The sequence below is a fragment of the Streptomyces sp. NPDC006435 genome, from assembly GCF_040612315.1.
Classification (GTDB): Bacteria; Actinomycetota; Actinomycetes; order Streptomycetales; family Streptomycetaceae; genus Streptomyces.
Genome location: NZ_JBEXPY010000017.1, coordinates 1 through 57671, shown reverse-complemented (window position 1 = coordinate 57671; position 57671 = coordinate 1). Strand labels below are relative to the sequence as shown.

The following is a 57671-nucleotide window of genomic DNA, read 5'->3' as shown; positions in this document are numbered from 1 at the left end:
CCGGTATTCCCGGTATTCCCGGCACCCGGCCCGCGTCCGTCGTCGACGACCGACACCGACAGCCTCGCCGCACCGTGGACGAGCCGCACGGCGACCGTCCGGGCGGCGGCGTGCCTGACCACGTTGGTCAGCGCCTCCTGCACGATCCGGTGGACCGTGGCCTCGGTGTCCAGCGACAGCGCCCGGACCGGCCCCACGACCTCGTAGGACACCTCCAGACCGCTGGCCCGGACCCGTTCGACCAGCCCCTCCAGCTCGGCCAGCACGGGCTGGGGCTCGCGCGGCGCGTCCCGGTCCGCCTCCCCCTCGCGCAGCACCCCGAGCATCCGGCGCAGCTGCGCCATCGCGTCCCGGCCCGTCTCCGAGATCGCGTCGAAGGCCGCCTCGGCCCGCTCCGGCGCCGTGCGCACCGCCACCGGACCGGCCTCCGCCTGCACGATCATCAGGCTCACCGCGTGGGAGAGGATGTCGTGCATCTCCCGGGCGATCCGGGCCCGTTCGCGCGCCGCCGCGCGCTCCGCCTCGATCCGCCGGGTCAGCTCCAGCTGCCGCGCCCGGTCCTCCACGGCCCGGGTGTACGCCTGCCGGGTGTGGGTGAGCCGGCCGAAGCCGTACGCCGCGGTGAAGACGATGAGCGCGAACACCAGCTCCCGCGTCTCGCCCGTGTTGAGCGCGGTCGAGGGAAAGACCACGGCGAGGGCCGTGGCCCCGCAGATCTGCCGCGCGGGCGACGGCGCGAGCGCCGCCACCGTGTAGAGCGCGACCAGGGCCGGGTACGGCAGGGTCTGCCCGGGACCGTCGACGGCCAGCCCGTACAGTGCCTGGGCCGCGAAGACGGCCAGCAGCACCCGCACCGGCGCCCGGCGCCGCCACACCAGCGGCACCACGGTGAGGGCGGTCAGCAGGTACGCCGTCGCCGTGGCCGGTTCCAGCCGGGGGTCCCGCGGGATCACCCAGGGCACCGACACCGCCGCCTGCACCAGCAGCGCCACCCCGATGTCCGTCCCCCACGCCCCCCGGGCGCGCGCCCACACCTCCCGCGGATCCACTACGGCTTCCGGGCCACCGCGCCGAACTGGGCGACCAGCGGCGCCCACGGCTCCGCGCGCCAGCGCGCGCACGACACGATGCCCGGCTCCAGGAGATCGAGGCCGGTCAGGAACGTGGCGAACTCCGCGCGGCCGCGGGCGGTGATCGGCGGGGTGGCGTTCTCGTTCCAGAACCGCATCGCCGCCTCGTTGCCCTCGCCGCCCAGCTCCAGCGTCGGATGGGTCAGCACCAGGTGGCTGCCGGACGGCACCGCGTCCATCAGCGTCCGCACGATGTGCCGGGCCTCGTCCGTGTCCAGGACGAAGTTGAGGATGCCGAGCAGCATGACCGCGACCGGCTTCCCCAGGGCCAGCGTCGGCCCGGCCGCCCGCAGGATCTCCTCCGGGCGGCGGGCGTCCGCTTCGACGTACGCGGTCGCGCCCTCCGGGGAGCTGGTGAGCAGCGCGCGGGCGTGCGCCAGCACGATCGGGTCGTTGTCGACGTACACGACGCGGGAGCCGGGGGCGGTGTGCTGGGCGACCTCGTGGGTGTTCCCGGCGGTCGGCAGACCGGTGCCGATGTCCAGGAACTGCTCGATGCCCACGTCACCGGCCAGATGACGGACGACGCGGCCCAGGAACTCCCGGTCGGCGCGCGCCACTTCGCCGATGCTCGGGTACATGGCGGTGACCCGGTCGCCGACCTCGCGGTCCACGGGGTAGTTGTCCCGGCCGCCCAGCCAGTGGTTCCAGACCCGCGCGTTGTGGGCGACGTCGGGGCGGACGCGGTCGGGAAGGGGATCGGTACGGGCGTCGGTCATGGTTCTGCTCCTCGGGCCGGCCGGTGATCGGGGGGAGAGAGGGAGAGGGAGAACGGGGAGAGGCGGACGCCGTCCATGATGCCGGACGATCAAGCGGGGCCGGTGGCGGATGAGTTGGCGAGGACGCCGCGCAGGACGTCCACCCGGTTGGTGGTGATCGAGTCGACGCCCCGCCGGACGAGGCGACGCATGACGGGGCCGGTGTCCACCGTCCAGGCGGACACCAGCAGTCCGTCCCGGTGCAGGCGGTCCGTCAGCTCGCGGTGCACCAGGCCGAACCGGTAGTTCAGCCAGCGCGGCCGCACCGCGTCGAGCAGCGCCGGGCCCGGCGGCTCGGACGACGTCCAGGTCAGGGCGATCTCGGCGGCGGGATCGGCGGCGCGCACCCGCAGCATCGCCTCGGGGCCCGCGCAGTAGTACACCCGCTCCGCGGCCCCGCACCCGTGCACCGCGGCGACGGTCCGCGCCACGGAGCCGTCGGTGGCGCCGGGCAGGTCGATCATGACGCGGTGCGCCCCGGCGGCGAGCAGTGCCTCGTGCAGCGTGGGCACACCGCCGCGGGTCAGCCCGGTGACCTCGGCCCAGGTCAGCCGGTCGAGCCGCAGGTCGTGCCCCCACAACCGCTTCAGCGTGGCGTCGTGCAGCAGGACCGGCACCCCGTCACGGGTGACCCGTACGTCGATCTCGACCGCGTCCGCCCCCTGGGCGAGGGCGGAGCGGATCGAGGGGAGCGTGTTCTCGCGGACCCGGTAGGGGTCGCCGCGGTGTGCCACGGCGGTGACTGTGGTCGCCATGGGGTCATTGTGGCCACCGGACCCCGGCTCGGCGCGTTCCGCCGGACCTCCGCTCGGCGCGTTCCGGCGGGCTCCCCGAACCGGCGCGCCCCGGCCGACTCACCGGCCGGAATGCACCGACGGTCTCACCGGCCGGAACGCGCCGATGGTCTCACCGGCCGGAACGCGCCGATGGTCTCACCGGCCGGCGCGCTCCAGCCAGCTCGCCGTGTACGTGTCGATCTCGGCGGCCAGCGTCCGCTTGCCGGCCGGGTCGAGGTACGAGGCCTCGACCGCGTTCTTCGCCAGTTCGGCGAGTCCGCGCTCGTCCAGGTCGAGCAGCCGGGCGGCCACCGCGTACTCGTTGTTGAGGTCGGTGCCGAACATCGGCGGGTCGTCGCTGTTGATGGTGACCAGGACACCGGCCCGCACCATCTCCCGGATCGGGTGCCGGTCGATGTCGGCCACGGCGCGGGTCGCGACGTTCGAGGTCGGGCAGACCTCCAGCGGGATGCGGTGCTCGGCGAGGTGGGCCAGCAGCTTCGGGTCCTGGACGGAGCTGGTGCCGTGGCCGATGCGCTCGGCGCGCAGATGGGTCAGCGCGTCCCAGACGGTCTGCGGTCCGGTGGTCTCCCCGGCGTGCGGCACGGAGTGCAGGCCCGCGGCGATCGCACGGTCGAAGTAGGGCTTGAACTGCGGGCGCCCCACCCCGACCTCCGGACCGCCGAGACCGAAGGAGACGAGCCCCTCGGGCCGCAGGTCCACGGCGAGCCGGGCGGTCTCCTCGGCGGCCTGGAGCCCGGCCTCGCCGGGGATGTCGAAGCACCAGCGCAGCACGACGCCCAGCTCGGCCTCGGCGGCCTTGCGGGCGTCCTCTATCGCCTCCATGAACGCCTGCTCGGGGATGCCGCGCCGGGTCGAGGAGTACGGCGTCACCGTCAGCTCCGCGTACCGGATGTTCTGCCGCGCCATGTCGCGGGCGACCTCGAAGGTCAGCAGGCGGACGTCCTCCGGGGTGCGGATCAGGTCCACGACGGAGAGGTACACATCGATGAAGTGCCCGAAGTCGGTGAAGGTGAAGTAGTCGGCCAGCGCCTCGGGATCGGTGGGGACCTTGGAGTCGGGGTGGTGCGCGGCCAGCTCCGCGACGATGCGGGGGGAGGCGGACCCGACGTGGTGGACGTGCAGTTCCGCCTTGGGAAGCCCCGCGATGAAGGGGCGCAGTTCGGACATCGGACTCTCCGGGGCGTGGGACGGCGGGCTGCCGGGCGCGGTCGGCCGGGCAGGGGACGGGCATCATCGTAGGCCGGGTCCGCAGGTGGGAAGGCGGGCCGTAGCATGACGGGACCACGATGGGGGAGGCACATGTCAGACAACACAGAGCAGCCCGGGGGCGGGGGCGCGCCGCGGGACCCGTGGGCCGCGCCCGACGGAAAGGTCCCGCTGGACAAGCCGACCGGCGACACCCGTCCGCCCGCCGTGCACAACCAACCGACGATCGCCTCGATGCCGGGCGCCGGGGACGGCCCCGCACCGGCCGACGCGCCGCCGCCGGGGTTCGGTTCGCCCGACCAGGCCGGGCCGGTACCCGGCGAGGTGCCGCCGCCCCCGGTCGGCCCCAACGGGCCGGGGCAGCAGTTCCCGCCGCCCGCGGGCCAGTACGGCTACCCGGCCGCACAGCCGCAGTACGGGTATCCGGGGTACCCGGGGTACCCCGGATACCCCCAGGCGCCGTGGGGCCCACCGCCCGCCAACGGGATGGGCACGGCGGCCATGGTGCTCGGCATCCTGGCCATCTGCATGTTCTGCGTCTACGGGATCCCGAGCCTGATCCTGGGCGTACTGGCCCTGATCTTCGGCATCCTGGGCCGCAAGCGGGCGCAGCGAGGTGAGGCGACCAACAGCGGTCAGGCGCTCGCCGGGATCATCATGGGGTCCATCGGCATCGCCTTCGGCGTGGCGATCATCAGCTTCTTCATCTGGCTGTTCGCCACCCACGCCGACGACTTCGACGACAACACCGTCTACGAGGACGACCCGTACGCCACGTCCCTGGTCGTCGACGTCACGCGGTAGCGGCAACCTGCACCGGAACCCCGACGGTGCACCCCTTCCCGACGGCCGTGCGGTCCGGGCCCCGACCCTTCCCGCGCGGCCGTCGCGCCGTACCGGGGCCGTGCGGCCCGCCGCGCGAAGGCCGCACGACCCCCACGGACGTCCGGCGGTCCCGGCCCGCCGTTCTCCGCGGAGCTCCCGCCCTCTCAGTCCGCCCGCAGTTGCGTCCGGGCGTCCATCAGCGCGAATCCCAGCAGGTTCAGCCCCCGCCAGGTCGCCGGGGCGGCCGCCCGGGGGTCGTCCGCCGCCAGCCCGATGCCCCAGATCCGGTCCATCGGGCTCGCCTCGACCAGTACCCGGTCCCCGGTGTTCAGCAGGAACTCCCGCAACTCCGGGTCGGCGGCGAACTTGTGCACGCTGCCGGCCACCACCAGCCCGTACCGCTCGCGCTCCCACACCGCGTCGTCGAAACCGCGGACCAGCCGGCCCACCTTCTTCGCCACCGCCGGGCTCTTCGCCGCCACCGCCGCGGCCTGTGACTCCGCGTCGCCGAACAGGCGCGCCTTGCCCGCCATCATCCAGTGCTCGGCCGACGCGTACGTCACGCCGTCGACCGTGAAACGCGACGGCCACCACTGACTGAGGCAGCTCGCGCCGATACGGCCGTCGGGCCGCGGACGGTGTCCCCAGAAGTGCAGGTACTTCACCTTCTCCCCGCGCGCGACCCGCGCCAGAAGATCGTCCATGTGTTCCATGACATGCGATTCTGGCATTCGCCACTGACACTACGTACGGGGAATTCCGCACTGACGCGACACATGGTCGACAGATTCCGTTGCGTAACCAAAAGGCAACAACGGAATCACTTGTTGGGGTGGATGGCCTCTGTCAGGATCGGCACTCAAATCGAGCAGAGACTACGCCGCCCCCGTTTTTCCGGGGCATGCGGCGGAGGAGAGCGTCATGGGCAACGGCATCCAGGTGCGGGACCGCTTCGCGGACGGCGCACAGTACATCGGCGGAAAGCTGCGGTCCGGGACATCGGGGCGCCGGCACGACGTGGTGAACCCCGCGACGGGCGAGACCGTGTACAGCTACGAGCTGGCGGGCACCGCGGACGTGGACGCCGCCGTGGCCGCCGCGCGCGAGGCGTTCCCCGGCTGGTCGGGCGCGACGCCCGCCGAGCGGGCCGAGGCGATGCACCGCTTCGCCGCCGTACTCGCCGAGCAGGCCGACGACTTCGCGTACGTGGAGTCGCTCCAGTGCGGCAAGCCGATCAAACTCTCCACCGAGTTCGACGTGCCCGGCACCGTCGACAACACCTCCTTCTTCGCCGGCGCCGCCCGCCACCTGGAGGGCAAGTCGGCCGCCGAGTACGACGGCGACCACACCTCGTACGTACGCCGTGAGGCGATCGGCGTCATCGGCTCCATCGCCCCCTGGAACTACCCGCTCCAGATGGCCGCCTGGAAGGTCCTCCCGGCCATCGCCGCGGGCAACACCATCGTGCTGAAGCCCGCCGAGATCACCCCGCTGACCTCGCTGATGTTCGCCCAGGCCGCCACGGAGGCGGGCATCCCCGACGGCGTGATCAACATCGTCACCGGCGCGGGCAAGGAGGCCGGCGAGCACCTGGTCGGCCACCCGGACGTGGTCATGACCTCCTTCACCGGTTCCACCGCCGTCGGCAAGCGGGTCGCGGAGATCGCCACCTCCACCGTCAAGCGCCTCCACCTCGAACTCGGCGGCAAGGCCCCCTTCGTGGTCTTCGACGACGCCGACCTCGACGCCGCGGTCAACGGCGCCGTCGCCGGGGCGCTCATCAACACCGGCCAGGACTGCACCGCCGCCACCCGCGCCTACGTCCAGCGCCCGCTGTACGACGCCTTCGTGCGGGGCGTCGCCGAGCTGATGGAGACCGTCCGGCTCGGCGACCCCTTCGACCCGCACACCGACCTCGGCCCGCTGATCAGCCACGCCCAGCGGGACCGGGTGGCCGGCTTCGTCGAGCGCGCCCGCGCGTACGCCACCGTCGTCACCGGCGGCGAGGCCCCCGGCGGCGACCTGGCCGACGGCGCCTACTACCGGCCCACCCTCGTCGCCGACGCCGCCCAGGACAGCGAGATCGTCCAGTCGGAGATCTTCGGCCCGGTCCTGGTCGTGCTGCCCTTCGACAGCGACGACGAGGGCATCCGCCTGGCCAACGACACCCCGTACGGGCTCGCCGCCTCCGCCTGGAGCCGCGACCTGTACCGCGCCAACCGTGCCACCCGCGAGATCAAGGCGGGCTGCGTCTGGGTCAACGACCACATCCCGATCATCAGCGAGATGCCGCACGGCGGATACAAGGCCAGCGGCTTCGGCAAGGACATGTCCTCGTACTCCTTCGAGGAGTACACGCAGGTCAAGCACGTCATGTACGACAACACCGCGGTCGTCCGCAAGGACTGGCACCGCACGATCTTCGGGGACCGATAAACCGGCCGACCCCGGCCCCACACACCCGAAAGGGCAACGGCATGGAGCAGTACGAGCCCGAGCGCCTCTCCGCGGCCCAGATCGCCGCGATGCGACGCAGTCTGACCAGCGGCCGGGGCGCCCTCACCCGCCGATCGCTGATCCGCGCCTCCGGCATGGGGGCGCTGGCGATCGGCGGGCTGGGCACACTGAGCGCCTGCGGCATCCCGCCGGCGAAGCGCTCGGAAGGCGGCGCCGCGGCGTCCGACGACCACTCGGCCCGGGAGAAGCAGATCAACTTCTCCAACTGGACCGAGTACATGGACGTCACCGAGGACGGCAAGCACCGGCCCACTCTGGAGGCGTTCACGAAGCGCACCGGAATCAGCGTCAAGTACACCGAGGACATCAACGACAACGTCGAGTTCTTCGGCAAGATAAAACCGCAGCTCGCGGCAGGCCAGGACACCGGACGCGACATCATCTGCGTCACCGACTGGCTGGCCGCCCGCATCGTCCGCCTCGGCTGGGCGCAGAAGCTCGACGCCTCGAACCTGCCGCACGCCTACGCCAACCTCTCGGCCCAGTTCCGCTCCCCGGACTGGGACCCGGGCCGCGCCCACTCGTACCCCTGGGCGGGCATCCCGGCCGTCATCGCCTACAACTCCAGGGCGACCGGCGGACGCAAGGTCGACTCGGTCACGCAGCTCCTCGACGACCCGAAGCTCAAGGGCAAGGTCTCCTTCCTCTCCGAGATGCGCGACACCATCGGCATGACCCTGCTCGACATGGGCAAGGACCCCGGCACCTTCACCGACGCGGACTACGACGCCGCGATCGGCCGGCTCCAGAAGGGCGTCGACAAGAACCAGATCCGCCGCTTCACCGGCAACGACTACACCGCGGACCTCGACAAGGGCGACATCGCCGCCTGCGTCGCGTGGGCAGGCGACGTCATCCAGCTCCAGGCCGGGAACCCGGACATCAAGTACGCGATCCCGGCCGCGGGGTACGTCATATCCAGCGACAACCTGATGGTCCCGGTGGAGGCCCGGCACAAGACCAACGCCGAGAAGCTCATCGACTACTACTACGAGCCGTCGGTCGCCGCACAGCTCGCCGCCTACATCAACTTCGTCTGCCCGGTCGACGGGGTCCGCGAGGAGCTGGCGAAGATCGACCGGGCGATGGCCGACAACGTCCTGATCCTCCCGGACAAGGAGATGGCGTCCCGATCGCACGCCTTCCGCTCCCTGACCAGCAAGGAAGAGACGGCGTACGAAGAGAAGTTCGCCAAGCTCATCGGCGCCTGACCCCGCGCCCCTTTCTCCCCCGATCTCCCTCCGACACCACCGGGACCGCGATCCATGACACAGCAGCAGACCGGCGGCGACGTCCGCCTCACCGGGATCAGCAAGACGTACGGCTCCTTCACCGCAGTCCAGCCCCTCGACCTGACCGTCCCGCAGGGCACCTTCTTCGCACTGCTCGGCGCGTCCGGCTGCGGCAAGACCACCACCCTGCGGATGATCGCGGGCCTGGAGGAGGCGACCACCGGCACCATCTCGCTCGGCGACCGGGACATCACCGATCTGCCCCCCTACAAGCGGCCCGTCAACACGGTCTTCCAGAGCTACGCGCTCTTCCCGCACCTCGACATCGCCGAGAACATCGCCTTCGGCCTGCGCCGGCGCGGCATCAAGTCGGTGAAGAAGCAGGTCGACGAGATGCTGGACCTCGTCCAGCTCGGCGACTTCGCCAAGCGCAAGCCGCACCAGCTCTCCGGCGGCCAGCAGCAGCGCGTCGCCGTCGCCCGCGCCCTGATCAACCACCCGCAGGTGCTCCTGCTCGACGAACCGCTCGGCGCCCTCGACCTCAAGCTGCGCCGCCAGATGCAGCTGGAGCTCAAGCGCATCCAGACCGAGGTCGGCATCACCTTCATCCACGTCACCCACGACCAGGAGGAGGCCATGACCATGGCCGACACCGTCGCGGTGATGAACGCGGGCCGGGTCGAGCAGCTCGGCGCCCCCGCCGACCTGTACGAGAACCCGCGGACGACCTTCGTCGCCAACTTCCTCGGCACCTCCAACCTCATCGAGTCCGAGGTCGTCTCCACGGGCACCGACATCGTCGTGTCCGCGGGAGGCGGGAAGCTGCGGCTGCCCACCGACCGGTGCACGGCCCGGGCCACCGAGGGCGGCAAGCTGCTGCTCGGCGTGCGCCCCGAGAAGATCTCCCTCGCACCCGCCGACGACACGGACGCGATCGCCGAGGGCCGCAACCGGGTCACCGGCCGGATAGTCGACTCCAGCTTCATCGGGGTCTCCACGCAGTACGTGGTGGAGAGCCCGGCCGGCAAGGAACTCCAGGTGTACGAGCAGAACATCGACCGGCGCGCGGGACTCACCCCCGGCACCGAGGTCGTCCTGCACTGGAACCCGGCGCACACCTTCGGTCTGGACGCCTCCCAGGACATCGACGCCGGTGTGGAGACGGTGGAGGACGCGGCGTGACCGTCACCAAGGAGGCGCCACCGGCGCCCGTCACCGAACTGAAGATCCGCAAGCCCGCCACCCGCAAGCGCCTCGTCCCCTACTGGCTGCTGCTCCCCGGCATCCTGTGGCTGCTCGTCTTCTTCGCACTGCCGCTCGTCTACCAGGCGTCGACCTCCGTGCAGACCGGCTCCCTGGAGAAGGGCTTCGAGGTCACCTGGCACTTCGCGACGTACTGGGACGCGCTGCGGGACTACTACCCGCAGTTCATCCGGTCCCTGCTGTACGCGGGCACCGCCACGATCCTGTGCCTGCTGCTCGGCTACCCGCTCGCCTACCTCATCGCGTTCAAGGCCGGCCGCTGGCGCAACGTCGTCCTGGTCCTGGTCATCGCGCCGTTCTTCACCAGCTTCCTGATCCGCACCCTCGCCTGGAAGACGATCCTCGCGGACGGCGGAACGGTCGTCGAGGTGCTCAACACCCTGCACGTCCTGGACGTCACCAGCTGGCTCGGCTGGACCGAGTCCAACCGGGTGCTGGCCACCCCGCTCGCCGTGGTCTGCGGCCTCACGTACAACTTCCTGCCCTTCATGATCCTGCCGCTCTACACCTCGCTGGAGCGGATCGACGGCAGGCTGCACGAGGCGGCCGGCGACCTGTACGCCACCCCCGCCACCACCTTCCGCAAGGTGACCCTCCCGCTCTCCATGCCGGGTGTCGTCTCCGGGACGCTGCTCACCTTCATCCCGGCCAGCGGCGACTACGTCAACGCCGAACTGCTCGGCTCCACCGACACCAAGATGGTCGGCAGCGTCATCCAGACACAGTTCCTGCGGGTCCTGGACTACCCGACGGCCGCCGCGCTCTCCTTCATCCTCATGGCGGTCGTCCTGCTCATGGTCACCTTCTACATCCGCCGCTCCGGGACGGAGGACCTGGTCTGATGCCCGTACTGCGCTGGATTCGCCGCAACCTGGTCGTCCTCGTGGGTCTGCTGACCCTCGCGTACATGATCCTGCCGAACATCGTCGTCATGGTGTTCTCGTTCAACAAGCCGAAGGGGCGCTTCAACTACTCCTGGCAGCACTTCTCCCTGGACGCCTGGAAGGATCCCTGCGGCGTCGCCGACATGTGCGGCTCGCTCTCGCTGTCCCTCCAGATCGCCTTCTGGGCCACCGTCGGCGCGACCGCGCTCGGCACGATGATCGCCTTCGCGCTGGTCCGCTACCGCTTCCGGGCGCGCGGCGCGATCAACTCGCTGATCTTCCTGCCGATGGCGATGCCCGAGGTGGTCATGGCCGCCTCGCTGCTCACCCTCTTCCTCAACATGGGCGCGCAGCTGGGTTTCTGGACGATCCTCATCGCGCACATCATGTTCTGCCTGAGCTTCGTCGTGACAGCCGTCAAGGCGCGCGTGATGTCCATGGACCCGCGGCTGGAGGAGGCCGCCCGCGATCTGTACGCCGGACCCGTGCAGACCTTCCTGCGGGTGACGCTGCCGATCGCCGCCCCCGGAATCGCCGCGGGAGCGCTGCTCGCCTTCGCGCTCTCCTTCGACGACTTCATCATCACCAACTTCAACGCGGGCTCCACCGTGACCTTCCCCATGTTCGTCTGGGGATCGGCACAGCGGGGCACACCTGTACAGATCAACGTCATCGGAACGGCGATGTTCGTCATCGCCGTGGCGGTGGTCGTCGTCGGCCAGCTGATCGCGAACCGGCGCAAGAAAAGCACACGATAGAAAGTCCTGAAGGAGTTGGAAACCATGGCCCCAGTTGCCATGCGTACCGCTGCACAATCACTCTCCGACGCACAACCGGTGTCGTTCTGGCTGGACGACCCCGAAAAGCCCGCGGCGCTGCCGGCGCTCACCGGTGACGAGCGCTGCGACCTGCTCGTCATCGGCGGCGGCTACAGCGGACTGTGGACCGCGCTGCTCGCCAAGGAACGCGACCCGGAACGGGACGTCGTACTGATCGAGGGGCACGAGGTGGGCTGGGCCGCCTCGGGCCGCAACGGCGGATTCTGCGCCGCCTCCCTCACCCACGGCCTGCCCAACGGACTGGACCGCTGGCCGGACGAGATCAAGAGGCTGGAGGAGCTCGGCGAGCACAACCTCGACGCCATCGAGGCCGCCGTCGCCCGCTACTCCATCGACTGCGAGTTCGAGCGCACCGGCGAGATCGACGTCGCCACCGAGCCCCACCAGCTCGAAGAGCTCCAAGAATGGCACCAGGAGGCCGAGAAGCTCGGCTTCACCGGGACGGAGTTCCTGGACCGGGACGCGCTGCGTGCCGAGGTCGACTCACCGACCTTCCTGGGCGGGCTCTGGGACCGGCGGGGCGTCGCCATGCTGCACCCCGCCAAACTGGCCTGGGGCCTGAAGCGGGCCTGCCTCGGCCTGGGGGTGCGGATCTACGAGCACACCCGGGGCCTCGAACTGGCCGGGACCAACGCCGCAATGGCCGTCCGCACACCCTACGGAAGGATCTTCGCGCACCGGGTGGCGCTCGGTACGAACATCTTCCCGTCGCTGGTCAAGCGGGTGCGCCCGTACACCGTGCCGGTCTACGACTACGCGCTGATGACCGAGCCGCTCACCGCGGACCAGCTGGCCTCCATCGGCTGGCGGAACCGGCAGGGGCTGGGCGACAGCGCCAACCAGTTCCACTACTTCCGGCTGTCGGCCGACAACCGGATCCTGTGGGGCGGCTACGACGCGATCTACCCGTACGGCGGCCGGCTGAACGCCGATCTCGACCAGCGCCCGGAGACCTTCCTCAAGCTCGCGGGCCAGTTCTTCGAGTGCTTCCCGCAGCTGGCGGGCGTCCGCTTCAGCCACGCCTGGGGCGGGGCGATCGACACCTGCTCCCGCTTCTCCGCGTTCTTCGGCACGGCCCACCGCGGCCGGGTCGCCTACGCCGCCGGGTACACCGGGCTCGGCGTCGGCGCCACCCGGTTCGGGGCCGATGTGATGCTCGACCTGCTGGCGGGCGAGCGGACCGAGCGGACCGAACTGGAGATGGTCCGCAGCAAGCCGATGCCGTTCCCGCCGGAGCCCTTCGCCTGGACCGGGATCGAGCTCACCAAGCGGTCCCTGGCCAGGGCCGACCGCAACGGCGGACACCGCAACCTCTGGCTGCGGACGATGGACCGGCTCGGACTCGGCTTCGACAGCTGAGACCTCGCCCGGCGGCCGCCGGACCGCCGGGACACCGGGCCGGTCACCCCTCGGGGTGACCGGCCCGGTTCCGTTCCGGCCGATCGTCCGAACCCGCGTAATGGATCGGGGCGACCCCTGTCTCCCGTGTGGACGCGCCGGCCACCCACGGCCGGCGCGCGGCACACGGAACGGAGGCCGGTCATGACTGGCGCGGGGCCCGAAGCAGCAGTCGAGTGGCTCGTATCGGTGGCGCCCGACCCCGACGCCTGCCGACGGGAATGGGAGTGCGATCCGCGGGGGATCGCACTCCTTCCCGCCGGTCGGCGCTGGGACGCGCTGATCCTTCCCGGGGAGCTGGGTCGTCCCACCCTCGACGTACTCACCCGGCTCATCGACGGGCCGGGCCCCGTACTCGCCGGCTCCGGCGGGGCCCGCATCGGTTTCCTCGTGCCGCCGGGCACCGCCGCGCACTGGGTCGGCACCGGCGTACGGGGCGCGGGCCGGGGAACCTGGATCGGCGTGCCGTACCCCGGGCGGACGGCGGCGGTGGGCGGGGTGCGCTGGCTGATCCCGCCGGACGGCAGGGGAACCCTCGTCGACACGACACTCCTGGAACTCGCGATGCACGAGGCGGCGGCCGGGCGGGCCGAGAGCGGAAGGAACGGCGGGCGGGGACGGAACGGGAGGGACTGACGGAACCACGGAGGAGGGAGAAGGGCGGGAAACGGGACATGTCGGCGGCGGGTACGGCGGGGTACTGCCAGAGGTCTTGACAACCTGATTGGTCTGGACCATGTTGTGGCCGCCGCACTCAATTCCCCCATGCACGGAGGCCGTTGTGGAACGCACGGGACCCCCCGCCCGATTTACCGGACTTGTGGCCGCCTTCTCGGCCGCGCTGCTCGCCGCGGGCGGCCTGACCGCCCTCGCCCCGTCAGCAGCCGCCGCCGACGTCGACCTGGCGCGCAACGGCGGCTTCGAGTCCGGCCTGGACGGCTGGAGCTGCACCGGCGGCAGCGGAGCCGCCGTCGGCACCCCCGCCCACGGCGGCACCTCGGCGCTGAAGGCGACCCCGGCCGGCGGCGACAACGCCAAGTGCTCCCAGGTGGTGAACGTCCAGCCGGACTCCACGTACACGCTGAGCAGTTGGGTGCAGGGCTCCTACGTCTACCTCGGCGCCGAGGGCACCGGCACCACCGACGTCCACACCTGGACCCAGTCGTCCGCCGACTGGAAGCAGCTCACCACCACCTTCAAAACCGGCCCCGCCACCAAGCAGGTCACCGTCTACACCCACGGCTGGTACGGCACCCCGGCCTACTACGCCGACGACCTCACCCTCGTCGGCCCCGGCGGCGCCCCCGTCGAACTGCCCGCCGCCCCCACCGGACTGAAGGCCGGCACGGCCACCGCTTCCTCGGTCGACCTGTCCTGGACCGGTTCCACCGGGGCCACCGGCTACAACGTCTACCGGGGCGACACCAAGGTCCTCTCCGTCACCGGCACCTCCGCCACGGTCACCGGCCTGACCGCCTCGACCGCGTACAGCTTCCGGGTCGCCGCGACCAACTCCGCGGGCGAGTCCGCCAGGTCCGCCGCCGTGTCCGCCACCACCACGGCGGGCGGCGGGGACGGCGGCGGCAAGCTGCCCGCCCACGCGCTCGTCGGCTATCTGCACGCCAGCTTCGCCAACGGCTCCGGCTACACCCGCATGGCGGACGTGCCCGACTCCTGGGACGTCATCGACCTGGCCTTCGGCGAGCCCACCTCGGTCACCTCCGGCGACATCCGCTTCTCGCTCTGCCCGGTCACCGAGTGCCCGAACGTCGAGTCCGTCGCCGAGTTCAAGGCCGCCATCAAGGCCAAGCAGGCCGCGGGCAAGAAGGTCCTGATCTCCATCGGCGGCCAGAACGGCCAGGTGCAGCTCACCACCACCGCGGCCCGGGACACCTTCGTCTCCTCCGTCAGCAAGATCATCGACGAGTACGGCCTGGACGGCCTCGACATCGACTTCGAGGGCCACTCGCTCTCGCTGAACACCGGCGACACCGACTTCCGGAACCCCACGACCCCGGTCGTCGTCAACCTGATCTCCGCGGTGAAGACCCTCAAGGCCAAGTACGGCGAGAAGTTCGTCCTCACGATGGCACCCGAGACCTTCTTCGTGCAGCTCGGCTACCAGTACTACGGCTCGGGCCCCTGGGGCGGCCAGGACCCCCGGGCCGGCGCCTACCTGCCGGTCATCCACGCCCTGCGCGACGACCTGACCCTGCTGCACGTCCAGGACTACAACTCGGGCTCCATCATGGGCCTGGACAACCAGTACCACTCGATGGGCGGCGCGGACTTCCACATCGCCATGACCGACATGCTGCTCACCGGGTTCCCGGTGGCCGGCGACCAGACCAAGGTCTTCCCCGCGCTGCGGCCCGACCAGGTCGCCATCGGCCTGCCGGCCTCCACCCAGGCGGGCAACGGCCACACCTCGCCCGCCGAGGTCACCAAGGCGCTGAACTGCCTGACCAAGAAGACCGACTGCGGCTCGTACACCACCCACGGCACCTGGCCCCAGCTGCGCGGGCTGATGTCGTGGTCGATCAACTGGGACCGCTTCAACAACGGGGAGTTCTCGAAGAACTTCGACGCCTACTTCGGCAGCTGACGCCCACTCCGACCGCCCGGACCCCTCGGACCCGGGCGACCGGGGACGCCTGCCCGGGCGGCCGGGAGCGCCCGGGTGGGCAACAGAGCCGGAGAACGACCAGCAGCGCACCGCACAGCCACCAGCTGCCCAGCACGTCCAGCGGCCAGTGGTAGCCGCGCAGCACCAGACCGATGCCCGTCGCCGTGGCCAGCAAGGCAGCGGCGACGGGCATCATCCACGACCACGGCCGCCGCGCGTGCGGCGCGAGCAGCAGCGCCGCGGCCCCGTACGCCACCACGGCCGTCGCCGCGTGCCCGGACGGGTAGTAGCCGGTGGCCTCCGTCAGCGGCCCGGGACGGGCGATCCAGTCCTTCAGCGGCACGACGAGGAACGGCACCGCGGCCATGGCCAGGACCGCGCACGACGGCGCACGGCGCTCACCGCGCACCAGGCGCAGGACGACCGCGAGGCCCAGCACCGGGAGCGCGACCTGCATGTTGCCGAGATCGGCGAGGAACTCCGTCAGCCGGAGGGGACCGTGCCCCACGACCGCCCGGCCGATCCGCTCGTCGAGACCGCGCAACGGGCCGTCGGCCGAGACCTGCCAGGTGGTGAGCGCGAACAGCACCGACAGGAGCGGTGCCAGGAGAAGGAGAAGGGCCGGCCGCCCGGGAACAGGGGGGGTGGTTCCGGGGCGGCCGGTCGGATCGGTCCGCCGCGCGCCCCGGGGGGTCTGGGGCGGGCGGCCGTCCGATCGGTGAGGAGTTCCGGAACCCAGGGCTCCGGAGCTGTGCCCGAGGGCACGGCCGAAACGGCGCCGGGGAGGCTCCGGTCCGGCATCGCCCGCAGTCCCCTGCGGGCGAGGTGTTTCTCTCATCTGCGCAAACCGTACGGCAGCCGATGGGGGACCGACAGCCGGAAACGTATCCCGCCATCGGCCCCGCACACCTTCTTCACAGGCCCACACGCGACGCCTGCATCCCCGGCGGGGGAGCGGTCCCTTGCCGCCGGGGTCCGCACGGGTCAGATCCCGGCGAAGGCCTGCTCGATGACGTCGAGCGCCTCGTTCAGCAGGTCCTCGCCGATCACCAGCGGCGGCAGGAAGCGCAGGACGTTGCCGTACGTGCCGCAGGTGAGGACCAGCACGCCCTGGGCGTGGCACGCCTTGGCGAGCTTCGCGGCGGCCTCCGGGTGCGGGTCCTTCGTGCCAGACTTCACCAGCTCGATCGCGATCATCGCGCCGCGGCCGCGGATGTCACCGATGATGTCGCCGTTGTCGAGCTTCGCCTGCATCTCGGCGAGGCGGCCCTTCATGACCTCCTCGATGCGCTTGGCCTTCCCGTTCAGGTCCAGCTCGCGCATCGTCTCGATGGCGCCGAGGGCACCCGCGCAGGCGACCGGGTTGCCGCCGTAGGTACCGCCGAGGCCACCGGAGTGGGCGGAGTCCATGATCTCGGCGCGGCCGGTCACGGCGGAGAGCGGGAGACCGCCCGCGATGCCCTTGGCGGTGGTGATCAGGTCCGGGACGATGCCCTCGTCCTCGCAGGCGAACCACTGGCCGGTGCGGCAGAAGCCGGACTGGATCTCGTCGGCGACGAAGACGATGCCGTTGTCCTTGGCGAACTGGGCGATCGCCGGGAGGAAGCCCTTGGCCGGCTCGATGAAGCCGCCCTCGCCGAGCACCGGCTCGATGATGATCGCGGCGACGTTCTCCGCGCCGATCTGCTTGTTGATCTGGTCGATGGCCTGGGCGGACGCCTCGGCACCGGCGTTCTCGGCACCGGTCGGCCAGCGGTAGCCGTACGCCACCGGCACCCGGTAGACCTCGGGCGCGAACGGACCGAAGCCCTGCTTGTACGGCATGTTCTTGGCGGTCAGCGCCATCGTGAGGTTGGTGCGGCCGTGGTAGCCGTGGTCGAAGACGACGACCGCGGTGCGCTTGGTGTGGATGCGGGCGATCTTCACCGCGTTCTCCACGGCCTCGGCGCCCGAGTTGAACAGCGCCGACTTCTTGGGGTGGTCGCCCGGCGTCAGCTCGGCGAGCTGCTCGCAGACCTCGACGTAGCCCTCGTACGGCGTGACCATGAAACAGGTGTGGGTGAAGTCGGCGAGCTGCGCGGACGCGCGGCGCACGACGGCCTCGGCGGAGGCGCCGACCGACGTCACGGCGATGCCGGAGCCGAGGTCGATCAGGCGGTTGCCGTCCACGTCCTCGATGATTCCGCCGCCGGCGCGGGCGGTGAACACCGGCAGGGTGGAGCCCACGCCCGCCGCCACCGTGTTCAGACGGCGGGCCTGCAGCTCCACCGACTTCGGGCCGGGAATGGCGGTGACGATGCGTCGCTCCTGCGGAATTTCGGTCATGAGGGGCTCCTGGGGGGATGTTTCGGACGCTTCCCCAGCAGGCTAGGGGCGAGGCCCGGGGTCCGGCATGTTCCGTTCGGGAGTGGTGCCGGCGCGCCGTTGTCCGCCACGGACATAGCGGGGGCGCGGGGGCGGGCGCCGCCACGGCGCGCGGACCGGACGAGGGGCCCCGGAGCACGGCCCGGAACATCCCGGCGGACCGCGTCCGACAGGGTGGCGCGGGGCACTAGATTGATGACTTCGGGCGCCCGCGCCCGGAGTTACCGGTCGGAGCTGGTCAGGGGACGAGGGACAGCAGATGGACACCGAGGGCACGTACGGCTCGCGCGACACCCGCTCCGGCCATCCGGTGCCGCGCCCGGCCGGCCCGCCACCGCCCGAACTGCCGCCGAGGCCCGGCCACGCCCCCTCCGCCGGCCCCTCCCTCGGGGACTGGATCCGCACCCCGCGCGCGGCGGCCGAGCCCGGCCTGTGGCGGTTCGGCCACCGGCCCCGGCCCGAGGCCGACCCCGACCGGGTGCCCGACCGGTCCCTGATCAGCGGCGCGGTGGTGGCGCTGCTCGCCGCCCTGCTGGTCTGGTCGCTCTGGCGCAACGGCTACGTGCCCCACAGCCGCATCCTGCTGGAACTGGTCACCCCCTCCGACTGGTGGGGGCTCGAACGCCCCATGTCGGCCGTGACCGCGCTCGCCGTCTACAACAGCCTGGTCGCCGTCCTGGTGATCTGGGGCTTCGGCCGTCTCGGCAACTGGCGCGAGGTGTTCCGCCGCTACGCCGTCGACCACCCCCTGCCGAGCCGGGTGCTGCGCACCGTGCTGACCGCCGCCGTGCTCATCTGGTGCTTCGTGAACGCCGACGACGTGCTGCCCTTCGACAACCTGGCACTGGGACTGACCCCGCACTCCTGGCTCTTCAGCGGCACCGCTGAAGAGGTGGCGGCGCAGGTGGAGACCTTCACGACCGTCTTCCACCTGACGGGCGCCGCCGTGATTCTGCTGCTGATCGGACGGGCCGCCGACTGGCCCGGGACCGTCCGCGAGCTGCGCGGCGGCCGCAGGAACGCCCCGGAGCCGGAGCGGGCACCGGCACAGGACCCGGCCGACTGGCCGCTGCTGCGCGCCGCGGGCCAGCAGGAGGCCGCCGACCGGCTGGCGGAGGAGCAGCGCGCCGGCCGCATGAACGACGTCGACTGCGTACGCATCCGGCGCGCCTGGAGTGGAGTGACGGCCGACCCCGCGCGGCTCCGCCCGTTCGTCGACGCCGTGCTCGGCCAGGGCGCGGCGGCCTGCCCGCACCCCTCGGGGGCCCGGGACCTGCCCGCCCGTTCCGCCACCCACGACCTGCTCACCTCGCAGGTCCGGCTCGGCCGCTACCCGGACCACGACCGCAGCCCGGCCGCCCGGCGGGGCGCGGGCGCCGCCGTCGACCCGGCGGTGCTGGGCGCGTCCCTGCTGGCCGTCGGACCCTTCGGCGCGGGCAAGACCGGGCGCCTGGTGCGCCCGGTCGTGGAGTCGCTCGCCCTCCAGGCCCTCGCCGGGAAGGCGGTGGTCGTGGCCGTCTGCGCGGCCGGCACCCCGCTCGGGGCCGACGAGGGCTACGACGTGGTGATCAAGCCGGGCGACCCGTCCTCCGCCCACGACCTGGACCTGTACAGCGGAACGGACGACGCCGACGAGGCCGCCGCCCTGCTCGCCGAGGCACTCGCCGGGGACCTGCCCGACGTCGACGCGCGACGGGCCACCACGGCGCTGGCCCAGCTCCTCGGCCCGTACCGGGCGGCCCACGGGCGCTTCCCCGCGGTCCCGGTGCTCCGCGAACTCCTCGACGGCTCGCCCGGGGCCCTGGCCGAGCTGCGGGCCCGGCTCGACGCCGACACGCACCGCTCCTACATCCGCGAACTCGACGGCCGGGTCCGGCAGACGGCCACCCCCGGCGACCCCGGCCTCCGGCTCGCCGAGCGGCTCGCGTCCCTGGACCGGCCGGCCTTCGCCGGCTTCTTCGACCCCGGGGCCGACCCCCGCGCCTTCTCGGCGCGCACCCTCGAACACCCGCTGCGGGTCCGCATCGACCTCCCGGAGCGCGCCCACCCGGAGGCCGCCCGCCTCCTCACCCGTCTGGTGCTCGCCCAGTTCACCGCCGGCGCGGCGGCCCGCACGAACCGCTCCCTGTTCGCCTTCCTGGCCCTGGACGACGCCACCCACACCGTCACCGCCGAGTCCGTACGGGCCGTGCAGCGGCTGCGGAGCCGCAACGCGGGGGTGCTGCTCACCCTGCGCGGGCTGGACGACGTCCCCGAGGGCCTGCACACGACGCTGCTGGGCTCCTTCGGCTGCCACATGGCCTTCTCCGGCGTCACCACCTGGGACGGGCGGCTCTTCGCGCAGGCGTGGGGCACCGAGTGGGTGGAGACCACCGAGGTCGCCAAGCACACGGTCTTCGCCGACCAGCCGCTCACCCGGGCCGTGCACGCCCTGCGCAAGCTCGTCACGGGCAAGGCGGTGACCACCGACGCGGTCACCGTCCGCCAGGTCGAGCGGGAGCGCTGGTCGGCCTCCGAGCTGGCCCGCCAGGTGCCCGCCGGGCACGCGGTCCTCTCCCTGACGACGGTCGACAACGAGCACGCGCCGCCCCTGCTGGTGGACCTGAACGGCTGAGGGGGCGCCGGGCGCGGGGTCCGTCGGAATGACCATGACGGACCCCGCCGCCATGGTCATGGCGGACCCTGCCGCTCTGGCAGAATTGACGGGAGTCGTTCATACGGGACGGCGAAAACCGACTCCCCGAGGTCCCGCGCTTCCCATGCCCCTCACTCTCGCCTCGCTCGTCCAGCACTCCGCGCTCAGACTCACGGTGCGCGCGGGTGCGGACCGGCTCGACGTGCCCGTCCGCTGGGCGCACGCCAGCGAGCTGACCGACCCCGTCCCGTACATGGAGGGCGGCGAGTTCCTGCTCGTCACCGCCACCAACCTCGACGCCGAGAACCCCGAGGCGATGCGGCGTTACGTACGGCGGCTGGCCGGGGCCGGGGTCGTCGGCCTGGGCTTCGCCGTCGGCGTCAACTACGACGAGGTGCCCCGCGCGCTGATCGACGCCGCCGCGGAGGCCGGGTTCCCGCTGCTCGAAGTGCCCCGCCGCACCCCGTTCATCGCCATCGCCAAGGCCGTGTCCTCGACGATCGCCGAGGAGCAGTACCGGGCCGTGACGGCCGGGTTCGAGGTCCAGCGGGAACTGACCAGGGCCGCGCTCTCGGGCGACGGACCCGGCGAACTCCTCGGCCGTCTCGCCGCCCACCTCGACGGCTGGGCAGCGCTGTACGACGCGGCGGGCCAGGTCGTCGCCGCGGCCCCCGAATGGGCCGCCCGCCGGGCCGCCCGGCTCACCCCCGACGTGGAACGGCTGCGGGACCGTCCCGCCCCGGCCAGCATGGTCGTCGGCGGCGCCGAGGACCGGGTCGAGCTCCAGTCCCTGGGCACCGGCCGCCGGGTCGGGGGAGCACTGGCCGTCGGCACCGACGCGGCGCTCGGCACCGCCGGACGGTACGCCGTGCACTCCGCCGTCGCCCTGCTGACCCTGACCACCGCCCGCTCCCGGTCCCTCCAGGGCGCCGAGCAGCGCCTCGGCGCCGCGGTGCTGCGGATGCTGCTGGCCGGTCAGCCGGACCACGCGCGGGCGGTCGCGGGGGACCTGTACGGGGACCTCCTCGACGCCCCGTTCCGGCTGCTCATCGCGGAGGCGTCCGACCCCGCGGTTCCGGCGGCGCTCGGCGAGGCGATGGAGGCGGCGGCCTTCCGGACCGGGGAGGCCCTGCTCGCCGTCCCCGAGGGCGACCGGCTCGTCGTCCTCGCCGCGGACGGCGGCGCCGCGGTCGCGGCCTGCGCCGCCCGCGCGGAGGCACAGGAGGCGCGGACCCCCGCCGAAGGGGGCACGGAGGAGGGCCGGGTGGTCGTGGGCCTCTCCGCACCGGCGGGCCCGATCGCCGTCTCCGCCGCGTACAAGCAGGCCGAACAGGCCCTGTCGGTGGCCCGGCGCCGGGGCAGGGCACTGGTCGAGCACGAGGAGCTCGCGGCCGGCTCGGTGCTCCCGCTGCTCGCCGACGACGCGGTACGGGCCTTCGCCGACGGGATGCTCCGGGCCCTGCGCGAGCACGACGCCAAGGGGCGCGGCGACCTGGTGGCCTCGCTGCGCGCCTGGCTCGCCCACCACGGGCAGTGGGACGCGGCGGCGGTGGACCTGGGCGTGCACCGGCACACCCTGCGTTACCGGATGCGCCGGGTGGAGGAGATCCTGGGCCGTTCGCTGGACGACGCGGACGTCCGGATGGAGCTGTGGCTGGCCCTGAAGGCCACGAGCAACCCGCCGCCCCCGGAGTCGTGACCGCGCCGGAGGACACGCGCGGGCGCCCCCGGCCGGAGCCGAACGTTCCACGCCGGGTCCCGTCGCGTCCGCGCAGGCCCGTCGCATCCGTGCCCGCCGCGTCCGCGCCCGGTCCCGTCACGTCCGCGTCCGTACCCGCCGCATCGGACAAAGCGGCGTGCCCCCGACACGTACTGCTCCACGCCGGACAAACGCCAGGCGCGCCCTCCGGCCCTACGGTGGGGACAGCACACCCCCACGACTCCGAAGGGCCGGACCTCCATGACTTCCACCCACGCCTTCTGGCTCGCCGGCCGCCAGGCCACCGGTGAGGACAGCTTCGACGTCACCAACTCCTGGGACGGCCGTCTCGTCGGCACCGTCAGCGTGCCGACCGACGCCCAGATCGAGGAGGCCGTCGCGGCCGCGCACGCCGTGCGCGAGGAGTTCGCCGCGACCCCGGCCCACGTCCGGGCCGCCGCCCTCGACCACGTCGTACGGCGCCTGGTGGAGCGCACCGAGGAGATCGCCCAGCTGATCTCCGCCGAGAACGGCAAGCCCATCAAGTGGGCCCGCGGCGAGGTCGGCCGTGCCGTCTCCGTGTTCCGGTTCGCCGCCGAGGAGGCCCGCCGCTTCAACGGCGGCGACGCCCAGCGCCTGGACACCGACGCCGGCGGCACCGGCCGCCTCGGCCTGACCCGGCGCTTCCCGCGCGGCACGGTCCTCGGCATCGCGCCGTTCAACTTCCCGCTGAACCTGAGCGCCCACAAGGTGGCCCCGGCCATCGCCGTCGGCGCCCCGATCATCCTGAAGCCCGCACCGGCCACCCCGATCTCCTCGCTGATCCTGGGCGAGATCCTGGCCGAGACCGACCTGCCGGCCGGCTCGTGGTCCGTGCTGACGGTCCCCAACGACCGCATGCCCGCCCTGGTCCAGGACGAGCGCCTGCCCGTCATCTCCTTCACGGGTTCCGGCCCGGTCGGCTACTCGATCATGGAGTCGGTGCCGCGCAAGCACTGCACCCTGGAGCTCGGCGGCAACGCCGCTGCGGTCGTCCTCGGCGACTACGCCTCCGAGGAGGACCTGGACTGGGCCGCGACCCGCATCGCGACCTTCTCCAACTACCAGGGCGGCCAGTCCTGCATCTCGGTGCAGCGGGTCATCGTGGACGCCGCGGTCCACGACCGGCTGCTCCCGAAGATCGTCGCCGCCGTCGAGGCCCAGGTCACCGGCGACCCGTCGGACCCCGCCACCGAGGTCGGCCCGCTGGTCAGCGAGGACGCCGCCAAGCGCGTCGAGTCCTGGGTCGACGAGGCCGTGCAGGCCGGCGCCCAGCTGCTCACCGGCGGCAAGCGGGACGGCGCCACCTACGCGCCCACCGTGCTCACCGAGCTCCCGGACGGCGTCACCCTCTCCTGCGAGGAGGTCTTCGGACCGGTGCTCTCCGTGCAGAAGGTCGACGGCGAGGCCGAGGCGTTCGAGGCCGTCAACTCCTCCAAGTACGGCCTGCAGGCAGGGGTGTTCACGCACGACCTGCAGACCGCCTTCCGCGCCCACCGCGCCCTGGAGGTCGGCGGCGTGATCATCGGCGACGTCCCCTCCTACCGCGCGGACCAGATGCCGTACGGCGGTGCCAAGCAGTCCGGCGTCGGCCGCGAGGGCGTCCGCTACGCCATGGACGACTACACCTACGAGCGGGTCCTGGTCCTCACCGGCCTCGCCCTGTAGTCCACGATCGGCCACGAGCCGATCCACCGTCGTCGCCCGCGTCCGCCTGGACAGCACGCGGGCGACCACGGAACGGCCGGAGCCCGACTGTGCGGGGGCTCCGGCCGTCCCGGTTCTCCACCCCGTTCCACCGCCCCGCCGCGGCCGCCACCGCGGGCGGGTCAGTGGAGTGGCGCCCGACCCGATCGGTACCCGGGCGATGGCGGGCCCGCCGGGAGTCGGGTACACACGGACGAGTAGAGCCGGCCGGTGACGCCGGGCGGGCGCACGGACGCGCCCCGCGCGGACCGGCCCCGTCCCCCCACCCGCGAAGCGGCGAGGTGAGCTCCTCATGTCCGCACCATCCGCATCCTCCTCATCGTCCGCGTCGAAGGACGCGCCCGGCGTCACCGAGCGCGAAGCGCGCCGGGTGGCCGAGGCGGCGCGCGAACAGGACTGGCACAAGCCCAGCTTCGCCAAGGAACTGTTCCTCGGCCGCTTCCGGCTCGATCTGATCCACCCGCACCCGATGCCGCCCCCGGACGACGTCCGGCGCGGCGAGGCGTTCCTCGACCGGCTGCGCGAGTTCTGCGAGACCCGGATCGACGCCGCCCGCATCGAGCGCGAGGCCCGCATCCCGGACGAGGTGATCAACGGCCTCAAGGAACTCGGCGCACTCGGGATGAAGATCGACCCGAAGTACGGCGGGCTCGGCCTGACCCAGGTGTACTACAACAAGGCCCTCGCCCTGGTCGGCTCCGCGAACCCGGCGATCGGCGCGCTGCTCTCCGCCCACCAGTCCATCGGCGTGCCCCAGCCGCTGAAGCTCTTCGGCAGCCAGGAGCAGAAGGACGCCTTCCTGCCCCGGCTGGCCCGCAGCGACATCTCGGCGTTCCTCCTCACCGAGCCGGACGTCGGCTCCGACCCGGCCCGGCTCGCCACCTCGGCCGTCCCGGACGGACCCGACCACTACGTCCTGGACGGGGTGAAGCTCTGGACGACCAACGGCGTCATCGCCGACCTGCTCGTCGTGATGGCCCGGGTGCCGGAGTCGGAGGGGCACAAGGGCGGCATCACGGCCTTCGTCGTCGAGGCGGACTCCCCGGGCATCACCGTCGAGAACCGCAACGCCTTCATGGGCCTGCGCGGCCTGGAGAACGGCGTCACCCGCTTCCACCGCGTCCGGGTCCCCGCAGCGAACCGCATCGGCCCCGAGGGAGCCGGACTCAGGATCGCCCTCACCACGCTCAACACCGGACGGCTCTCCCTGCCCGCCATGTGCGTCGGCGCCGGCAAATGGTGTCTGAAAATCGCTCGTCAGTGGTCCTCGCGGCGCGAGCAGTGGGGCAGGCCGGTCGCCCGGCACGAGGCGGTCGGCGCCAAGATCTCCTTCATCGCCGCGACCACCTTCGCCCTCGAAGCGGTGGTGGACCTCGCCTCCCAGATGGCGGACGAGGACCGCAACGACATCCGCATCGAGGCGGCCCTCGCCAAGCTGTACGGCTCCGAGATGGGCTGCCTGATGGCCGACGAACTGGTCCAGATCCGGGGCGGACGCGGCTTCGAGACCGCCGACTCCCTCGCCGCCCGCGGCGAACGGGCCGTGCCCGCCGAGCAGTTGCTGCGCGATCTGCGGATCAACCGGATCTTCGAGGGCTCGACCGAGATCATGCACCTGCTGATCGCCCGGGAGGCCGTCGATGCCCACCTGAAGGTCGCCGGGGACATCATCGACCCCGACAAATCCCTCTCGGCGAAGGCGCGGGCCGGGGCGAACGCGGCCGGCTTCTACGCCCGCTGGCTGCCGGGCCTCGTCACCGGACCCGGCCAACTCCCGGGCACGTACGCCGAGTTCAACCCGGCCGGTCATCCGGACCTGTCCGCCCACCTGCGCTACGTCGAACGATCCGCCCGCAAGCTGGCCCGCGCCACCTTCTACGCCATGTCGCGCTGGCAGGGCCGGATGGAGACCAAACAGGGCTTCCTCGGCCGGATCGTCGACATCGGCGCGGAACTCTTCGCGATGAGCGCCGCGTGCGTCCGCGCCGAACTGCTGCGCTCCTCGGGCGAACACGGCCGCGAGGCGTACCGGCTGGCCGACGTGTTCTGTCACCAGTCCCGGGTCCGGACCGAGGAACTCTTCACCCGCCTGTGGTCCAACACCGACGACCTCGACCGGCGCCTGGTCGACGGCGTCCTGTCCGGCGCGTACACCTGGCTGGAGGAAGGCGTCGTCGACCCCAGCGGCGAAGGACCCTGGATCGCCGACACCGCACCGGGGCCGAGCGTCCGGGACGACGTCCGCCGCACCATCCGCTGAACCACCCGCGGTACGGGGCCCGTCCACGCACCGGACAGGCCCCGTACGGCCGCTCACGGTGCGGCAGGATGACCGGTCGTGACCGTCATTCACCTCCCCGGCTCCAAGTCCGTCACCGCGCGCGCCCTCTTCCTGGCCGCCGCCGCGGACGGCACCAGCACCCTCGTACGGCCCCTGCGCTCGGACGACACCGAGGGCTTCGCCGAAGGGCTCACCCGCCTCGGCTACCGGATCACGCAGGAGGCGGACCGCTGGCACATCGAGGGCCGCCCGGCCGGCCCCGCCGTCACCGACGCCGACGTCCACTGCCGCGACGGCGCCACCACGGCCCGCTTCCTGCCGACCCTGGCCGCCGCCGCGGCCTGCGGCACCTACCGCTTCGACGCCTCCGCCCAGATGCGCCGCCGCCCCCTCGCCCCGCTCACCGGGGCACTGCGCGCACTCGGCGTCGACCTGCGCCACGGCGGGGCCGAGGGGCACCACCCGCTGCGGATCGAGGCGCACGGCATCGAGGGCGGCGGGATCACCCTGGACGCGGGGGAGTCCTCGCAGTACCTCACCGCACTGCTGATGCTCGGCCCGCTGACCGGGAACGGGCTGCGGATCACCGTCACCGACCTGGTCTCCGCCCCGTACGTCGAGATCACCCTCGCGATGATGCGCGACTTCGGCGTCGAGGTCGTCCGGGACGGCGACGTCTTCACCGTGCCGCCCGGCGGCTACCGGGCCACCACGTACACGGTCGAACCCGACGCCTCCACCGCCAGCTACTTCTTCGCCGCGGCGGCCCTCACCGGCCGCGAGGTCACCGTCCCCGGGCTCGGCACCGACGCGCTCCAGGGCGACCTGCGGTTCGTCGACGTACTGCGCCGCATGGGCGCCGACGTGCGGGTCACGAAGGAGTCCACCACCGTCCGCTCCGACGGCAGGCTCTCGGGCGTCACGGTCAACATGCGCGACATCTCCGACACCATGCCGACCCTGGCCGCACTCGCCCCCTTCGCCTCGGGCCCGGTACGCATCGAGGACGTGGGCAACACCCGGGTGAAGGAGTGCGACCGGCTGGAGGCCTGCGCCCAGAACCTGCGACGGATGGACATCACGGCCGAGACCGGGCCGGACTGGATCGAGATCCGGCCGGGCACTCCCCGCCCCACCGAGATCGCCACCCACGGCGACCACCGCATCGTCATGTCGTTCGCCGTCGCGGGACTGCGGGTGCCGGGCATCACGTTCGACGACCCCGGATGTGTCCGGAAGACGTTCCCCGGGTTCCACGAGGCGTTCGCCGAGTTCGTCGGAGCCATGAACCACCAGACCGTCTGACCGCGGACCACCGGACCGTCCGGCCACGGACTACTGGACCGTCCGGCCACGGGCCACCGGACCGCCCGGCCGCGGACCACCGGACAGCGCGACCACGGACCGGGGCCGGGCACGACCCGGCCCCGGTCCGTGGCCGGCGGGCGACATGGCCGGATGACCGCGAACGTCCCGGTACGGGAGGCCCCGTGCGGTCACCGGCCGGCAAGCCCGGGACCGGGCGACCGGGACGCACTGTCCACGTCGGCGGGGGATGCGGCAAGAATGGGGGGCATGAGCGACAGCCCTGCCCCCCTCGCCGACCCGCACCTCGTCTTCGACGCAGCGGAAGGCCGCCGGGATCTCGTCATCCTCGGCTCCACCGGTTCCATCGGCACCCAGGCCATCGACCTGGTGCTGCGCAACCCCGACCGCTTCCGCGTCACCGGGCTCTCCGCCGCCGGCGGGCGGGTCGCCCTCCTCGCGGAGCAGGCGCGGCAACTGCGGGTGCGCACCGTGGCCGTCGCCGTCGAGGACGCCGTACCGGCACTCCGCGACGCGCTGCGCGAGCAGTACGGGCCGGGCGAACCGCTCCCCGAGATCCTGGCGGGCCCCGAGGCCGCCGCCCAGCTCGCCGCGAGCGACTGTCACACCGTGCTCAACGGCATCACCGGATCGATCGGGCTCGCCCCCACCCTCGCCGCGCTGGAAGCCGGCCGCACCCTCGCCCTGGCCAACAAGGAGTCGCTGATCGTCGGCGGCCCGCTGGTCAAGGCGCTGGCGAAGCCCGGACAGATCATCCCGGTCGACTCCGAGCACGCCGCGCTCTTCCAGGCACTGTGCGCCGGGACCCGCGCCGACGTCCGCAAGCTCGTCGTCACCGCGTCCGGCGGCCCCTTCCGCGGCCGGACCCGGGACGAACTGGCCGGCGTCACCCGTGAACAGGCCCTCGCCCACCCGACCTGGGCCATGGGACCGGTCATCACGATCAACTCCGCCACGCTCGTCAACAAGGGGCTGGAGGTCATCGAGGCCCACCTCCTCTACGACATCCCGTTCGACCGGATCGAGGTCGTCGTCCACCCCCAGTCGTACGTTCACTCCATGGTGGAGTTCACCGACGGCTCCACCCTCGCCCAGGCCACGCCCCCCGACATGTGCGGCCCGATCGCCATCGGTCTCGGCTGGCCCGCCCGCATCCCGGACGCCGCCCCCGCGTTCGACTGGTCGAAGGCGTCCACCTGGGAGTTCTTCCCCCTGGACGACGAGGCCTTCCCCTCCGTGGGACTGGCCAGACACGTCGGCACACTCGGCGCCACCGCCCCGGCCGTCTTCAACGCCGCGAACGAGGAGTGCGTCGACGCATTCCTCGCGGGACGGCTGCCGTTCAACGGAATCATGGATACGGTCACGGCGGTGGTGGCCGAACACGGCACCCCCGCCACGGGAACTTCGCTCACGGTCGCAGACGTCCTCGAAGCGGAGACCTGGGCCCGCGTCCGGGCCCGTGAACTCTCGGCGAAAGCGACAGCGGAGGCGCGCGCATGAGCATTACGACGGTCCTGTTGACGATTCTGGGCATCGCCGTCTTCGTCATCGGCCTGCTGTTCTCGATCGCGTGGCACGAACTCGGGCACCTGTCGACCGCGAAGCTCTTCGGCATCCGCGTCCCCCAGTACATGGTCGGTTTCGGACCGACGATCTGGTCGCGGAAGAAGGGCGACACCGAGTACGGCATCAAGGCCATCCCGGCCGGCGGCTACATCCGCATGATCGGCATGTTCCCGCCGGGCGAGGACGGGCGCCTGGAGGCGCGCTCCACGTCGCCGTGGCGCGGCATGATCGAGGACGCCAGGTCCGCCGCCTACGAAGAACTCGAACCCGGCGACGAGAAGCGCCTCTTCTACACGCGCAAGCCGTGGAAGCGCGTCATCGTGATGTTCGCCGGACCGTTCATGAACCTGGTCCTCGCCGTCGCGATCTTCCTCGGCGTGGCGATGACCTTCGGCTTCCAGACCCAGACCACCGAGGTCGCGGGCGTCCAGAAGTGCGTGATCGCCCAGAGCGAGAACCGCGACACCTGCAAGAAGTCCGACCCGGTCTCGCCCGCGAAGGCGGCGGGACTGGAGGAGGGCGACAAGATCGTCGCCTTCAACGGCCAGAAGGTCGCCGACTGGGACACGCTCTCCGGCAAGATCCGCGACACCATCGGCCCCGCCACCATCACCGTCCTGCGCGACGGCCAGGAGAAGACCCTCCACGCCGTGCTCAAGGAGAACGCGGTGGCGAAGAAGGACTCCAGGGGCGAGGTGATCCCCGACGAGTACGTGAAGGCCGGCTACCTCGGCTTCGCCGCCCAGACCGAGATCGTCCCGCTCTCCTTCGGCGACTCGGTGGTCCGGATGGGAGACATGATCGAGAACGGCGTCGACTCGATCATCGCCCTCCCGTCCAAGATCCCGGACCTGTGGGACGCCGCCTTCGGCGACGGCGAACGGGCGGCGGACTCCCCGGTCGGCGTGGTCGGCGCGGCCAGGATCGGCGGCGAGGTGATGACGCTGGACGTACCGGCGCAGAACCAGATCGCGATGATGCTGTTCCTGCTGGCCGGTTTCAATCTCTCGCTGTTCCTCTTCAACATGCTGCCCCTGCTGCCGCTCGACGGCGGGCACATCGCCGGGGCGCTCTGGGAATCCCTGCGCCGCAACGTGGCCAGGGTCTTCCGGCGCCCCGACCCCGGCCCGTTCGACGTGGCCAAGCTGATGCCGGTCGCCTATGTCGTCGCCGGCGTCTTCATCTGCTTCACGCTGCTGGTGCTGGTGGCCGACATCGTGAACCCGGTCAAGATCTCCTGACCACCGCCCGCCCCGTGCACGGCGGGTGACGGCCCGGCACACAGCGTGTGCCGGGCCGCTCCATTCGGTGCTGCACCTTCGGGCAGGGTGTGCTCGGGGCCGCCGCCGGTGCCGTAACCTCGAAGGCCGGAGCCCGCCGATCTCGGGACCTCGATCCACACCTTGGGGATGCTCAGCGCATGACTGCGATTTCTCTCGGAATTCCGTCCGTTCCGACCAAGCTCGCCGACCGGAGGGTCAGCCGCAAGATCCAGGTCGGGTCGGTTGCGGTGGGCGGGGACGCGCCGGTGTCGGTGCAGTCGATGACCACGACGCGCACCTCCGACATCGGTGCGACGCTGCAGCAGATCGCGGAGCTGACGGCGTCGGGCTGTCAGATCGTCCGCGTGGCGTGTCCGACGCAGGACGACGCGGACGCACTGGCGACGATCGCGAAGAAGTCGCAGATCCCGGTGATCGCGGACATCCACTTCCAGCCGAAGTACGTGTTCGCGGCGATCGACGCGGGCTGCGCGGCGGTGCGGGTGAACCCCGGGAACATCAAGCAGTTCGACGACAAGGTCAAGGAGATCGCGCGGGCCGCGGGCGAGGCCGGCACCCCGATCCGCATCGGCGTGAACGCGGGCTCGCTGGACGCGCGGCTGCTGGCCAAGTACGGCAAGGCGACCCCGGAGGCGCTGGTGGAGTCGGCGCTGTGGGAGGCGTCGCTGTTCGAGGAGCACGGCTTCCGGGACATCAAGATCTCCGTGAAGCACAACGACCCGGTCGTGATGGTCAACGCCTACCGGCAGCTGGCCGAGCGCTGCGACTACCCCCTGCACCTGGGCGTGACGGAGGCCGGGCCGGCCTTCCAGGGCACGATCAAGTCGGCGGTGGCCTTCGGCGCGCTGCTGTCGGAGGGCATCGGGGACACCATCCGGGTCTCGCTGTCCGCGCCGCCGGCCGAGGAGGTCAAGGTCGGCATCCAGATCCTGGAATCGCTGAACCTGCGCCAGAGGCGGCTGGAGATCGTGTCGTGCCCGTCGTGCGGGCGGGCCCAGGTGGACGTGTACAAGCTGGCCGACCAGGTGACGGCGGGGCTGGAGGGCATGGAGGTCCCGTTGCGGGTGGCCGTGATGGGCTGTGTCGTCAACGGCCCCGGCGAGGCCCGTGAGGCGGACCTGGGAGTGGCCTCGGGCAACGGCAAGGGACAGATCTTCGTGAAGGGCGAGGTCATCAAGACCGTGCCCGAGTCGAAGATCGTCGAGACGCTGATCGAGGAAGCCCTGAAGATCGCCGAGCAGATGGAGAAGGACGGCGTCGCCTCGGGCGAGCCCGAGGTCTCCGTCAGCTGAACCGGCCTCCGGCCCCGGCCGGACCGCACGACAATCCCACGGCGCCCCGCCGGACGACCCCGTCCGGCGGGGCGCCGTCGTGAGCGACCTCACGGTGCGCCCGGAAAGCCGATCACGAGCACGAGCGGCGCAGATGAGCCTCTTTGGGTACAGTGCGGAAATCAGCAGACCGTATGGTGAGGCCCCCTCGTGTTGACGCAGACCACCACCCGGGTCCTCGAACCCAGCGACCTCGGTGCCGCTCTCGCCGTCCTGGAGAGCGAGCCCGTCGCCAACGCCTTCGTCACGTCCCGGGTCCAGATCGCAGGTCTCGATCCCTGGCGCCTGGGCGGCGAGATGTGGGGCTGGTACGCCGACGGACGACTGCGCTCGCTCTGCTACTCGGGCGCCAACCTCGTCCCCATCTGCGCCGGACCCGAGGCCGTCCGGGCCTTCGCCGACCGGGCCCGCCGGGCCGGCCGCCGCTGCTCCTCCATCGTCGGCCCCGCGGAACCCACCGCCCAGCTGTGGCGGCTGCTCGAACCCGGCTGGGGACCGGCCCGCGAGGTCCGCGCCAACCAGCCGCTGATGGTCACCGAGAGCCCCTCCGCCGAGGTCGCCCCCGACCCCCTCGTCCGCCGCATCCGCAAGGACGAGATGGACGTCCTGATGCCCGCCTGCGTCGCGATGTTCACCGAGGAGGTCGGCGTCTCCCCGCTCGCGGGCGACGGCGGACTCCTCTACCAGGCACGCGTCGCCGAACTCATCGGCTCCGGACGCTCCTTCGCCCGGATCGAGGACGGCAAGGTCGTCTTCAAGGCGGAGATCGGCGCGGCGACCCCCCAGGCCTGCCAGATCCAGGGCGTCTGGGTCGCCCCCGAACACCGTGGCAAGGGCCTCTCCGAAACCGGCATGGCGGCGGTCCTGCGCTACGCCCTGGCCGACGTCGCCCCCGTCGTCAGCCTCTACGTGAACGACTACAACACCCCCGCCCGCCGCGCGTACGCCAAGGTCGGCTTCCGCGAGACCGGCGCGTTCATGAGCGTGCTGTTCTGACCGGCCCCGCCGTCCCGTACCGCACATCCCGCCGGGCCAGTAGGGTCGGTCCATGGCAGCAGTTCCCGGGGGCGCCCCCCGCATTCCCAGCGTCCGGATCGGGCCGATCGATCTCGCCGCGCGCGTGGACGAGGCGCTCGCCGTGCAGGCGGTCGCCTTCGGACTGGGCCCGGAAGAGGTCGAGGTACGACGCCACATCGTCCTCAGACACCTCGACCACCCCGAGGCCCGCGCCCTCGGCGCCACCACCCCCGGCGACCGGCTCGTCGGCTTCGTCTACGGCATGCCCAACGAACGCGGCCAGTGGTGGTCCACCGTCGTCGAGCCCTACCTCCGCGCCACCGGCTCCGCGCACTGGCTCGACGACTCCTTCGTCATCACCGAACTGCACGTCCTGCCGCAGTTCCAGAACCTCGGCATCGGCCGCACGCTGATCACCACCATCACGGACGCCGTCGACCAGCCCCGGTCCATCCTCTCCGCGATCGACACGGAGAGCCCGGCACGCGGTCTGTACCGCAGTCTCGGCTACCAGGACCTGGCCCGGCAGGTGCTCTTTCCCAGCGCTCCCAAGCCGTACGCGGTGATGGGCGCCCCGCTCCCGCTGCGCCGCGCGCACTGACCCGGAGGCCAATGGATTTCCGCCCACCCGTGCTGCCCGGCTAACCTCCTGCACATCACCCTTCCTAGCAGGAGTTCACCATGGCCCAGGTCCAGCGCATGTCCCGATTGATGATCAAGACACTGCGCGACGACCCGGCGGACGCCGAGACGCTCAACCACAAGCTGCTCGTCCGGGCCGGATACGTACGTCGCACCGCGGCCGGCATCTGGACCTGGCTGCCGCTGGGCAAGAAGGTCCTGGAGAACATCACCCGCGTCGTGCGCGAGGAGATGGACGCCATCGGCGGCCAGGAGGTCCTGCTGCCCGCCCTGCTGCCCAAGGAGTCGTACGAGGCCAGCGGCCGCTACGACGAATACGGCGATCTGCTCTTCAGGCTCCGGGACCGCAAGGGCGCCGAGTACCTCCTCGGCCCCACCCACGAGGAGATCTTCACCCAGGTCGTCAAGGATCAGATCACGTCCTACAAGGACCTGCCCGTGATCCTGTACCAGATCCAGACCAAGTACCGCGACGAGGCCCGCCCGCGCGCCGGTGTGCTGCGCGGCCGCGAGTTCCAGATGAAGGACTCGTACTCCTTCGACACCACGGACGAGGGACTGGCCGAGGCGTACGGGCTGCACCGCGCCGCCTACATCCGGATCTTCGAACGGCTCGGCCTCGACTACCGCGTCGTCTCCGCCGTCTCCGGCGCCATGGGCGGCTCGGCCTCCGAGGAGTTCCTGGCCCCCGCCCCGGCCGGCGAGGACACCTTCGTCGACTGCCCCGCCTGCGACTACGCCGCCAACACCGAGGCGGTGACCTTCGAGGCCGCCCAGGCCGACGGCTCCGCGCACGGCCCCGTCGAGGAGCTGGACACCCCCGACACCCCGACCATCGAGACCCTCGCCGCGCACCTGGGCGTCCCCGCCTCCGCGACCCTGAAGAACCTGCTGGTCAAGATCGACGGCGAGATCGTCGCGGTGGGTGTGCCCGGCGACCGCGAGGTGGACCTCGGCAAGCTGGGCGAGCACCTGGCACCCGCCGTCGTCGAGCTGGTCACCGCGGAGGACTTCGAGGGCCGCCCCGACCTGGTCCGCGGCTACGTCGGCCCGCAGGGTCTGGACAAGGTCCGCTACATCGCCGACCCGCGCATCGCCCCCGGCACCGCCTGGATCACCGGCGCCAACAAGGACGGCGTGCACGCGAAGAACGTCGTCGCCGGCCGCGACTTCGAGGTCGACGACTACCTCGACGTCGTCGTCGTCGAGGCGGGCGACCCCTGCCCCAAGTGCGGCACCGGCCTCAAGCTGGACCGCGCCATCGAGATCGGCCACATCTTCCAGCTGGGCCGCAAGTACGCGGACACCTTCCAGCTCGACGTGCTCGGCCAGAACGGCAAGCCGGTCCGGGTCACCATGGGCTCCTACGGCATCGGCGTCTCCCGCGCCGTCGCCGCGCTCGCCGAGCAGACCGCCGACGAGCAGGGGCTGTGCTGGCCCCGCGAGATCGCCCCGGCCGACGTCCACGTCGTCGCGGCGGGCAAGGCGCTCCAGACGGAGCTGGCCCTCGACGTCGCCGAGCGGCTCGGCGCCGCGGGCGTGCGGGTCATGGTCGACGACCGCGCGGGCGTCTCGCCCGGCGTGAAGTTCACCGACGCCGAGCTGATCGGCGTCCCGAAGATCCTGGTCGCCGGCCGCCGCTCGGCCGAGGGCGTCCTGGAGCTCAAGGACCGCCGCACCGGCGAGCGCGAGGAGCTCACGGTCGACGAGGCGATCGCCCGCCTCACCGCCGAGGGCTGATCCGGAAACGCACGAAGGAGGCCCCCGCGCACCGCGCGGGGGCCTCCTCGCGTCCTCCCGAAGCCTTTCGGCGCTTCCCTACAGCCAGCTCGCGAACTCCAGGGTCAGCTCGCCCTCCTGGCGGCGGCCCACGGCCATCGCCCGGGTCCCCGACTCCACCGCGCGGAACAGCGTCCAGCCGTGCAGCCGCTCCCGGTCCACGTCCAGCGAGTCGGCGAGCTTCCGGACCCGCCGCCGGGCCGTCACCGCACCGCCGGGGGACGCGATCAGGTCCTCGACCCGGTCGCGCACCAGGCGCGCCAGGTCGTAGGCCCGCTCACCGACCAGCGGCTCGGGGCCGACCGTCAGCCAGGGCGCCCGTTCCCCGGCGAGCACCTTGCTCTGGCGGAAGTTGCCGTGCAGCAGCAGGAGTTCGGGGGAGTGGGCGACCAGCTCGGCACGTGCCGCGAGCGCCGCGGAGACCAGCGGCTCCAGGGCGGGATCGGCGGCCGCGGCGGCGCGCATCGGCTCGACCCGGCGCCCGGTCCGTTCGGCGACCGTCTCGAAGCCGTGCCCGGCCGGCGGCTCGACCCACAGCCTGCGCACCGTGCCCGCCGCCTCCAGCAGCGCCTTGGCCTCCGGCAGCGAGCGCAGCGACACCTCGGGGTGCAGCCGCTCCAGCAGGAGTGCGCCGGGCCCGTCGCCGAGCAGCTGCGCCGCGCCCCAGCCGTTCCAGTGGGCCAGCGCCGCCCGCTCGGGGCCGGGAGCGGCCCCGGCCGGGGCGAGCTTCAACGCGGCCGGAGCGCCGTCGGAGCACGTCACCAGCAGCACCAGACTGCTGCGGCCCCCCGGGGCGGCGACCCGCTCCACGGTCACCCGCCGCCCGGTGGAGGTCAGCGCCTCCTCGATCAGCGCGGGGAGCCGTGCGAGCCAGTCGGCGGCTGCCGCGTCCCCGCACGACTCGCCCAGCGCCCGCACCAGACGCTGCGGCGGTTCGAAACCCATACGTGCTGTGTTCCCTTTCAGAAGTGCCTCGGTGCCTCGGTGCCTCGTGGCCCGTGTCGCGGCTCTCTCAGTGCGCCGGGGCGGCCCCGTCCCCGTCGGCGGTCCTCGCACCGGCCCCCGCCGCGGCGGTCTTCCCGGCGGCCCGCTCGGCGAGACCGGGAAAGGGTACGCCGCTGCCCCGCCAGCGGACCGCGCGCACCGCGGCCTCCCGCAGCGCGTCGGCGGCCTCCCGCCTGAGCGGCCCCTCGGCGGCCCGCACCAGGTCGGAGTACACGTTCGCGACCCGGTCCTCCAGCAGGGCGGCCAGCCGCACCGCCGCGGCCGGGTCCGCGACCGTGAACGGCAGGGCGTACGCGGCCCGCGCCGCCTCCGGCTCGCCGCCCAGGTCGCGCACGGTCCGGGCCAGCACGTCGCGCCGGGCCCGGTGCGCGTGGTGGGCCGACCGGGCCTCGGCCCGGCGCTTGCCGTCGACCCGGGCGCCGACCACCCCGTACCCGTACACCGCCGCGTGTTCGGCGGCCAGGGCCGCCTGCGCGGCCTTCAGGTCCGTGGCACTCATGACGAGGTCTCCTTGGCCAGTTCAGTCAGCAGGTAGGCGTGGGCCGCACCGGCCGCCGCCGTCGACGCCAGCAGCCGGGCCAGCTCCGGCGGGGCCTCCAGGAGGGCCGCCAGATGCGCGTCGGAAGTGCGGCGCTCCGCCGCGGCCAGCTCCTCGACCGCGGCCTTCGCACCGGTCGCGCGCGACTGCGGGGGCGTGGGCGGCTTCCCGCCGGGCACCAGCGCCCCGGCGTGCGCCCGGACGGCGTCCCGCAACGGCGAGAGCGCGGCGGCGGTGGCCGGATGGGCCTTGATCACCCGCTCGTAGTGGCCGAGCAGCTCCATGCTGCTCCGCGCGGCGTCCGCCCGGATCCTCTTCTCCGCCCGCGCCGCGGAGACCCGTTCGGCCGCGGTCGGGGCCCCGTCCCGCTCGGATTCCCTCGGGCGCCCGGAGTCGCCGCCGCAGCCGGCCAGCACCGCCCCCAGGGCGATCGCTCCCGTCGCGGTGAGCGCACCCCTGCGCGTCGTCCCGGTGCGCCGCACTTTTCTCCTTCGGGCTGGACCTGTCTTGACTGGATCTGTCCTGAAGTGATCACCGCAGGCGAGCGTACCCGCGGCGGAGGAGAGGACGGACGGCAACACCCCTCAGGACCGGATACCCTTTGACCTGACACGCGAGATCCCACAACAGCACACGCGGCCGAGGAGTCACCCGGATGAGCACCACCCAGAGCGAGAGGCTGCGCGGACTGCTCGAACCGCTCGTCAGCGCCGAGCAGCTGGATCTCGAGGAGATCGAGGTTTCCCGGGCCGGCCGCCGCCGTGTGCTGCGGATCATCGTGGATTCCGACGAGGGCGTGGAGCTGGACGCCTGCGCCGAGCTGAGCCGCGCGATCTCCGAGAAGCTCGACGAGACCGACGCGATGGGCGACGGCGAGTACGTCCTCGAAGTCAGCTCCCCCGGTGCCGACCGTCCGCTGACGGAGCACCGCCACTACGTACGCGCCACGGGCCGCCTGGCCAAGCTGCACCTGCGCGAGGGCGGCGAGCTGGTGGCCCGCATCCTCGCCGTGGACGAGGAGGGGCTCGACCTAGAGGTGCCGGGCGTCAAGGGCCGCAGGCCCACGTCCCGCCGGGTCGCCTTCGACGAGATCGCCAAGGCGCGCGTGGAGATCGAATTCAGCCGCAAGGACAAGAAGGAAGAGGAGGCGTAGCCGTGGACATCGACGTGAAGCTCTTGAAGGGCTTGGCACAGGACAAGGAGATCCCCTTCGACGTGCTCGTCGAGGCGATCGAGTCGGCCCTCCTCATCGCCTACCACCGTACCGACGGAAGCCACCGCCGCGCGCGGGTGGAGCTCGACGAGCGCGGCCACGTGACGGTGTGGGCGAAGGAGGACCCGGCCGACCTGGAGCCGGGGCAGGAGCCCAAGGAGTTCGACGACACCCCGTCCGGCTTCGGCCGGATCGCCGCGACCACGGCCAAGCAGGTCATCCTGCAGCGGCTGCGCGACGCCGAGGACGACCGGACGTTCGGCGAGTACGCGGGCCACGAGGGCGATGTCGTCACCGGCGTCGTCCAGCAGGGCAAGGACCCCAAGAACGTCCTGGTCGACATCGGCAAGCTGGAGGCCATCCTGCCGGTGCAGGAACAGGTGCCCGGCGAGGAGTACACCCACGGCCTGCGGCTGCGCACGTACGTGGTGCGCGTCGCCAAGGGCGTGCGCGGCCCGTCCGTGACCCTGTCGCGGACCCACCCCAACCTGGTGAAGAAGCTCTTCGCGCTGGAGGTCCCGGAGATCGCGGACGGTTCCGTGGAGATCTGCGCGATCGCCCGCGAGGCCGGCCACCGCACCAAGATCGCGGTCCGCTCGACCCGTTCCGGACTGAACGCCAAGGGCGCCTGCATCGGCCCGATGGGCGGCCGGGTGCGCAACGTGATGGCCGAGCTGCACGGCGAGAAGATCGACATCGTGGACTGGTCGGACGACCCGGCCGAGATGGTCGCCAACGCGCTGTCACCCGCACGGGTGAGCCAGGTCGAGGTCGTGGACCTCGGCGCACGGTCCGCCCGCGTCACCGTCCCGGACTACCAGCTGTCGCTCGCGATCGGCAAGGAGGGGCAGAACGCCCGCCTCGCCGCCCGCCTCACCGGCTGGCGCATCGACATCCGCCCGGACACCGAGACCGACGCCGAGCGCGACGTCGCCGACCGGGAGCGCGCGGAGCGCGCCCGCGAGCGGTCCGAGCGGCGCTGAGCACCGGTCGGGCGGCCGGCTCCGGCCGGACGCCCGCCGGAAGGACCGACCCGCACGGGACACCGGGCGCCCGCTCTCCGGAGAGGCGCCCGGCGCAGGCCGGGCGGGGCCGGGAATAAATCCCAGTGGCATGCCGCTGAGATCACGACAACATCCGTTCGATTTTTGCCCCAAAGGGGTGAGGTCGGTGCGGGGAGGTAGACTTAGCCGTGTCTGGCCGGACGCATGCCCGCGCTTGCCCTGAGCGAACCTGTGTGGGATGCCGGGAGCGGGCGGCCAAGAGCGAACTGCTGCGCATCGTCGCGGAAGGGAACGCATGCGTTCCCGATCCTCGCGGTACGCTGCCCGGCCGGGGTGCCTATGTACACCCCGTCCCCGCATGTCTGGACCTGGCGGTTCGCCGCCGGGCATTCCCCCGGGCCTTCAAGGCCAAGGGGCCGTTCGACCCCGCCGCGCTGCAGCGGTTCGTCGAGCGGGCGACACCGTAAGAAATGAACGGCACGGGACCCCGTGCGGTCAGGTACCTCGCGAGTTGGAAGTAGGTCGAGATTGCGATGAGCACTCGATGAGTACGCGATGAGTACGCCCATGAAGTAGCGACGGTCCGGCGGTAACCCGGACCTAAAAGGAGCGAAGTGGCTAAGGTCCGGGTATACGAACTCGCCAAGGAGTTCGGCGTCGAGAGCAAGGTCGTCATGGCCAAGCTCCAAGAACTCGGTGAATTCGTCCGTTCGGCGTCCTCGACGATCGAGGCGCCGGTTGTACGCAAGTTGACTGACGCACTGCAGGGGCCCGGCGGCAACGCCGGCAAGCCCGCTGCCAAGCCTGGCGCGCCCCGCAAGGCGACGCCCGCGAAGCCCGCGGCGCCCTCTCCGGCCGCCGCGGCACGTCCCGCTGCCCCGAAGCCCGGCGCCCCGGCTCCCAAGCCGGCCCCCGCCGCCCCGGCGAGCAGCACCCCCGCGGCGCCTTCCGCGCCGGGCCCGCGTCCGGGTCCGCGTCCCGCGCCCAAGCCCGCTCCGGTGACCCCGGTCCCCGCCGCCGAGTTCTCGGCGCCGGCCCCGGCCCCGCAGCAGGCCCCGCGTCCCACCGGCGCCACCCCCGGCCCGCGTCCCGCCCGTCCGGCCCCGTCCGGCGGCCAGCGTGACGGCGGTCAGCGCGACGGCGGCCGCGGCGGCGACCGTCCCGCGCGTCCCGCGGGTCAGGGCGCACCGCGTCCCGGCGCCCGTCCGTCCGGCCCCCGGCCGGGCAACAACCCCTTCACCTCCGGCGGCTCGACGGGCATGGCCCGTCCGCAGGCGCCGCGTCCCGGCGGCGCCCCGCGTCCCGGTGGCGGTCAGGAGCGTCCGGGTGCCCCGCGTCCGCAGGGCGGTCCCGGTGGCGCGCCGCGTCCGCAGGGTCAGGGCGGTCCCCGTCCGACCCCCGGCGGCATGCCGCGTCCGCAGGCTCCCCGTCCGGGCGGTGCCCCCGGTGGCAACCGTCCGAACCCGGGCATGATGCCGCAGCGTCCCGCTGCGGGCCCGCGTCCCGGTGGCGGCCCCGGCGGCCGTGGTCCCGGCGGCGGCGGTCGTCCGGGCGGCGCAGGTCGTCCCGGCGGCGGCTTCGCGGGTCGTCCGGCCGGTCCCGGCGGCGGTGGCGGCGGTTTCGCCGGCCGTCCCGGCGGCGGTGGTGGCGGCGGCGGTGCGGGTCGTCCCGGTGGCGGCGGCGGTGGCTTCGGCGGCCGTCCCGGCTTCGGTGGCCGTCCCGGCGGCCCCGGCGGCCGCGGTGGCACGCAGGGTGCGTTCGGCCGTCCCGGCGGTCCGGCCCGTCGTGGCCGCAAGTCGAAGCGGCAGAGGCGCCAGGAGTACGAGGCCATGCAGGCCCCGTCGGTGGGCGGCGTCATGCTGCCCCGCGGCAACGGGCAGTCCGTCCGTCTTTCGCGCGGTGCCTCCCTCACCGACTTCGCGGAGAAGATCAACGCCAACCCGGCGTCGCTCGTCGCCGTGATGATGAACCTCGGCGAGATGGTCACGGCGACGCAGTCCGTCTCCGACGACACCCTCAAGCTGCTCGCGGACGAGATGAACTACGTCCTCGAGATCGTCAGCCCGGAGGAGGAGGACCGCGAGCTGCTCGAGTCCTTCGACATCGAGTTCGGCGAGGACGAGGGCGGCGAAGAGGCGCTCATCCCGCGTCCTCCGGTCGTGACCGTCATGGGTCACGTCGACCACGGTAAGACCCGACTGCTGGACGCGATCCGCAAGACGAACGTCATTGCGGGCGAGGCCGGCGGCATCACGCAGCACATCGGTGCGTACCAGGTCTCCGCCGAGGTCAACGGCGAGGACCGGAAGATCACCTTCATCGACACCCCGGGTCACGAGGCGTTCACCGCCATGCGTGCCCGTGGTGCGAAGTCCACCGACATCGCGATCCTCGTGGTGGCGGCGAACGACGGTGTGATGCCCCAGACGATCGAGGCGCTGAACCACGCCAAGGCGGCCGACGTGCCGATCGTGGTCGCGGTCAACAAGATCGACGTCGAGGGTGCCGACCCGACCAAGGTGCGCGGTCAGCTCACCGAGTTCGGTCTGGTGGCCGAGGAGTACGGCGGCGACACGATGTTCGTCGACATCTCCGCCAAGCAGGGTCTGCACATCGACCAGCTGCTGGAGGCCGTCGTCCTCACCGCCGACGCCTCGCTCGACCTGCGGGCCAACCCGGAGCAGGACGCGCAGGGCATCGCGATCGAGTCCCACCTCGACCGCGGCCGCGGCGCCGTCTCGACCGTCCTGGTCCAGCGCGGCACGCTGCGCATCGGTGACACGATGGTGGTCGGCGACGCGTACGGCCGTGTCCGGGCGATGCTCGACGACAACGGCAACAACGTCGAGGAAGCGGGTCCCTCGACCCCCGTCCTCGTGCTCGGTCTCACCAACGTCCCGGGCGCCGGCGACAACTTCCTGGTGGTCGACGAGGACCGTACGGCCCGTCAGATCGCCGAGAAGCGTGCCGCCCGCGAGCGCAACGCCAACTTCGCCCGCAAGGGTGTCCGGTTCTCCCTGGAGAACCTGGACGAGGCGCTCAAGGCCGGTCTGGTCCAGGAGCTCAACCTCATCATCAAGGGCGACGCGTCCGGTTCGGTGGAGGCCCTCGAGTCCTCGCTGCTCCAGCTCGACGTCGGCGACGAGGTCGACATCCGGGTCCTGCACCGCGGTGTGGGTGCGGTCACCGAGTCGGACATCGACCTGGCGACCGGCTCCGACGCCATCGTCATCGGCTTCAACGTCCGCGCTGCCGGGCGTGCCCAGCAGATGGCGGAGCGCGAGGGCGTCGACGTCCGCTACTACTCGGTGATCTACCAGGCCATCGAGGAGATCGAGGCGGCCCTCAAGGGCATGCTCAAGCCGGAGTACGAAGAGGTCGAGCTCGGTACGGCGGAGATCCGCGAGATCTTCCGCTCGTCCAAGCTGGGCAACATCGCCGGTGTGCTGGTCCGCTCCGGCGAGGTCAAGCGCAACACCAAGGCGCGCCTGCTGCGCGATGGCAAGGTCATCGCGGAGAACCTCAACATCTCCGGTCTGCGCCGCTTCAAGGACGACGTCACCGAGATCCGCGAAGGCTTCGAGGGCGGTATCAACCTCGGAAACTTCAACGACATCAAGATCGACGACGTCATCGCGACGTACGAGATGCGCGAGAAGCCGCGAGGCTGATCCGCGGGGAATCCGGGGGGAACACCCCCGGACCTCTCTTTCACAGTCGGGGCCGGTCGACGGGGCGTATTTCCGTCGATCGGCCCCGGCCGTTCCGTGTACGGTTCTCGTGTTCCTGCCAAGCGCTGGCAGGACACGACCCCGAACCGGCGGGACATCCGGACATTCATGTATGTGGGGACACTGTCCTTCGATCTGCTTCTCGGCGACGTACGGTCGTTGAAGGAGAAGCGCTCCGTCGTCCGTCCGATCGTCGCCGAACTCCAACGAAAATTCGCGGTGAGCGCGGCGGAGACCGGCGGTCAGGATCTCCATCGCAGGGCCGAGATCGGCCTTGCCGTGGTCTCCGGGGACACCGGACACCTCACAGATGTTCTGGACCGGTGCGAGCGGCTGGTGGCCGCCCGGCCGGAAGTGGAACTGCTGTCCGTACGACGGCGGGTCCACAGCGACGAAGACGATTGAGCAAGAGGGAGACGGACCAGTGGCCGACAACGCGCGGGCTAAGAAGCTGGCGGACCTCATCCAGGAGGTGGTCGCCCAGAAACTTCAGCGCGGAATCAAGGACCCGCGCCTGGGTACGCACGTGACCATCACGGACGTCCGGGTCACCGGCGACCTGCGGGAGGCCACGGTCTTCTACACGGTCTACGGCGACGACGAGGAGCGGGCGAGCGCCGCGGCCGGTCTGCAGAGCGCCAAGGGCATCCTGCGGTCGGCGGTCGGTGCGGCGGCGGGGACGAAGTTCACCCCGACCCTCGCCTTCGTGGCGGACGCGCTGCCCGAGAACGCGCGGGCGATCGAGGACCTCCTCGACCGCGCGCGGGCCTCGGACGCCAAGGTGCGCGAGGCGTCCTCGGGCGCCACGTACGCCGGTGACGCGGACCCGTACCGCAAGCCGGAGGACGAGAACGACGAGGACACCGCCTCCGAATGACATCGCAGAACACGCCGGACGGCCTTGTCATCGTCGACAAGCCGTCCGGCTTCACTTCGCACGACGTCGTCGCCAAGATGCGCGGCATCGCCCGGACCCGCCGGGTCGGGCACGCCGGCACGCTGGACCCGATGGCGACCGGCGTGCTCGTGCTCGGGGTCCAGAAGGCCACCAAGCTGCTCGGTCACCTCGCGCTGACCGAGAAGGAGTACCTCGGCACGATCAGGCTCGGGCAGAACACCGTCACGGACGACGCGGAGGGCGAGATCACCTCGTCCGCCGACGCGTCCGGGGTGACCCGGGAGGGCATCGACGCGGGTGTCGCGGCCCTGACCGGCGCGATCATGCAGGTGCCGTCCAAGGTCAGCGCCATCAAGATCGACGGCAAGCGGTCCTACGCACGGGTGCGGGGCGGCGAGGAGTTCGAGATCCCGGCCCGCCCGGTGACGATCTCGTCCTTCAACGTCTACGACGTCCGCCACGAGGTCGCCGAGGACGGGACGCCGGTCGTCGACCTGGTCGTCTCGGTCGTCTGCTCCTCGGGCACGTACATCCGCGCCATCGCCCGGGACCTCGGTGCCGGGCTCGGCGTCGGCGGGCACCTGACCGCGCTGCGGCGCACCCGGGTCGGACCGTACGGCCTCGACGCGGCGCGGACGCTCGACCAGCACCAGGAGGAGCTGACCGTGATGCCGGTGGCCGAGGCCGCCGCAGCCGCGTTCCCCCGCTGGGACGTGGACGAGAAGCGCGCCAGGCTGCTGCTGAACGGCGTACGGCTGGACATGCCGGCCTTCCCGCCGGGGCCGGTCGGGGTCTTCGGGCCCGACGGACGGTTCCTGGTCCTCGTCGAGGAGCAGAAGGGCAAGGCGAAGAGCCTCGCGGTCTTCGCCTGAGCGCCTGACGGGCGATTCGCGGGGGGCCGTCCGGCGTGTTCCGGACGGCCCCCGGGCCGTTCACCGGGACGGAATCGTCGTGGAGCGGGCGGGACAACCCCACGCCCGCTCCACGGTTCCCCAACGATTCCTGTCCACCCGACGCCAGCAATTCACCCCAACGAGCAGGCGCTCGGAGTGAAACAGGGGTGCATTGGGGGGCGCTTTTGCTCCGAGTGGTACACGTGCTGATCATCGGTCCTAACGTTCCGACCATGGGAAGCGGGGACCGGGCAGTGCTGGTGCGTATCTGCGATCAGGCCGGTCGGCCGCGGGGTACCGGATTCGTCGCGGACGACCGGGGCACGGTACTGACCAGCCACGAGGCGGTCGACGGCCTCGACGGACCGGTCCTGCACGGAGCGGACGGCCGCAGCCGCACCCTCGGGGCCGACGACATCACCGCGCTGCCCGAGTTCGGCCTCGCCCTGCTGCGCACCCCGGGGCCCGGGGCGCTCGGCGTGGAACCGGTGCCGATCACCCTGCGGGAACGGATCGACGTCGGTACGTACGTGACGATCGCCGCCCACGGCTGGCGCGAGGCCCGGGTGCTCGGCACCACCCCCGTGACGTACACCGCGCGCGGCCGCTGCCACCGGATCGGCGCGGCGCTGGAACTGGCGCTCGGCACGAACGGCAGGGATGCGCTGCAACTGCGCGGCGCGGCCGTGGGCGGGCCCGTCCTCGACCCGGAGAGCGGCGCGGTCATCGCCGTACTGGGCACCGCGCTGCGGGCGGAGCACCCCGCGGCCGGCCTCGCCGTACCGCTGCGGGACACGGGCACCGAGGGCCCGCTCGACGTGCTGCTGCGACGCAACGCGACGAGCGTCCCCGGCTACGGACACGATCTGAACCTCGCGGGCGCCCTGCACCTGACGGCGACCTCGCTCGGTTCGGCGGGCGGTCCGGGTGCCGGGCCCGAGCCGGTCGAGCGCCCCGACGTCAGCGCGGAGTTCATGGCCTTCGCGGGACCGGCCGGGGCCTCGTCCGCGGCGGGCGGCACCGCGGTCGTCCTCGGCCTGGTCGGGGCGCCGGGCACCGGACGCACCACCGAACTGACGGCGCTCACCGCCCGCCGGGCCCGCGGCCCGGTCCCCGCGCCCACCCTCTGGCTGCGCGGCGCCGACCTGCTGGCCGACGACACCTCGGTCGCCGACGCCGTCACCCGCGCGCTGGGCAGGGCCGGCCGGATCGTCACCGCCGCCGGGGCCCGGGGCGACATGACCACCGCCACCCCCGAACGGGTGGCCAGGCTGGCCAGGGAGTCCGGAATCCCGCTGCTCGTGCTGCTGGACGGCCCCGAGGAGATGCCTCCCGCGCTGGCCCACGAGACGGCCCGGTGGACCGCCGCCACCGTCGACTGGCTGCGGACGAACGGCGCGCGGCTGGTGATCGCCTGCCGGCCCGAGTACTGGGAGACGGCCGGTGCGCTCTGCCCGCCCGGCGCGCTGCACCGCCCCGCCCGCCCGGCCGGGCGGCTGCCGTCCGCGATCCGGCTGGGCGACCTCACCGCGGGCCAGGCCGAACAGGCCCGGCAGCGGTACGCCATCCCGCCCGGTGCGCTCGCCCCCGGACACGACCGGCACCCGCTCACCCTGCGCCTCCTCGCGGAGGTGCGCGCCGCCATGCCCGGAGAGGTCGCCGGGCAGCCCGACACGGAGGAGGTGTTCGGCGCCCACCTGGACCTGATGTGCCTGCGCGTCGCGGTCCGGGTCGCGGCCGCCTCGGGCCGGGCGCCCGGCGGCGGTGCGGTCCGCAGGCTGGCCGCCCGGGTGGCGGGGCAGGTGCACGAGGCGGCACGGCGCTGTCTGGGCCCGGGACAGGGGGAGCTGGACCGGGCGGCGTTCGAGGAGGTCTTCCCCTGGCGCCCCGGCTGGGCGTCGGCCGTCCTCACCGAGGGCCTGCTCGTCCCGGCGGGGGCCGGTTACCGCTTCGCGCACGAGGAGCTGGGGGACTGGGTCCAGGGCGCCCATCTGGACGTGGACGCGGCGCTGCACGCGCTCGTCCACCGGTGGCACGCGCGGAAGGAGTCCGACGACGGGGCACCGGACCCGGCGGACGGGAAGGCGGAGGAAGCGCCGGGCGCGGCGGCGGTCCGCCGGGTGCCGCAGCCGAGGCGGCCCGAGGGAAGCGGCCGGAGCACCGTCGCGGCCCGGCCGGGCGGCGGGAGCGGCGGGGCGCCCGCACCGGACGCGGGAACGGACCCCGGGGCGGGGCCCGGCTCCCCGGGCTCCCCGTCGGGCCCCCGCACCCTGCCCGTACCGCGCCACCGGATCGGCCCGGTGGTCCAGGCGATGCTCCGGCTGGGCCGCCGGCAGGGCCCCGTTGCCCTCTCCCACCAGTTGGCCGACCTCATCGAGGCCCTGGACCGGCTGCTGCCCGGACCCGGGGACCCGGGACGGGCGGACACCGGCACCGCCACCCCCCTCGACGGGGAGGACGGGGACGCCGTGTGCCGCGACGCCCGGTGGTGGGCCGTCCACCTGCTCTCCGAGACCCTGATCCAGGTGCCCGACGCCCGGCCGTACCTCGGGGTGCTGCGGCTCCTCGCCGGCCGGGTCGTGCGCGGTGCCGCGCCGGGCGGACCGTCGGGCCCCGGCACGTACGCCGAGTTCGGCCCGTGGTTCTGGCGGCGGCTGACGCTGCCCGAGGCGGACCGGATCGACCTGTTCCGGCGCCTGGTCCCCGCCGACGGCCCGCCCTGCGGCGACGGAAGCGAACGGTTCCTGGACGCCGTCGCCCGGCGGCTGGCCGCCCGGCCCCGGACCGTGCAGCCCCTGCTCTGCGGCTGGTTCACCGATGAGCGCCCGCTCCCCGCCGGGGAGGGGGACACGATGCGGCCGACCGTGGCCACCGCCGCGCAGGCGCTGCTGCACACCCACCGGGACCTGGCCGTCGACGACCTGACCGACGCACTCGTCGCGGCCCACCACCCCCGGGCCGGGGAACTGCTCACCGCGCTGGCCGAGGACGAGCCCGCCGCGCTGTGCCGGGCCGTCCACCGCTGGGCCCACGACGGGGACCGGCCCGCCCGCCGGACCGCCGCCGCCACGTACGCGGCGGTCGCCGCGCCCCACGCCGTCCTCGACACCGACCGGGAGCTGCTGCGCGGGGCCGCCCGCGCCCTGCTGGCCCGCCCCGGCGACGCCGCCCTGCACGGGGCCGCGCTCGCCCTCCTCGTACGGGACCCGCAGAGCCGGGACGGCTGCCTCCCGCAGGCCCTGCGGGCCTTCGTCGGGGGCGAGCCGCGGCTGTCCCCGGACGTGCTCGCCGCGGCCCTGCCGTCCCATCCGGAGCCGGTGCTCGCCGCGTTCCGGGAGCGGCTGACCCGGCCGGACGAGGGCGCGGGCGAGGTGCTGTGCGCACTGGCCGCGATCGACGCCCCCGCACTGGCCCTGCACACCGCCGGGCTCGTGCGCGCCTACGTCGAGAGCCACCCGGACGACGCCGTGCACGCCGCCTCGTACATCCACCGGAGGCTGGAGCACGGGCCCGCCGCCCGCGCCCTGCTGCTGCCGCTGGTGACCGGGCTGCTGCGGGACCGCCCCGTCCCGTCGCCCGTGCGCGGGGCGCTCGCCGCGGTGTTCGCCGCGCCCGGCAGCCCGGCCTCCGCACAGCTGCGGGGGGAGCTCCTGGAGGTCCTGCTCGACTTCGAACAGGACACCCGACGGGATCCGGACGTGCTCGACGCACTGCTGCGGGCCGCCGCGACCGGCTCCGGAGGACGCGCCCCGGCCCGTACCCGCGCCCTGGTCCACCGCACCGGAACACTGCTGCTCCGCACCCCCGGGGGCGCGGACCGCTTCGACCGCCTGCTGGTCGAACTCGCCCGTGACGTGCCGGGATTCGCGACCCTGGTCACCGAGTGGCTGACCGGCGCCCCGCAGGAATGGACACCGCTCATCGGCCCGGACGCACGGCGGACGGTTCGGGAGCTGGGCGGGCCCAAGGCGATGCCGATGCGGGTCGCAGGGCGTGAGCATGGCAGTCTTAGACCTGCGTAAGGCATATCCACGTACACAGGTTCGGGCGAGGAGCGGTCAGAGTGCAGCGCTGGCGTGGCTTGGAGGACATCCCCCAGGACTGGGGACGCAGCGTCGTCACCATCGGTTCCTACGACGGGGTGCACCGCGGACACCAGCTGATCATCGGGCGTGCCGTGGAGCGGGCCCGCGAGCTGGGCGTTCCGTCGGTCGTGGTGACCTTCGACCCGCACCCCAGCGAGGTCGTGCGGCCCGGCAGCCACCCGCCGCTGCTCGCCCCGCACCACCGGCGCGCCGACCTGATGGCCGAGCTGGGCGTGGACGCGATGCTGATCCTGCCGTTCACCACCGAGTTCTCGAAGCTGGCCCCGGCCGACTTCATCGTGAAGGTGCTCGTCGACAAGCTGCACGCGCAGCTGGTCATCGAGGGCCCGAACTTCCGCTTCGGCCACCGGGCGGCGGGGAACGTCGAGCTGCTCGCCGAGTTCGGCGCGACCTACGACTACCGCGTCGAGGTCATCGACCTGTACGTGAGCGGCGAGGCGGGCGGCGGCGAGCCGTTCTCCTCCACCCTCACCCGGCGGCTGATCGCCGAGGGCGACGTCGCGGGCGCCGCCGAGATCCTGGGCCGCCCGCACCGGGTCGAGGGCATCGTCGTGCGCGGCGCGCAGCGCGGCCGCGAGCTCGGCTTCCCCACGGCCAACGTGGAGACCCTGCCGCACACCGCGATCCCCGCCGACGGCGTCTACGCGGGCTGGCTGAACGTGGAGGGCGAGGCGATGCCCGCCGCGATCTCGGTCGGCACGAACCTCCAGTTCGACGCCACGGAGCGGACGGTGGAGGCGTACGCGATCGACCGCGTCGGCCTCGACCTGTACGGGCTGCACGTCTCGGTGGACTTCCTCGCGTACGTGCGCGGGATGCTGAGGTTCGACACGGTCGACGACCTGCTCGTGGCGATGGCCGCCGATGTGAAGCGGTGCTCCGAACTGGTCGCCGCGTACGAACGGGGCTGACCCTTCCGGCACATCCGGCCGACCGAACCGGGCCGGGCCCGTCCGGGGATGATCCCCGGACGGGCCCGGCCCGGTCGCGCTTCCTACGCCTGCTCCACCCGCACGGCCGGAGCGGAGGCGGCCGCCCAGTGGCACGCCACCTGGGCCCGGCCACCGCCCGTGAGCACCGGCAGGTCCTCGGAGCGGCAGGCGTCCGCGACGCCCGCCCGCTCCGCCTCGCCCGACGCCAGCACCTGGCAGCGGGCGTGGAAGCGACAGCCGGACGGCACCCTGGACGGGTCCGGCGGCTCACCGGTCAGGACCACCGGCTCGCCCCCGGCCTCCGGCAGCACCGACAGCAGCGCCCGGGTGTACGGATGGCGCGGGGCCGTGAGGATCTGCTCCACCTCACCGGTCTCCACGATCCGCCCGAGATACATCACCGCGACCCGGTCCGCGATGTTCCACGCCAGACCCAGGTCGTGCGTGACCACCAGCGCGGACAGGCCCAGCTCGTCCCGCAGCCGCAGCATCAGGGCCAGGATCTCGCCGCGCACCGAGGCGTCCAGCGAGGCCACCGGCTCGTCGGCCACGATCAGCTCGGGCTCCAGGACCAGCGCGCCCGCGATCACCACGCGCTGACGCTGCCCGCCGGACAGCTCGTGCGGGTAGCGCAGGAAGAATCGTTCCGGCGGACGGAGCCCCGCCCGCGACAACGCCTCGGACACCGCCGCCCGCTCGTCCCCCGCGTACCCGTGGATGCGCAGGCCCTCGGCGACGGCGTCGTACACCGTGTGCCGGGGGTTGAGCGAGCCGCTGGGGTCCTGGAGCACCAGCTGGACCCGCTTGCGGTACGCCTTCAGCGCCCGGCTCCCGTAGTCCAGCGGTTTGCCGCCGAAGGTGACTTGCCCGGACGTCGGCGGGACCAGGCCCAGCAGCGAACGCGCCAGCGTCGTCTTGCCGCAGCCCGACTCGCCGACCAGCGCCACGATCTCACCGGGCCGGATGTCCAGGTCCACGCCGTCCACGGCCCGCGCCGGGGCGGCCCCGCGCCGGCCGGGGAAGGTGACCTTCAGCTCCTGGGCGCTCAGCAGGGGAGGGGTGGTGCTCATGGGGTGCTCCTTGCTTCCTCGGCGTCCGGCAGGGCCGCGGCCGCTCCCGGCTCCACCAGCACACAGGCGGCCCGCCGCTGCGGTCCCGCGACCCGCAGCTCCTGGTCCTCGGTCGCGCAGGAGTCCAGGGCCACCGGACAGCGCGGGTGGAAGGTGCAGCCGCCGGGCAGCGCCGACGGGTCCGGCGGGTCGCCGGGCAGCCCGCGGGGCGCGAACCGGGAGGCCGGGTCGCCGATGCGCGGGAAGGCGCCGGACAGGGCCTTGCCGTACGGGTGGTGCGCGTTCTCGTAGACCTCGGACGCCGGGCCCTCCTCCACGACCCGGCCCGCGTACATCACCGCGAGCCGGTCGCAGGTGTCCGAGAGCACCGCGAGGTCGTGGCTGATCATGACGAGGCCGAGGTCCTGCTCGGACACCAGCTGCTCGATCAGCCGCAGGATCTGGGCCTGGATCATCACGTCGAGCGCCGTGGTCGGCTCGTCCGCGACGATCAGTCCCGGATCGCAGGCCAGCGCCATCGCGATCATCACGCGCTGGCGCTGCCCGCCGGACAGCTCGTGCGGATAGGCGGCGGCGCGGGCGGCCGGCAGGCCCACCTGCTCCAGCAGCTCGCCGACCTTCTTCGCCGCCCCGGCCTGGGTCGCCTTCCGGTGCAGCAGGATCGGTTCGGCAATCTGGTCGCCGATGCGGTGCACCGCGTTGAGCGAGTGCATCGCGCCCTGGAAGACGATCGAGGCCCCCGCCCAGCGCACCGCCCGGACCTGGCCCCACTTCATGGCCAGGACGTCCTCGCCGTTCAGCAGGATCTCGCCGGTGACCTTCGTGCCCGCGGGCAGCAGCCGCAGCAGCGCGAGGGCCAGCGTCGACTTCCCGCAGCCCGACTCGCCGGCGATGCCGAGCTTCTGCCCGGCGTCGACGGTGAGGTTCACGCCGCGCACGGCCCGCGCCCCGCCGGCGTACGTCACCGTGAGGTCCCGTACGTCGAGGAGCGGCGGCCGGTGGATGTTCGTGGTGCTCAACGGGTCACCCCCAGCTTGGGATTGAGGACGGACTCGATCGCGCGCCCGCAGAGTGTGAATGCCAGCGCCACCACGGCGATGGCGATGCCGGGCGGTGCCAGGTACCACCAGTGGCCCGCGCTCACCGCACCCGCCTCGCGGGCGTCCTGGAGCATGCCGCCCCAGGAGGTGGTGGTCGGGTCACTGAGGCCGAGGAAGGCCAGCGTGGCCTCGGTGAGGATCGCGCTGGAGATCACCAGCGTCGTCTGGGCGAGCACCAGCGGCATCACGTTCGGCAGCACGTGCCGGACCATGACGTGCCCGTGGCCGCCGCCCAGCGCGCGGGCCCGCTCGATGTACGGGCGGGACTCCACCGCGAGGGTCTGGGCCCGGACCAGCCGGGCCGTGGTCGGCCAGGTCGTGACCCCGATCGCGATGATGACCGTCCACATCGAACGGTCCATCACCGTGGCGAGCGCGATCGCGAGGACCAGGGTCGGCATCACCAGGAACCAGTCGGTGACACGCATCAGGACCGTCGAGTACCAGCCGTGGAAGTGACCCGCGACGATGCCGACGACCGTGCCGATGGAGACGCACAGGAACGCCGCGAGCAGGCCGACCGTCAGCGAGACCCGGGTGCCCCACACCAGCAGCGCCAGCACGCTGCGGCCGAACTGGTCGGTGCCGAGCGGGAATTCGCCGCTGGGGGACTCCAGCGCCCCGCCGGGGGCACCCGTGACGGACTGCGAGTCCGCGCCGACGAGCTGCGGCGCGAACACGGCGACCAGTGTGATCAGGACGAGGGCGGCCAGCCCCCACAGACCGCCCCGGTGGCTTCGGTACTCCCGCCAGAAGCGGGCGGCGGACCGGCGCTTGCGGGCCCGCGCCAGGGCGCGCGGGTTCGGGGCGGCCCCGGCCTCCGCGGGCGTCGGCGTGGGCATGGATTCGGTCGTCATCGGCCCACCCGGGGATCGAGCAGCGGATAGAGCACGTCGGCAAGGGTGTTCGCCAGGATCACCGCGGTGGCGAAGACGAAGAACAGCCCCTGCACGAGCGGCAGGTCGGGCACGCTGAGCGCCTCGTAGAACAGCCCGCCCAGACCCGGCCAGGAGAACACCGTCTCGACCAGGATCTGCCCGGCGACCACGTGCCCGAGGTTCACGAACATCAGGGTGAAGGTCGGCAGCATCGCGTTGGGCACGGCGTGCTTGCGGCGCACGACGTCGTCCCGCAGCCCCTTCGCGCGGGCCGTCGTCAGATAGTCGCTGCCCATCTCGTCGAGCAGCGAGGAACGCATCACCAGGAGCGTCTGCGCGTACCCGACGGACACCAGTGTGATCACCGGCAGGACCAGGTGGTGCGCCACGTCGAGGACGTAGGCGAAGCCGGTCTCGCCGGTGCCGGAGTCCAGGTTGCCCGTCGGGAACAGCCCGGGGATCGGGCCGACGCCCACCGCGAAGACGATGATCAGGAGCAGGCCCAGCCAGAACGCCGGCACCGAGTAGAGCGTGAGGGCGAACGCGGTGTTGAAGCGGTCGCTGCGGGAGCCGTTGCGCCAGGCGGTACGGGTGCCGAGCCAGATGCCGAGCGCGGTGTACAGGACGTACGACGTGCCGGTGAGGAGCAGGGTCGCCGGGAGCGCCTCGGTGATCTTGTCGATGACCGGCGTGTGGAACTGGAACGACAGCCCGAAGTCACCGGTGAGCGCGTCGCCCACGTAGGACGTGAACTGCTGCCACATCGGCTGGTCGAGCCCGAACTGGCGTTTGAGCGACTGGAGCTGTTCGGCGGACACGGGCCGGCCGCCGGTCATCTGCTTGACCGGGTCGCTGGGGATGAGCCGGAAGAGGAAGAAGCTGGTGACCAGGACCGCGAACAGGGAGACCGCGGCGCCCGCGATCTTGGCCGCGACGTACTGGAGATATGCCTTGGTGTTGCGCGCCCGTGGATCGCGGCCGGCCGACGGACCGGCCGGGGCCGGCTTGTCGGTGTCCGCGTCCGCGTTCTGCACGAGCGCCGGAGTGCTGTCAGCTGTCATGGGGAACTCTCGTTACTCGTGCCGCAATGAGGAGGGGCCGACCGGTGGAGCGAGTGTTCCCCGGCCGGCCCCTCTTCACCCGTTCAGGTGATTACTCGCGGTCGTCCGCCGTGTTGCGGCGGCGCATCGCGACGAACAGCCCGCCACCGGCGAGCACCACGACCACCGCGATGATGCCGATGACGACGCCGGTGGAGCCCGAACCGCCGGAACCGTCCGAGCCCTCGCCGTCCGCCGGAACGGCCGACCACCAGCTCCAGTAACCGTCCTGGCCGTAGATGTTGCCCGCGGACTTCGGCATCGTCGTGATCGACTTGATCTGGTCGGTGCGGTACGCCTCGACCGCGTTCGGGTACGCGAGGACGCTCATGTACCCGGAGTCGTACAGCCACGACTGCATCTGGTTGACGATCTCCGTGCGCTTGGCCGGGTCGTACTCGGCGAGCTGCTTCTTGTACAACTCGTCGTACTTCTTGTCGCAGATGAAGTTGTCCGTGGAGGCGCTGTCCTTGGCCTTGGAGGGCAGTGCGGCACAGGTGTGGATGCCGAGGACGAAGTCCGGGTCCGGGTTGACGGACCAGCCGTCGAAGGCGAGGTCGTACTCGCCCGCGTACCAGGGCACGGAGACGTTGTCGAGGCAGTCGACCTTCAGGCCGATGCCGAGCTTGCCCCACCACTCCTTGAGGTACTTGCCGATCGCCTTGTCGTTCGGGTCCGTGGCGTGGCACAGGATGCGCAGGTCGAGCGGTTTGCCGTCCTTGCCGACCCGCTGGTCGCCCTTGACCGGGTAGCCCGCCTCGTCGAGCAGCTTCGCCGCCCTGGCCGGGTCGTACGCGAGGCTCTGCCCGGCGGTCGGCTTCCACTGGTACGCCGTGAAGCGCGGCGGGATGTAGCCCTGGCCCTCGACGGCGTGGCCCTGGAAGACCTTGTCGATGATGGTCTTGCGGTCGATGGACAGGAAGAGGGCCTGGCGCACCTTCTGGTCGAGAAGGGCCTTGTTGCCGTTGCCGAACTTCTTGCCGTCCTTGGTCTGCGCGCCCGGGTTGGTGGCCAGTGCGAAGAAGCGGCGGCCCGGACCCTCGTTGACCTTGATGTTCTTGTCGCCCTTGAGGGAGTTGGCCTGGGCGGGCGTCAGCGCGGGGGAGCCGGCGACGAAGGAGACCTCGCCCTTGCGCAGGGCGGCGACCGCGGCGTCCTGGTCCTTGTACGTCTTGAAGACCAGCTCGTCGAACTTCGGCTTGCCGCGCCAGAAGTCCTTGTTGGCCTTGAGCTTGACGTACTGGTCGACCTTGTAGTCGGTCACGACGAACGGCCCGTTCCCGACGATCGGGAAGGTCTTGTCGTTGTTGAACTTGGAGAAGTCGCCGACCTTCTCCCAGACGTGCTTCGGGACGATCGGCACGTCGAGCGCGGCCATGGTGGCCTGCGGCTCCTTGAGCTCGATGACCAGCTGCGTCGGGCTGGGCGCCGTCACCTTCTTGAAGTTCGCGACGAAGTTGCCGTTGGCCTGCGCGGCGGCCTCGTCGGTCATCATCTTGTTGAACGTCCAGGCCGCGTCCTCGGCGGTGGCCTGCTGCCCGTCCGACCACTTGGAGTCGGAGCGGATGGTGTACGTCCAGGTCAACTTGTCCGCGGACGGCTCCCACTTGGTGGCGAGACCGGGGATCGCGTGGTTGTCCTCGGGGTCGTAGTTGGTGAGGAAGTCGTACATGAGCCGGCTGATGCTGGTGCTCATGAGCCGCTGAGCGAGGAACGGGCTCAGCGAGTCGACGCTCTGCGCGACGGCGACGGTCAGCGTCGACTTGCCGCTGTCGGCGGCCTGGGCCTGCTGCGGCGCGGCGCCGAGGGGCACACCGGGTACGACGGAAGCGGCGGTCAGGGCCAGGGCGGCGGCACCGGAGGCCAGGAGGACGCGCAGGCGCGCGCGTGGCTGGACAGGGGACGGTGGAACTCTTTCGACCATGGTCGGGGACCTCGCGTCATGACTCGCACGGAGAAGGCGGGTTGATCTGTGGTTCGCCAGCTGGTGAAGCGAAGGTTTATCAGCGGGGGTCAAGCCCCGTCAACGGTCATCGAAACGGCGTGTGGTCTGCGGGAATGCCCAAAAGGGCCCGCACCGCGGAGACGGTGCGGGCCCTCATTGGTTCAGACCTCTGAAGCCTTACTGCTGAGGCGCTGACGGTGGCTGCTGCTGCCATCCGCCGGGCGACGCGGGACCGGGCTGCGCCCCCTGGCCGGGCTGCTGCTGATGGGGCATCGGAGGAAGTCCGGCCGGGTGCGCCGGGGGCTGGGCCTGCGGGGGCGGCGACTGCTGCCAGCCGTTCTGCTGCGCTCCGGGACCGGCGTGCGGCGGGTACGGCTGCGGGGGCTGCTGACCGCCGTACGGCTGCTGCTGGTACGGCTGTTGCGGGGCGTACTGCTGGCCGGGCATCGGCGGGGCGTACTGCGGGGGCGGCGCGGAGCCGTCCGAGGTCCACAGTCCCTGCTGCTGCTGGGCGCGCGCGAAGTCCTCGGCGACCAGTGCGGAGAGGTTGAAGTACGCCTCGCGGGTCTTGGGTCGCATCATGTCGAGGTCGACCTCGGCGCCCGCCGCCAGGTGCTCGTCGAACGGCACGACGACCACACCGCGGCAACGCGTCTCGAAGTGCTGCACGATGTCGTCGACCTTGATCATCTTGCCGGTCTCGCGGACCCCGGAGATGACCGTGAGGGAGCGCTGCACCAGCTCCGCGTAACCGTGCGCCGAGAGCCAGTCCAGGGTGGTGGAGGCGCTGGACGCACCGTCGACCGACGGCGTCGAGATGATGATCAACTGGTCGGCGAGGTCCAGCACCCCGCGCATCGCGCTGTAGAGCAGGCCGGTGCCCGAGTCGGTGAGGATGATCGGGTACTGCTTGCCCAGCACGTCGATGGCGCGCCGGTAGTCCTCGTCGTTGAACGTCGTGGAGACCGCCGGGTCCACGTCGTTGGCGATGATCTCCAGCCCGGAGGGCGCCTGCGAGGTGAAGCGGCGGATGTCCATGTACGAGTTGAGGTACGGGATCGCCTGGACCAGGTCGCGGATGGTGGCCCCGGTCTCCCGGCGCACCCGGCGCCCGAGCGTGCCCGCGTCCGGGTTGGCGTCGATGGCGAGGATCTTGTCCTGCCGCTCGGTGGCCAGGGTCGCGCCGAGGGCGGTGGTCGTCGTGGTCTTGCCGACGCCGCCCTTGAGGCTGATGACCGCGATCCGGTAGCAGGACAGCACCGGCGTACGGATCAGGTCGAGCCTGCGCTGCCGCTCGGCCTCCTCCTTCTTGCCACCCAGCTTGAAGCGGGACACCCCGGACGGGTTGCGGCTGCTCTTCGCCTTCTGCTTGCCCCGGACGAGCCGGTCGGAGGAGAGCTCCACGGCCGCCGTGTACCCGAGCGGGGCGCCGGGCACGGAACGCTCGCGCTGGTCGTGGGTGACCGGGCTCGGCCAGGCGGCCCCGGTGCGCGGGTCGACGGGCCGGCCCTGCTGGTCCTGGGGCTGCGGGCCGCCGTACGGCTGCTGCTCGGGCTGCTGCGGGGCGGGCGGCTGCGGTGCGGGCTGCTGCGGGGCGGCGGCCTGCGGGGTGTCGGCCTGCGCGGGCAGGTGCGGCGCGGGCTGGGCCGACGGCTGGGGTGCCTGAGCGCCCTGGGGAGTCTGAGGCGTCTGAGGTACCTGGGGCGGGAGGGGTGTGCCCTGGACCTGCTGCGCGGGCCACTGAGGAGCCTGCCCCTGGGGCTGCTGAGGCGCCTGGGGTGCCTGTGGTGCCGGTGCCTGCGATGCCTGCGGGAATCCGTAGCCGCCCTGCTGCGGCGTCTGCTGCGGGAACCCGTAACCACCCTGCGGCGGTGTCTGCTGCGCGGGAGGAGGGGTCTGCTGCGGGAATCCGTAACCACCCTGCGGGGGCTGGGGCGTTCCGGCCCCGGGGAACCCGTAACCACCGACCGCCTGCCCGTCCGGAGCGGGAGCGGGAGCGGGGGTGGGCGCCGGTGCGGGAGCGGGTGCCGGGGCAGGGGCCGAGGCGGTCCACTGCTGGGCGGGCTGCGGCGCGGCGGGCTGGAAGGCGGGCGGCAGCGGCGGCAGGG

The 57671-nt window shown here is 72.4% G+C and carries 45 protein-coding genes (1 of these 45 running past the window's edge); 29 read left to right on the top strand and 16 right to left on the bottom strand.

The window, feature by feature from the left end:
• From ABZZ04_RS18385 to ABZZ04_RS18370, 4 genes are all read right to left on the bottom strand, one after another.
• A protein-coding gene (locus tag ABZZ04_RS18385) for a histidine kinase (RefSeq protein ID WP_356933250.1) crosses the window boundary here: on the bottom strand, nt 1-1049 show its 5' portion. It extends 232 nt beyond the left edge of the window; the window shows 1049 of its 1281 coding nt (coding positions 1-1049); its start codon is at nt 1047-1049; its stop codon lies off the left edge, out of view.
• Nucleotides 1049-1849: an SAM-dependent methyltransferase gene (locus ABZZ04_RS18380; protein ID WP_356933249.1), complete on the bottom strand. Its 801-nt coding sequence runs from the start codon at nt 1847-1849 to the stop codon at nt 1049-1051. Before ABZZ04_RS18380 ends, ABZZ04_RS18385 begins: the two co-directional genes overlap by 1 nt.
• An 89-nt stretch (nt 1850-1938) precedes the next feature.
• Entirely contained in the window at nt 1939-2643 is a 705-nt protein-coding gene (locus ABZZ04_RS18375; protein WP_356933248.1) for a glycerophosphodiester phosphodiesterase, read from the bottom strand.
• A 177-nt stretch (nt 2644-2820) separates the two neighbouring features.
• Nucleotides 2821-3855: an adenosine deaminase gene (locus ABZZ04_RS18370; RefSeq protein ID WP_356933247.1), complete on the bottom strand. Its 1035-nt coding sequence runs from the start codon at nt 3853-3855 to the stop codon at nt 2821-2823.
• A 132-nt stretch (nt 3856-3987) separates the two neighbouring features.
• On the opposite strand from ABZZ04_RS18370, the gene ABZZ04_RS18365 reads away from it, so the two are divergent.
• Nucleotides 3988-4698 (top strand): DUF4190 domain-containing protein, encoded by a 711-nt coding sequence (locus ABZZ04_RS18365; RefSeq protein ID WP_356933246.1) that lies wholly within the window; start codon nt 3988-3990, stop codon nt 4696-4698.
• Between the two features lie 185 nt (nt 4699-4883).
• On the opposite strand, the gene ABZZ04_RS18360 is transcribed toward ABZZ04_RS18365, so the two are convergent.
• Nucleotides 4884-5432 (bottom strand): NADAR family protein, encoded by a 549-nt coding sequence (locus tag ABZZ04_RS18360; protein WP_356933245.1) that lies wholly within the window; start codon nt 5430-5432, stop codon nt 4884-4886.
• Nucleotides 5433-5640: 208 nt separating this feature from the next.
• Here ABZZ04_RS18360 and ABZZ04_RS18355 point away from each other — a divergent pair, with 208 nt between their 5' ends.
• The 8 genes from ABZZ04_RS18355 to ABZZ04_RS18320 all read left to right on the top strand — a co-directional run bounded on the left by ABZZ04_RS18355 (nt 5641) and on the right by ABZZ04_RS18320 (nt 15457).
• Nucleotides 5641-7155, top strand: a complete 1515-nt coding sequence (locus tag ABZZ04_RS18355; RefSeq protein ID WP_356933244.1) for a gamma-aminobutyraldehyde dehydrogenase — start codon at nt 5641-5643, stop codon at nt 7153-7155.
• A gap of 41 nt (nt 7156-7196) precedes the next feature.
• Entirely contained in the window at nt 7197-8447 is a 1251-nt protein-coding gene (locus ABZZ04_RS18350; protein WP_356933243.1) for a spermidine/putrescine ABC transporter substrate-binding protein, read from the top strand.
• 54 nt (nt 8448-8501) lie between these two features.
• Nucleotides 8502-9650, top strand: coding sequence for an ABC transporter ATP-binding protein (locus ABZZ04_RS18345; protein WP_356933242.1), 1149 nt, complete (start codon nt 8502-8504; stop codon nt 9648-9650).
• A complete protein-coding gene (locus tag ABZZ04_RS18340; protein WP_356933241.1) occupies nt 9647-10573 on the top strand; it encodes an ABC transporter permease in 927 nt (308 codons plus the stop codon). Before ABZZ04_RS18345 ends, ABZZ04_RS18340 begins: the two co-directional genes overlap by 4 nt.
• Nucleotides 10573-11373, top strand: coding sequence for an ABC transporter permease (locus tag ABZZ04_RS18335; protein WP_148839639.1), 801 nt, complete (start codon nt 10573-10575; stop codon nt 11371-11373). Before ABZZ04_RS18340 ends, ABZZ04_RS18335 begins: the two co-directional genes overlap by 1 nt.
• Before the next feature lie 24 nt (nt 11374-11397).
• Complete coding sequence (locus ABZZ04_RS18330) at nt 11398-12813, top strand: FAD-binding oxidoreductase (protein WP_356933240.1); 1416 nt, start codon at nt 11398-11400, stop codon at nt 12811-12813.
• Nucleotides 12814-12996: 183 nt separating this feature from the next.
• Entirely contained in the window at nt 12997-13488 is a 492-nt protein-coding gene (locus tag ABZZ04_RS18325) for a hypothetical protein (protein ID WP_356933239.1), read from the top strand.
• A 145-nt stretch (nt 13489-13633) separates the two neighbouring features.
• On the top strand, nt 13634-15457 hold the full coding sequence (locus tag ABZZ04_RS18320) for a glycoside hydrolase family 18 protein (protein WP_356933238.1): 1824 nt from the start codon (nt 13634-13636) through the stop codon (nt 15455-15457).
• On the opposite strand, the gene ABZZ04_RS18315 is transcribed toward ABZZ04_RS18320, so the two are convergent.
• Nucleotides 15408-16073 carry a phosphatase PAP2 family protein gene (locus ABZZ04_RS18315; RefSeq protein ID WP_356933312.1) on the bottom strand — a complete coding sequence of 222 codons (666 nt, stop codon included), beginning with the start codon at nt 16071-16073 and terminating at the stop codon, nt 15408-15410. The genes ABZZ04_RS18320 and ABZZ04_RS18315 overlap by 50 nt on opposite strands.
• Before the next feature lie 389 nt (nt 16074-16462).
• Entirely contained in the window at nt 16463-17803 is a 1341-nt protein-coding gene (gene gabT / locus ABZZ04_RS18310) for a 4-aminobutyrate--2-oxoglutarate transaminase (protein WP_148839648.1), read from the bottom strand.
• A gap of 298 nt (nt 17804-18101) precedes the next feature.
• Between gabT and ABZZ04_RS18305 the strand changes: the two genes are divergently transcribed.
• From ABZZ04_RS18305 to ABZZ04_RS18255, 11 genes are all read left to right on the top strand, one after another.
• Nucleotides 18102-20456 carry an ATP/GTP-binding protein gene (locus ABZZ04_RS18305; RefSeq protein WP_356933237.1) on the top strand — a complete coding sequence of 785 codons (2355 nt, stop codon included), beginning with the start codon at nt 18102-18104 and terminating at the stop codon, nt 20454-20456.
• A gap of 145 nt (nt 20457-20601) precedes the next feature.
• Entirely contained in the window at nt 20602-22176 is a 1575-nt protein-coding gene (locus ABZZ04_RS18300) for a PucR family transcriptional regulator (RefSeq protein WP_356933236.1), read from the top strand.
• Between the two features lie 261 nt (nt 22177-22437).
• Nucleotides 22438-23883 (top strand): aldehyde dehydrogenase family protein, encoded by a 1446-nt coding sequence (locus ABZZ04_RS18295; protein ID WP_356933235.1) that lies wholly within the window; start codon nt 22438-22440, stop codon nt 23881-23883.
• A 331-nt stretch (nt 23884-24214) separates the two neighbouring features.
• Nucleotides 24215-26182: an acyl-CoA dehydrogenase family protein gene (locus tag ABZZ04_RS18290; RefSeq protein ID WP_356933234.1), complete on the top strand. Its 1968-nt coding sequence runs from the start codon at nt 24215-24217 to the stop codon at nt 26180-26182.
• A gap of 78 nt (nt 26183-26260) precedes the next feature.
• Complete coding sequence (aroA, locus tag ABZZ04_RS18285) at nt 26261-27508, top strand: 3-phosphoshikimate 1-carboxyvinyltransferase (protein ID WP_356933233.1); 1248 nt, start codon at nt 26261-26263, stop codon at nt 27506-27508.
• A 270-nt stretch (nt 27509-27778) separates the two neighbouring features.
• Nucleotides 27779-29032 (top strand): 1-deoxy-D-xylulose-5-phosphate reductoisomerase, encoded by a 1254-nt coding sequence (dxr, locus tag ABZZ04_RS18280; RefSeq protein ID WP_356933232.1) that lies wholly within the window; start codon nt 27779-27781, stop codon nt 29030-29032.
• Nucleotides 29029-30339 (top strand): site-2 protease family protein, encoded by a 1311-nt coding sequence (locus tag ABZZ04_RS18275; RefSeq protein ID WP_356933231.1) that lies wholly within the window; start codon nt 29029-29031, stop codon nt 30337-30339. The genes dxr and ABZZ04_RS18275 overlap by 4 nt, the downstream gene beginning before the upstream one ends.
• Before the next feature lie 179 nt (nt 30340-30518).
• Complete coding sequence (gene ispG, locus ABZZ04_RS18270) at nt 30519-31673, top strand: flavodoxin-dependent (E)-4-hydroxy-3-methylbut-2-enyl-diphosphate synthase (protein WP_356933230.1); 1155 nt, start codon at nt 30519-30521, stop codon at nt 31671-31673.
• 189 nt (nt 31674-31862) lie between these two features.
• Nucleotides 31863-32708, top strand: a complete 846-nt coding sequence (locus tag ABZZ04_RS18265; protein WP_356933229.1) for a GNAT family N-acetyltransferase — start codon at nt 31863-31865, stop codon at nt 32706-32708.
• A 52-nt stretch (nt 32709-32760) separates the two neighbouring features.
• Nucleotides 32761-33330, top strand: coding sequence for a GNAT family N-acetyltransferase (locus ABZZ04_RS18260; RefSeq protein ID WP_356933228.1), 570 nt, complete (start codon nt 32761-32763; stop codon nt 33328-33330).
• Between the two features lie 80 nt (nt 33331-33410).
• Nucleotides 33411-35111, top strand: a complete 1701-nt coding sequence (locus ABZZ04_RS18255) for a proline--tRNA ligase (RefSeq protein WP_356933227.1) — start codon at nt 33411-33413, stop codon at nt 35109-35111.
• 78 nt (nt 35112-35189) lie between these two features.
• On the opposite strand, the gene ABZZ04_RS18250 is transcribed toward ABZZ04_RS18255, so the two are convergent.
• The 3 genes from ABZZ04_RS18250 to ABZZ04_RS18240 form a co-directional block, all read right to left on the bottom strand.
• Nucleotides 35190-36095 (bottom strand): aminoglycoside phosphotransferase family protein, encoded by a 906-nt coding sequence (locus ABZZ04_RS18250; RefSeq protein WP_356933226.1) that lies wholly within the window; start codon nt 36093-36095, stop codon nt 35190-35192.
• A gap of 67 nt (nt 36096-36162) precedes the next feature.
• Nucleotides 36163-36654 (bottom strand): ferritin-like domain-containing protein, encoded by a 492-nt coding sequence (locus tag ABZZ04_RS18245; protein ID WP_356933225.1) that lies wholly within the window; start codon nt 36652-36654, stop codon nt 36163-36165.
• Nucleotides 36651-37175, bottom strand: coding sequence for a hypothetical protein (locus tag ABZZ04_RS18240; protein ID WP_356933224.1), 525 nt, complete (start codon nt 37173-37175; stop codon nt 36651-36653). The genes ABZZ04_RS18245 and ABZZ04_RS18240 overlap by 4 nt, the downstream gene beginning before the upstream one ends.
• Before the next feature lie 173 nt (nt 37176-37348).
• Here ABZZ04_RS18240 and rimP point away from each other — a divergent pair, with 173 nt between their 5' ends.
• From rimP to ABZZ04_RS18195, 9 genes are all read left to right on the top strand, one after another.
• The gene (gene rimP, locus ABZZ04_RS18235) at nt 37349-37846 is read left to right on the top strand and encodes a ribosome maturation factor RimP (protein ID WP_356933223.1); all 498 of its coding nucleotides are present in this window, start codon (nt 37349-37351) and stop codon (nt 37844-37846) included.
• A 2-nt stretch (nt 37847-37848) separates the two neighbouring features.
• Nucleotides 37849-38889 (top strand): transcription termination factor NusA, encoded by a 1041-nt coding sequence (gene nusA, locus ABZZ04_RS18230; RefSeq protein WP_148839672.1) that lies wholly within the window; start codon nt 37849-37851, stop codon nt 38887-38889.
• A 209-nt stretch (nt 38890-39098) separates the two neighbouring features.
• On the top strand, nt 39099-39377 hold the full coding sequence (locus tag ABZZ04_RS18225) for a YlxR family protein (protein WP_356933222.1): 279 nt from the start codon (nt 39099-39101) through the stop codon (nt 39375-39377).
• Between the two features lie 147 nt (nt 39378-39524).
• Entirely contained in the window at nt 39525-42581 is a 3057-nt protein-coding gene (infB, locus tag ABZZ04_RS18220; protein WP_356933221.1) for a translation initiation factor IF-2, read from the top strand.
• A gap of 168 nt (nt 42582-42749) precedes the next feature.
• Nucleotides 42750-43046 carry a DUF503 domain-containing protein gene (locus tag ABZZ04_RS18215; protein WP_148839675.1) on the top strand — a complete coding sequence of 99 codons (297 nt, stop codon included), beginning with the start codon at nt 42750-42752 and terminating at the stop codon, nt 43044-43046.
• A 19-nt stretch (nt 43047-43065) separates the two neighbouring features.
• Nucleotides 43066-43518 carry a 30S ribosome-binding factor RbfA gene (gene rbfA, locus ABZZ04_RS18210; RefSeq protein WP_283854348.1) on the top strand — a complete coding sequence of 151 codons (453 nt, stop codon included), beginning with the start codon at nt 43066-43068 and terminating at the stop codon, nt 43516-43518.
• Nucleotides 43515-44411 (top strand): tRNA pseudouridine(55) synthase TruB, encoded by an 897-nt coding sequence (gene truB / locus ABZZ04_RS18205; protein ID WP_356933220.1) that lies wholly within the window; start codon nt 43515-43517, stop codon nt 44409-44411. Before rbfA ends, truB begins: the two co-directional genes overlap by 4 nt.
• 254 nt (nt 44412-44665) lie before the next feature.
• Entirely contained in the window at nt 44666-48454 is a 3789-nt protein-coding gene (locus tag ABZZ04_RS18200; RefSeq protein WP_356933219.1) for a serine protease, read from the top strand.
• Between the two features lie 41 nt (nt 48455-48495).
• Complete coding sequence (locus ABZZ04_RS18195; protein ID WP_356933218.1) at nt 48496-49449, top strand: bifunctional riboflavin kinase/FAD synthetase; 954 nt, start codon at nt 48496-48498, stop codon at nt 49447-49449.
• An 83-nt stretch (nt 49450-49532) separates the two neighbouring features.
• Here ABZZ04_RS18195 and ABZZ04_RS18190 read toward each other — a convergent pair whose 3' ends face one another.
• The 6 genes from ABZZ04_RS18190 to ABZZ04_RS18165 form a co-directional block, all read right to left on the bottom strand.
• Nucleotides 49533-50540, bottom strand: a complete 1008-nt coding sequence (locus ABZZ04_RS18190; protein WP_356933217.1) for an ABC transporter ATP-binding protein — start codon at nt 50538-50540, stop codon at nt 49533-49535.
• Entirely contained in the window at nt 50537-51559 is a 1023-nt protein-coding gene (locus ABZZ04_RS18185) for an ABC transporter ATP-binding protein (protein WP_356933216.1), read from the bottom strand. Before ABZZ04_RS18185 ends, ABZZ04_RS18190 begins: the two co-directional genes overlap by 4 nt.
• Nucleotides 51556-52497 (bottom strand): ABC transporter permease, encoded by a 942-nt coding sequence (locus ABZZ04_RS18180; RefSeq protein WP_356933215.1) that lies wholly within the window; start codon nt 52495-52497, stop codon nt 51556-51558. Before ABZZ04_RS18180 ends, ABZZ04_RS18185 begins: the two co-directional genes overlap by 4 nt.
• Nucleotides 52494-53579, bottom strand: a complete 1086-nt coding sequence (locus tag ABZZ04_RS18175; RefSeq protein WP_356933214.1) for an ABC transporter permease — start codon at nt 53577-53579, stop codon at nt 52494-52496. The genes ABZZ04_RS18180 and ABZZ04_RS18175 overlap by 4 nt, the downstream gene beginning before the upstream one ends.
• Nucleotides 53580-53670: 91 nt before the next feature.
• Nucleotides 53671-55542 carry an ABC transporter substrate-binding protein gene (locus ABZZ04_RS18170; RefSeq protein ID WP_356933213.1) on the bottom strand — a complete coding sequence of 624 codons (1872 nt, stop codon included), beginning with the start codon at nt 55540-55542 and terminating at the stop codon, nt 53671-53673.
• A 198-nt stretch (nt 55543-55740) separates the two neighbouring features.
• Nucleotides 55741-57671: AAA family ATPase (locus ABZZ04_RS18165; protein ID WP_356933212.1), on the bottom strand; the 1931-nt coding region annotated here is incomplete at its 5' end.

Coding starts and splice junctions, on each gene's coding strand:
- truB (WP_356933220.1), top strand. CDS start 43,515: ATGACATCGCAGAACACGCCGGACGGCCTTGTCATCGTCGACAAGCCG.
- gabT (WP_148839648.1), bottom strand. CDS start 17,803: ATGACCGAAATTCCGCAGGAGCGACGCATCGTCACCGCCATTCCCGGC.
- ABZZ04_RS18190 (WP_356933217.1), bottom strand. CDS start 50,540: ATGAGCACCACCCCTCCCCTGCTGAGCGCCCAGGAGCTGAAGGTCACC.
- ABZZ04_RS18175 (WP_356933214.1), bottom strand. CDS start 53,579: ATGACAGCTGACAGCACTCCGGCGCTCGTGCAGAACGCGGACGCGGAC.
- ABZZ04_RS18215 (WP_148839675.1), top strand. CDS start 42,750: ATGTATGTGGGGACACTGTCCTTCGATCTGCTTCTCGGCGACGTACGG.
- ABZZ04_RS18245 (WP_356933225.1), bottom strand. CDS start 36,654: ATGAGTGCCACGGACCTGAAGGCCGCGCAGGCGGCCCTGGCCGCCGAA.
- ABZZ04_RS18325 (WP_356933239.1), top strand. CDS start 12,997: ATGACTGGCGCGGGGCCCGAAGCAGCAGTCGAGTGGCTCGTATCGGTG.
- ABZZ04_RS18200 (WP_356933219.1), top strand. CDS start 44,666: ATGGGAAGCGGGGACCGGGCAGTGCTGGTGCGTATCTGCGATCAGGCC.
- ABZZ04_RS18295 (WP_356933235.1), top strand. CDS start 22,438: ATGACTTCCACCCACGCCTTCTGGCTCGCCGGCCGCCAGGCCACCGGT.
- rimP (WP_356933223.1), top strand. CDS start 37,349: ATGAGCACCACCCAGAGCGAGAGGCTGCGCGGACTGCTCGAACCGCTC.
- ABZZ04_RS18375 (WP_356933248.1), bottom strand. CDS start 2,643: ATGGCGACCACAGTCACCGCCGTGGCACACCGCGGCGACCCCTACCGG.
- dxr (WP_356933232.1), top strand. CDS start 27,779: ATGAGCGACAGCCCTGCCCCCCTCGCCGACCCGCACCTCGTCTTCGAC.
- ABZZ04_RS18305 (WP_356933237.1), top strand. CDS start 18,102: ATGGACACCGAGGGCACGTACGGCTCGCGCGACACCCGCTCCGGCCAT.
- ABZZ04_RS18335 (WP_148839639.1), top strand. CDS start 10,573: ATGCCCGTACTGCGCTGGATTCGCCGCAACCTGGTCGTCCTCGTGGGT.
- ABZZ04_RS18345 (WP_356933242.1), top strand. CDS start 8,502: ATGACACAGCAGCAGACCGGCGGCGACGTCCGCCTCACCGGGATCAGC.
- ABZZ04_RS18275 (WP_356933231.1), top strand. CDS start 29,029: ATGAGCATTACGACGGTCCTGTTGACGATTCTGGGCATCGCCGTCTTC.
- ABZZ04_RS18250 (WP_356933226.1), bottom strand. CDS start 36,095: ATGGGTTTCGAACCGCCGCAGCGTCTGGTGCGGGCGCTGGGCGAGTCG.
- ABZZ04_RS18255 (WP_356933227.1), top strand. CDS start 33,411: ATGGCCCAGGTCCAGCGCATGTCCCGATTGATGATCAAGACACTGCGC.
- ABZZ04_RS18370 (WP_356933247.1), bottom strand. CDS start 3,855: ATGTCCGAACTGCGCCCCTTCATCGCGGGGCTTCCCAAGGCGGAACTG.
- ABZZ04_RS18365 (WP_356933246.1), top strand. CDS start 3,988: ATGTCAGACAACACAGAGCAGCCCGGGGGCGGGGGCGCGCCGCGGGAC.
- ABZZ04_RS18355 (WP_356933244.1), top strand. CDS start 5,641: ATGGGCAACGGCATCCAGGTGCGGGACCGCTTCGCGGACGGCGCACAG.
- ABZZ04_RS18350 (WP_356933243.1), top strand. CDS start 7,197: ATGGAGCAGTACGAGCCCGAGCGCCTCTCCGCGGCCCAGATCGCCGCG.
- ABZZ04_RS18330 (WP_356933240.1), top strand. CDS start 11,398: ATGGCCCCAGTTGCCATGCGTACCGCTGCACAATCACTCTCCGACGCA.
- ABZZ04_RS18380 (WP_356933249.1), bottom strand. CDS start 1,849: ATGACCGACGCCCGTACCGATCCCCTTCCCGACCGCGTCCGCCCCGAC.
- ABZZ04_RS18180 (WP_356933215.1), bottom strand. CDS start 52,497: ATGACGACCGAATCCATGCCCACGCCGACGCCCGCGGAGGCCGGGGCC.
- ABZZ04_RS18290 (WP_356933234.1), top strand. CDS start 24,215: ATGTCCGCACCATCCGCATCCTCCTCATCGTCCGCGTCGAAGGACGCG.
- ABZZ04_RS18260 (WP_356933228.1), top strand. CDS start 32,761: ATGGCAGCAGTTCCCGGGGGCGCCCCCCGCATTCCCAGCGTCCGGATC.
- ABZZ04_RS18360 (WP_356933245.1), bottom strand. CDS start 5,432: ATGGAACACATGGACGATCTTCTGGCGCGGGTCGCGCGCGGGGAGAAG.
- ABZZ04_RS18300 (WP_356933236.1), top strand. CDS start 20,602: ATGCCCCTCACTCTCGCCTCGCTCGTCCAGCACTCCGCGCTCAGACTC.
- ispG (WP_356933230.1), top strand. CDS start 30,519: ATGACTGCGATTTCTCTCGGAATTCCGTCCGTTCCGACCAAGCTCGCC.
- ABZZ04_RS18170 (WP_356933213.1), bottom strand. CDS start 55,542: ATGGTCGAAAGAGTTCCACCGTCCCCTGTCCAGCCACGCGCGCGCCTG.